General features: G+C 72.3%; 49 protein-coding genes and 2 pseudogenes (2 of these 51 cut by a window edge). 26 read left to right on the top strand and 25 right to left on the bottom strand.

From position 1 onward, the window contains the following. The 3 genes and pseudogenes from argB to argC all read right to left on the bottom strand — a co-directional run. Nucleotides 1–866 (bottom strand): annotated as a pseudogene (argB, locus tag ACNF49_RS22500) (acetylglutamate kinase) (it extends 9 nt beyond the left edge of the window). After that, the gene (gene argJ / locus ACNF49_RS22495) at nt 863–2,014 is read right to left on the bottom strand and encodes a bifunctional glutamate N-acetyltransferase/amino-acid acetyltransferase ArgJ (protein WP_352364964.1); all 1,152 of its coding nucleotides are present in this window, start codon (nt 2,012–2,014) and stop codon (nt 863–865) included. The pseudogene argB and the gene argJ overlap by 4 nt, the downstream one beginning before the upstream one ends. Beyond that, nucleotides 2,011–3,033, bottom strand: a complete 1,023-nt coding sequence (gene argC / locus ACNF49_RS22490; RefSeq protein ID WP_357986037.1) for an N-acetyl-gamma-glutamyl-phosphate reductase — start codon at nt 3,031–3,033, stop codon at nt 2,011–2,013. Before argC ends, argJ begins: the two co-directional genes overlap by 4 nt. Before the next feature lie 164 nt (nt 3,034–3,197). On the opposite strand from argC, the gene ACNF49_RS22485 reads away from it, so the two are divergent. After that, a complete protein-coding gene (locus ACNF49_RS22485) occupies nt 3,198–3,737 on the top strand; it encodes a hypothetical protein (protein ID WP_482944900.1) in 540 nt (179 codons plus the stop codon). A gap of 16 nt (nt 3,738–3,753) precedes the next feature. Here the strand turns inward: ACNF49_RS22485 and ACNF49_RS22480 are convergent, their stop codons facing one another. The 3 genes from ACNF49_RS22480 to ACNF49_RS22470 are packed head-to-tail and all read right to left on the bottom strand — an operon-like array spanning nt 3,754 to nt 7,281. Beyond that, nucleotides 3,754–5,793, bottom strand: coding sequence for a bifunctional aldolase/short-chain dehydrogenase (locus ACNF49_RS22480; RefSeq protein WP_482944899.1), 2,040 nt, complete (start codon nt 5,791–5,793; stop codon nt 3,754–3,756). Nucleotides 5,794–5,798: 5 nt separating this feature from the next. Beyond that, entirely contained in the window at nt 5,799–6,953 is a 1,155-nt protein-coding gene (gene rhaI / locus ACNF49_RS22475; protein WP_482944898.1) for an L-rhamnose isomerase, read from the bottom strand. A 10-nt stretch (nt 6,954–6,963) separates the two neighbouring features. Beyond that, nucleotides 6,964–7,281: an L-rhamnose mutarotase gene (locus ACNF49_RS22470; protein ID WP_357986049.1), complete on the bottom strand. Its 318-nt coding sequence runs from the start codon at nt 7,279–7,281 to the stop codon at nt 6,964–6,966. 135 nt (nt 7,282–7,416) lie between these two features. On the opposite strand from ACNF49_RS22470, the gene ACNF49_RS22465 reads away from it, so the two are divergent. From ACNF49_RS22465 to ACNF49_RS22435, 7 genes and pseudogenes are all read left to right on the top strand, one after another. Further along, nucleotides 7,417–8,430 (top strand): LacI family DNA-binding transcriptional regulator, encoded by a 1,014-nt coding sequence (locus ACNF49_RS22465; protein ID WP_482944897.1) that lies wholly within the window; start codon nt 7,417–7,419, stop codon nt 8,428–8,430. Beyond that, nucleotides 8,427–9,835, top strand: a pseudogene (locus tag ACNF49_RS22460) (rhamnulokinase). The gene ACNF49_RS22465 and the pseudogene ACNF49_RS22460 overlap by 4 nt, the downstream one beginning before the upstream one ends. 103 nt (nt 9,836–9,938) lie before the next feature. Beyond that, nucleotides 9,939–10,229, top strand: a complete 291-nt coding sequence (locus tag ACNF49_RS22455) for a hypothetical protein (RefSeq protein WP_357986058.1) — start codon at nt 9,939–9,941, stop codon at nt 10,227–10,229. 5 nt (nt 10,230–10,234) lie between these two features. Next, a complete protein-coding gene (gene fdh, locus ACNF49_RS22450; RefSeq protein WP_482945567.1) occupies nt 10,235–13,462 on the top strand; it encodes a formate dehydrogenase in 3,228 nt (1,075 codons plus the stop codon). Between the two features lie 63 nt (nt 13,463–13,525). After that, the gene (locus tag ACNF49_RS22445) at nt 13,526–14,308 is read left to right on the top strand and encodes a 4Fe-4S dicluster domain-containing protein (protein ID WP_357986188.1); all 783 of its coding nucleotides are present in this window, start codon (nt 13,526–13,528) and stop codon (nt 14,306–14,308) included. Beyond that, nucleotides 14,305–15,309, top strand: coding sequence for an NrfD/PsrC family molybdoenzyme membrane anchor subunit (gene nrfD, locus ACNF49_RS22440; protein ID WP_482944896.1), 1,005 nt, complete (start codon nt 14,305–14,307; stop codon nt 15,307–15,309). The genes ACNF49_RS22445 and nrfD overlap by 4 nt, the downstream gene beginning before the upstream one ends. A 164-nt stretch (nt 15,310–15,473) precedes the next feature. Then, complete coding sequence (locus ACNF49_RS22435) at nt 15,474–16,010, top strand: NUDIX hydrolase family protein (protein ID WP_357986064.1); 537 nt, start codon at nt 15,474–15,476, stop codon at nt 16,008–16,010. Nucleotides 16,011–16,055: 45 nt separating this feature from the next. Here the strand turns inward: ACNF49_RS22435 and ACNF49_RS22430 are convergent, their stop codons facing one another. Beyond that, nucleotides 16,056–16,613: a dihydrofolate reductase family protein gene (locus ACNF49_RS22430; RefSeq protein ID WP_357986067.1), complete on the bottom strand. Its 558-nt coding sequence runs from the start codon at nt 16,611–16,613 to the stop codon at nt 16,056–16,058. Nucleotides 16,614–16,838: 225 nt separating this feature from the next. Between ACNF49_RS22430 and ACNF49_RS22425 the strand changes: the two genes are divergently transcribed. Beyond that, nucleotides 16,839–17,240 (top strand): hypothetical protein, encoded by a 402-nt coding sequence (locus ACNF49_RS22425; protein ID WP_482944895.1) that lies wholly within the window; start codon nt 16,839–16,841, stop codon nt 17,238–17,240. A 124-nt stretch (nt 17,241–17,364) separates the two neighbouring features. Here ACNF49_RS22425 and ACNF49_RS22420 read toward each other — a convergent pair whose 3' ends face one another. From ACNF49_RS22420 to ACNF49_RS22410, 3 genes are all read right to left on the bottom strand, one after another. Further along, a complete protein-coding gene (locus tag ACNF49_RS22420; RefSeq protein WP_482944894.1) occupies nt 17,365–20,304 on the bottom strand; it encodes a tetratricopeptide repeat protein in 2,940 nt (979 codons plus the stop codon). A gap of 203 nt (nt 20,305–20,507) precedes the next feature. Then, nucleotides 20,508–21,026: a peptidoglycan recognition protein family protein gene (locus tag ACNF49_RS22415; protein WP_357986076.1), complete on the bottom strand. Its 519-nt coding sequence runs from the start codon at nt 21,024–21,026 to the stop codon at nt 20,508–20,510. Between the two features lie 136 nt (nt 21,027–21,162). Continuing rightward, nucleotides 21,163–22,047: a MurR/RpiR family transcriptional regulator gene (locus ACNF49_RS22410; RefSeq protein ID WP_357986079.1), complete on the bottom strand. Its 885-nt coding sequence runs from the start codon at nt 22,045–22,047 to the stop codon at nt 21,163–21,165. Nucleotides 22,048–22,133: 86 nt separating this feature from the next. Here ACNF49_RS22410 and ACNF49_RS22405 point away from each other — a divergent pair, with 86 nt between their 5' ends. The 12 genes from ACNF49_RS22405 to ACNF49_RS22350 all read left to right on the top strand — a co-directional run bounded on the left by ACNF49_RS22405 (nt 22,134) and on the right by ACNF49_RS22350 (nt 36,288). Next, nucleotides 22,134–23,681: an ABC transporter substrate-binding protein gene (locus ACNF49_RS22405; RefSeq protein ID WP_357986082.1), complete on the top strand. Its 1,548-nt coding sequence runs from the start codon at nt 22,134–22,136 to the stop codon at nt 23,679–23,681. After that, the gene (locus ACNF49_RS22400; RefSeq protein ID WP_357986085.1) at nt 23,681–24,649 is read left to right on the top strand and encodes an ABC transporter permease; all 969 of its coding nucleotides are present in this window, start codon (nt 23,681–23,683) and stop codon (nt 24,647–24,649) included. Before ACNF49_RS22405 ends, ACNF49_RS22400 begins: the two co-directional genes overlap by 1 nt. Then, complete coding sequence (locus ACNF49_RS22395; protein WP_357986088.1) at nt 24,646–25,473, top strand: ABC transporter permease; 828 nt, start codon at nt 24,646–24,648, stop codon at nt 25,471–25,473. The genes ACNF49_RS22400 and ACNF49_RS22395 overlap by 4 nt, the downstream gene beginning before the upstream one ends. After that, nucleotides 25,470–26,369: an N-acetylmuramic acid 6-phosphate etherase gene (gene murQ, locus ACNF49_RS22390; RefSeq protein ID WP_482944893.1), complete on the top strand. Its 900-nt coding sequence runs from the start codon at nt 25,470–25,472 to the stop codon at nt 26,367–26,369. Before ACNF49_RS22395 ends, murQ begins: the two co-directional genes overlap by 4 nt. Continuing rightward, nucleotides 26,366–27,544, top strand: a complete 1,179-nt coding sequence (locus ACNF49_RS22385) for an anhydro-N-acetylmuramic acid kinase (protein WP_482944892.1) — start codon at nt 26,366–26,368, stop codon at nt 27,542–27,544. The genes murQ and ACNF49_RS22385 overlap by 4 nt, the downstream gene beginning before the upstream one ends. Continuing rightward, nucleotides 27,541–28,617, top strand: a complete 1,077-nt coding sequence (locus ACNF49_RS22380; protein ID WP_482944891.1) for a serine hydrolase domain-containing protein — start codon at nt 27,541–27,543, stop codon at nt 28,615–28,617. Before ACNF49_RS22385 ends, ACNF49_RS22380 begins: the two co-directional genes overlap by 4 nt. Beyond that, complete coding sequence (locus ACNF49_RS22375) at nt 28,614–30,212, top strand: ABC transporter ATP-binding protein (RefSeq protein WP_482944890.1); 1,599 nt, start codon at nt 28,614–28,616, stop codon at nt 30,210–30,212. The genes ACNF49_RS22380 and ACNF49_RS22375 overlap by 4 nt, the downstream gene beginning before the upstream one ends. A gap of 40 nt (nt 30,213–30,252) precedes the next feature. Beyond that, nucleotides 30,253–30,687 (top strand): winged helix-turn-helix transcriptional regulator, encoded by a 435-nt coding sequence (locus ACNF49_RS22370; RefSeq protein ID WP_352364923.1) that lies wholly within the window; start codon nt 30,253–30,255, stop codon nt 30,685–30,687. A gap of 101 nt (nt 30,688–30,788) precedes the next feature. Continuing rightward, nucleotides 30,789–31,448, top strand: coding sequence for a sensor domain-containing protein (locus tag ACNF49_RS22365; protein ID WP_482944889.1), 660 nt, complete (start codon nt 30,789–30,791; stop codon nt 31,446–31,448). Between the two features lie 545 nt (nt 31,449–31,993). Continuing rightward, complete coding sequence (locus ACNF49_RS22360; RefSeq protein WP_482944888.1) at nt 31,994–32,536, top strand: endonuclease domain-containing protein; 543 nt, start codon at nt 31,994–31,996, stop codon at nt 32,534–32,536. Between the two features lie 3 nt (nt 32,537–32,539). Further along, nucleotides 32,540–33,175, top strand: coding sequence for a hypothetical protein (locus ACNF49_RS22355; RefSeq protein ID WP_482944887.1), 636 nt, complete (start codon nt 32,540–32,542; stop codon nt 33,173–33,175). Continuing rightward, on the top strand, nt 33,157–36,288 hold the full coding sequence (locus ACNF49_RS22350; RefSeq protein ID WP_482944886.1) for a helicase HerA domain-containing protein: 3,132 nt from the start codon (nt 33,157–33,159) through the stop codon (nt 36,286–36,288). Before ACNF49_RS22355 ends, ACNF49_RS22350 begins: the two co-directional genes overlap by 19 nt. A gap of 60 nt (nt 36,289–36,348) precedes the next feature. Here the strand turns inward: ACNF49_RS22350 and ACNF49_RS22345 are convergent, their stop codons facing one another. The 4 genes from ACNF49_RS22345 to ACNF49_RS22330 form a co-directional block, all read right to left on the bottom strand. Next, nucleotides 36,349–37,428, bottom strand: a complete 1,080-nt coding sequence (locus tag ACNF49_RS22345) for a hypothetical protein (RefSeq protein WP_482944885.1) — start codon at nt 37,426–37,428, stop codon at nt 36,349–36,351. Next, entirely contained in the window at nt 37,425–38,474 is a 1,050-nt protein-coding gene (locus ACNF49_RS22340) for a TOMM precursor leader peptide-binding protein (protein WP_482944884.1), read from the bottom strand. The genes ACNF49_RS22345 and ACNF49_RS22340 overlap by 4 nt, the downstream gene beginning before the upstream one ends. Nucleotides 38,475–38,702: 228 nt before the next feature. After that, nucleotides 38,703–39,272 carry a dienelactone hydrolase family protein gene (locus tag ACNF49_RS22335; RefSeq protein WP_482944883.1) on the bottom strand — a complete coding sequence of 190 codons (570 nt, stop codon included), beginning with the start codon at nt 39,270–39,272 and terminating at the stop codon, nt 38,703–38,705. Between the two features lie 123 nt (nt 39,273–39,395). Continuing rightward, nucleotides 39,396–41,057, bottom strand: coding sequence for an endo-1,4-beta-xylanase (locus ACNF49_RS22330; protein WP_482944882.1), 1,662 nt, complete (start codon nt 41,055–41,057; stop codon nt 39,396–39,398). Between the two features lie 262 nt (nt 41,058–41,319). On the opposite strand from ACNF49_RS22330, the gene ACNF49_RS22325 reads away from it, so the two are divergent. The 4 genes from ACNF49_RS22325 to ACNF49_RS22310 all read left to right on the top strand — a co-directional run bounded on the left by ACNF49_RS22325 (nt 41,320) and on the right by ACNF49_RS22310 (nt 45,425). Next, on the top strand, nt 41,320–42,981 hold the full coding sequence (locus ACNF49_RS22325) for a class I adenylate-forming enzyme family protein (RefSeq protein WP_482944881.1): 1,662 nt from the start codon (nt 41,320–41,322) through the stop codon (nt 42,979–42,981). A 224-nt stretch (nt 42,982–43,205) separates the two neighbouring features. Next, nucleotides 43,206–43,610, top strand: a complete 405-nt coding sequence (locus ACNF49_RS22320) for a hypothetical protein (RefSeq protein ID WP_357986132.1) — start codon at nt 43,206–43,208, stop codon at nt 43,608–43,610. 51 nt (nt 43,611–43,661) lie between these two features. Further along, nucleotides 43,662–44,021, top strand: coding sequence for a nuclear transport factor 2 family protein (locus ACNF49_RS22315; protein ID WP_357986135.1), 360 nt, complete (start codon nt 43,662–43,664; stop codon nt 44,019–44,021). A 96-nt stretch (nt 44,022–44,117) separates the two neighbouring features. Next, the gene (locus tag ACNF49_RS22310) at nt 44,118–45,425 is read left to right on the top strand and encodes an MFS transporter (protein WP_482944880.1); all 1,308 of its coding nucleotides are present in this window, start codon (nt 44,118–44,120) and stop codon (nt 45,423–45,425) included. A 36-nt stretch (nt 45,426–45,461) separates the two neighbouring features. Here ACNF49_RS22310 and ACNF49_RS22305 read toward each other — a convergent pair whose 3' ends face one another. Then, nucleotides 45,462–45,695 carry a hypothetical protein gene (locus ACNF49_RS22305; protein ID WP_482944879.1) on the bottom strand — a complete coding sequence of 78 codons (234 nt, stop codon included), beginning with the start codon at nt 45,693–45,695 and terminating at the stop codon, nt 45,462–45,464. A gap of 80 nt (nt 45,696–45,775) precedes the next feature. Here ACNF49_RS22305 and ACNF49_RS22300 point away from each other — a divergent pair, with 80 nt between their 5' ends. After that, nucleotides 45,776–46,384: a Uma2 family endonuclease gene (locus tag ACNF49_RS22300; protein WP_482944878.1), complete on the top strand. Its 609-nt coding sequence runs from the start codon at nt 45,776–45,778 to the stop codon at nt 46,382–46,384. A gap of 45 nt (nt 46,385–46,429) precedes the next feature. On the opposite strand, the gene ACNF49_RS22295 is transcribed toward ACNF49_RS22300, so the two are convergent. From ACNF49_RS22295 to mltG (ACNF49_RS22250), 10 genes are all read right to left on the bottom strand, one after another. Next, nucleotides 46,430–48,985, bottom strand: coding sequence for a phenylalanine--tRNA ligase subunit beta (locus ACNF49_RS22295; protein WP_482944877.1), 2,556 nt, complete (start codon nt 48,983–48,985; stop codon nt 46,430–46,432). Next, a complete protein-coding gene (gene pheS / locus ACNF49_RS22290; protein WP_357986191.1) occupies nt 48,985–50,025 on the bottom strand; it encodes a phenylalanine--tRNA ligase subunit alpha in 1,041 nt (346 codons plus the stop codon). The genes ACNF49_RS22295 and pheS overlap by 1 nt, the downstream gene beginning before the upstream one ends. Before the next feature lie 150 nt (nt 50,026–50,175). Then, entirely contained in the window at nt 50,176–51,267 is a 1,092-nt protein-coding gene (locus ACNF49_RS22285; RefSeq protein ID WP_357986150.1) for a sensor histidine kinase, read from the bottom strand. Nucleotides 51,268–51,317: 50 nt separating this feature from the next. Continuing rightward, nucleotides 51,318–52,121, bottom strand: coding sequence for a TrmH family RNA methyltransferase (locus ACNF49_RS22280; RefSeq protein WP_357986153.1), 804 nt, complete (start codon nt 52,119–52,121; stop codon nt 51,318–51,320). 76 nt (nt 52,122–52,197) lie between these two features. Beyond that, entirely contained in the window at nt 52,198–52,584 is a 387-nt protein-coding gene (gene rplT / locus ACNF49_RS22275) for a 50S ribosomal protein L20 (protein ID WP_482944876.1), read from the bottom strand. A 24-nt stretch (nt 52,585–52,608) separates the two neighbouring features. Then, nucleotides 52,609–52,803: a 50S ribosomal protein L35 gene (gene rpmI / locus ACNF49_RS22270; RefSeq protein WP_125635662.1), complete on the bottom strand. Its 195-nt coding sequence runs from the start codon at nt 52,801–52,803 to the stop codon at nt 52,609–52,611. A 124-nt stretch (nt 52,804–52,927) separates the two neighbouring features. Further along, a complete protein-coding gene (gene infC / locus ACNF49_RS22265; RefSeq protein ID WP_482944875.1) occupies nt 52,928–53,500 on the bottom strand; it encodes a translation initiation factor IF-3 in 573 nt (190 codons plus the stop codon). Between the two features lie 354 nt (nt 53,501–53,854). Continuing rightward, complete coding sequence (locus tag ACNF49_RS22260) at nt 53,855–54,739, bottom strand: shikimate dehydrogenase (protein ID WP_482944874.1); 885 nt, start codon at nt 54,737–54,739, stop codon at nt 53,855–53,857. 85 nt (nt 54,740–54,824) lie between these two features. Beyond that, nucleotides 54,825–55,982 carry an endolytic transglycosylase MltG gene (gene mltG / locus ACNF49_RS22255; protein ID WP_357986162.1) on the bottom strand — a complete coding sequence of 386 codons (1,158 nt, stop codon included), beginning with the start codon at nt 55,980–55,982 and terminating at the stop codon, nt 54,825–54,827. Between the two features lie 210 nt (nt 55,983–56,192). Beyond that, nucleotides 56,193–56,696, bottom strand: the 3' portion of a protein-coding gene (gene mltG, locus ACNF49_RS22250; RefSeq protein WP_498702846.1) for an endolytic transglycosylase MltG. 570 nt of this gene lie beyond the right edge of the window; the window shows 504 of its 1,074 coding nt (coding positions 571–1,074); the start codon falls outside the window, past its right edge; its stop codon occupies nt 56,193–56,195.

The following is a 56,696-nucleotide window of genomic DNA, read 5'->3' as shown; positions in this document are numbered from 1 at the left end:
CATCACCATGGTTCCGATTCCTTCGTTGGTGAAGATTTCCAGCAGCATCGAGTGGGGCACGCGGCCGTCGAGGACGTGCGCCTGGGGCACTCCCCGCGCACGGCGGTCAGGCACGCCTCCATCTTGGGCACCATGCCGCTGGACAGCGTGGGCAGCAGCTTCTCCAGCTCGTCGGCGTCGAGCTGGTCGATCACGTCGGTGTCATCGGGCCAGTTGGCGTACAGGCCCTCGACGTCGGTGAGCACGATCAGCTTCTGCGCGCCCAGCGCCACGGCAAGCGCGGCGGCCGCGGTGTCCGCATTCACGTTGTAGATCTCTCCGTCGGCGCCGGTGGCGACGCTGGAGACGACCGGGATGCGGCCGTCGTCGATCAGCGCGCGCACCGCGCCGGGATCGACCTTGACGATCTCGCCGACCTGACCGATGTCCACCGGCTCGCCGTCGACGAGCGCGAGCTTGCGCTCGGCGGTGAACAGGCAGGCGTCCTCGCCGGACATGCCGACCGCGAACGGGCCGTGCCGGTTGACCAGGCCGACGATGTCGCGGCCCACCTGCCCGACCAGGACCATCCTGACGACCTGCATGGCCTCGGGCGTGGTGACGCGCAGCCCGGCGGTGAAGGTGGACTCGATGCCGTGCCTGTCCAGGGCGCTGCTGATCTGCGGGCCGCCGCCGTGGACGACGACCGGGCGCAGGCCGGCGTGGTGCAGGAACACGACGTCCTCGGCGAAGCCCTCCTTGAGGGACTCGTCGGTCATGGCGTTGCCGCCGTACTTGATGACGACGGTCGCGCCGTGGAAGCGGGTCAGCCAGGGCAGGGCCTCGATCAGCGCCTCGGCCTTGGTGGCCGCGGTGACGGCCCTCACGAGGAGTACGCCGAGTTCTCGTGGACGTACTCGGCGGTCAGGTCCGTGGTGTGGATCGTGGCGCTGTGGCGGCCGGCCGACAGGTCGATGGTGATCGTCACGTCCCGGGGGCGCATGTCGACCTTGGAGCGGTCGTCGCCGACGGAGCCGTCGCGGCAGATCCAGATGCCGTTGATGGCGACGTTGACGCGGTCGGGCTCGAAGGCGGCCTTCGTCGTGCCGACGGCGGCCAGGACGCGGCCCCAGTTGGGGTCCTCGCCGTGGATGGCGCACTTGAGCAGGTTGGAACGGGCGACGGTGCGGCCCACCTCGACGGCGTCGTCCTCGGAGGCGGCGCCGACGACCTCGACGGCGATGGCCTTGGAGGCTCCTTCGGCGTCCACGAGCAGCTGCCTGGCCAGGTCGGCGCAGACCTCCTGCACCTTCTGCCCGAACTCGGCCAGATCGGGCCTGACCCCGGCGGCGCCGCTGGCCAGCAGCAGCACGGTGTCGTTGGTGGACATGCAGCCGTCGGAGTCGAGCCGGTCGAAGGTCGTCGCCGTGGCGGCGCGCAACGCCGTGTCGAGCTCCTCGCTGGTCAGGTCGGCGTCGGTGGTGATCACGCAGAGCATGGTGGCCAGGGCGGGGGCGAGCATGCCGGCGCCCTTGGCCATGCCGCCGACCATGTAGCCGTCGGCCCGCTTGAAGGAGATCTTGGAGACCGTGTCGGTGGTGCGGATGGCGTCGGCCGCGGCCAGGCCACCGTCGCGGGAGAGCTGGCCCGCGGCGGTCTGGACGCCGGTCAGCAGGGCCTCCATCGGCAGCCGCTCGCCGATCAGGCCGGTGGAGCAGACCGCGATCTCGCCGGCGCTGTCGCCGATGACCTCGGCGACCTTCTCGGCGGTGGCGTGGGTGTCCTGGAAGCCCTCGGGGCCGGTGCAGGCGTTGGCGCCGCCGGAGTTGAGCACCACCGCGCGCAGCCGCCCGCCCGCCAGGACCTGCTGCGACCAGAGCACCGGGGCGGCCTTGACGCGGTTGGCGGTGAAGACGCCCGCGGCGGCGCGGCTGGGCCCGTCGTTGACGACGAGGGCCAGGTCACGGGCGTCGCCGGACTTGATGCCGGCGGCGATGCCCGCGGCCCGGAAGCCCAGTGGGGCGGTGACACTCATGGAGCAACTCCTGTCAGGGGAAGGCCGAGCTCTTCCGGCAGGCCGAGGGCGAGGTTGACGCTCTGGACCGCGCCTCCGGCCGTGCCCTTGGTGAGGTTGTCGATGGCGATGACGGCGACCACGCGGCCGGCGCGCTCGTCGAGCGTCACCTGGAGGGCGGCGGTGTTGGCGCCGTACGTCATGGAGGTGGCCGGCCAGACGCCCTCGGGCAGGAGCCGGACGAACGGCTCGGCCTTCAGCGCGACCTCGTAGGCGGTGCGCAGCGACTCGCGGGTGAGGCCGGGGGCGGCGGGGGCGGTGCAGGTGGCCAGGATGCCGCGGCTCATGGGGGCCAGGGTGGGGGTGAAGGAGACGCGTACGGGGGCGCCGGCGACGGCGGACAGCCCCTGCTCCATCTCGGGGGTGTGGCGGTGGACGCCGCCCACGCCGTACGCGCTGACCGAGCCCATGACCTCGCTGCCCAGCAGGTGGGCCTTGGCCGCCTTGCCCGCGCCGCTGGTGCCGCTGGCGGCCACCACGACGACGTCGGGACCGGCCAGGCCCGCGGCGAAGGCGGGCCACAGGGCCAGCAGCACCGAGGTCGGGTAGCAGCCGGGGACGGCGACGCGCCGGGCCGTCCGCAGCACGTCGCGCCGGCCGGGCAGCTCGGGCAGGCCGTAGGGCCAGGTGCCGGCGTGGTCGCCGCCGTAGAACTCCTGCCAGGCCGCGGGGTCGGCGAGCCGGTGGTCGGCGCCGCAGTCGACCACGATCGTGTCCTCGCCGAGCTCGGCGGCGACGGCGGCCGAGTGGCCGTGCGGCAGCGCGAGGAAGACCACGTCGTGCCCGGCGAGCACGCCCGGCGTGGTCTCCTCCAGGACGCGGTCGGCGAGCTGCGGCAGGTGCGGCTGGTGGGCGCCGAGCAGGCTGCCGGCGCTGGAGGCCGCGGTGAGCGCGCCGATCTCGAACTCGGGATGGCCGAGCAGGAGGCGGAGCAGCTCACCTCCGGCGTAGCCGCTGGCTCCCGCGATCGCTGCTCTCATCCGGCCCTCCTGCATAACTATGCACCCTATCTCATGACCTTGCTTGTGAAGATGATGCACTCAAGAGGATGATTATGCAAGCCGGGACGGCCCGCGCCGGCGACAGGGGCATGTCCCAGTCCTTTCCAGGCCAATCCCAAGTGGCGGGCGGGATGCTGCCGGGCATGAGCGACTTCCTGCCCGATCTCACCTTCGTCACCCCGTCGCGCGGGCCCGGTCCCGGGCGGTTCGGGCGCGCCGTCATCGTGCTGCTGTGGGTGGGGATCTGCGTGCTGCCGGCGGTGCTGTCGGTCCAGGACTTCCGGCTGGCCACCGGGCGGACCGGGACGCCGGGGACGTTGACCGTGCTCTCCTGCACCGATCTGGGCAAGGGGCGTTACGACTGCAAGGGGCGCTTCACGCCCGACTCCGGCGGCCCGTCCGTCCCGGTGGACGCCTCGCCCGACTCCGCGGCGGGCGACGTGACGCGGGCGCAGCTGACGCCCGAGGGCGACCGGGCGGCGCCGGCCGGGACCAGGGGCGTGCTGGCCGCGATGGCCCTGCCCGCGGTGGGGCTGGGCGGGATCGGGTTCCTGCCCTACGTGCTGCTCTACTGGGCCGGGGCGGGGCGGCGGGCCAGGCGGGCGGCCGTGGCGGCGGGTGGCGTGGTCACCGCCGCCGGGGCGCTGCTGATGGTCGTGGGGGTGGTGGCGGCCTACTCGTGAGGCCGCCACCCGGGGCTCACCTGAGGAAGGCGGCGGCGACGCCCGCGTCCACCGGGACGTGCAGGCCCGTGGTGTGGGTCAGGTCGGACCCGGCGAGCGCGTAGACCGCGGCGGCCACGTGCTCGGGCAGGACCTCGCGCTTGAGCAGGGTGCGCCGGGCGTAGAACTCGCCCAGGCGCTCCTCCTCCACGCCGTACACCGCCGCGCGGTTGGCGCCCCAGCCGGAGGCGAAGATGCCCGAGCCGCGCACCACGCCGTCGGGGTTCACGCCGTTGACGCGGACGCCGTGCTCGCCCAGCTCGGCGGCCAGCAGGCGGACCTGGTGGGCCTGGTCGGCCTTGGCCGCGCCGTAGGCGACGTTGTTCGGCCCGGCGAAGACGGCGTTCTTGGAGGAGATGTAGACGATGTCCCCGCCCATCGCCTGGTCGATCAGCACCCGGGCGCATTCCCTGGAGACCAGGAACGAGCCCCGCGCCATCACGTCGTGCTGCAGGTCCCAGTCGTCCAGGCTGGTCTCCAGCAGGGAGCGCGACAACGACAGGCCCGCGTTGTTGACCACCAGGTCCACGCCGCCGAAGGCGAGAACGGCGGCCCGTACGGCGGCCACCACCTGCTCCTCGGAGGTGACGTCCACCTCCACGGCCACCGCGACGTCGGACGCCCGGTACGCCCCGGCCCCGATCTCGGCGGCCACCTTCCCGGCGGCGGCCGGGTCGCGGTCGGCGAGCACCACGCACGCGCCCTCGGCGGCCAGCCGCCGCGCGGTCGCCGCGCCGATGCCCGAGCCCGCGCCGGTGACCAGCGCCACCCGCCCGGCCAGCGGCCTCGGCTTCGGCATCCGGCGCAGCTTGGCCTCCTCCAGCTCCCAGTACTCGATCCGGAACTTCTCCGACTCCGGGATGGGCGCGTAGGCGGAGACGGACTCGGCGCCGCGCATGACGTTGATCGCGTTGACGTAGAACTCGCCGGCCACGCGGGCGGTCTGCTTGTCCTTGCCGAAGGAGAACATGCCGACGCCGGGCACCAGCACGATCGCCGGGTCCGCGCCGCGCATCGGCGGCGAGTCCGGGGTGGCGTGGCGCTCGTAGTAGGCGGTGTAGTCGGCGCGGTAGGCGGCGTGCAGCTCGCGCAGCCGGGCGACCGCCTGGTCCAGGGGCGCGTCCGGCGGCAGGTCCAGGACCAGCGGGGCGACCTTGGTGCGCAGGAAGTGGTCAGGGCAGGACGTGCCGAGCGCGGCCAGGCGCGGGTGCTCGGCGCGGGAGAGGAAGTCCAGCACCTCCGGCGTGCCGGTGTAGTGGCCGACCTGCCGCGCGTCGGACGAGGCCAGCCCGCGCACGACCGGGAACAGCGCGGCGGCCCGCGCGTGCCGTTCGCCCTCGGGCAGCGGCTCGTGCAGCACCGGCCCGAACGGGTCGGGGCGGCCGTTCGCGGCCAGGTACTCCTCGGCGGTGCGGATGATCTCCAGGGACCGGGCCTCGCACTCCTGCGAGGTGGCGCCCCAGGCGGTGATGCCGTGGCCGCCGAGCACGCAGCCGATGGCCTGCGGGTTGGCCTCCTTGACGGCGGCGATGTCCAGGCCGAGCTGGAAGCCGGGCCGCCGCCACGGCACCCACATCACGCGGTCGCCGAAGACCCGCCGGGTCAGCTCCTCGCCGTCGCGGGCGGTGGCCAGGGCGATCCCGGCGTCGGGGTGCAGGTGGTCCACGTGGGCGGCCTCGACCAGGCCGTGCATGGCGGTGTCGATCGAGGGGGCGGCGCCGCCCCTGCCGTGCAGGCAGTAGTCGAAGGCGGCGACCATCTCGTCCTCGCGCTCGACGCCGGGGTGGACGGCGGCGAGCGCGCGCAGGCGGTCCAGGCGCAGGACGGCCAGGCCCGCCTCCTTGAGCGTGCCGAGGTCGCCGCCCGAGCCCTTGACCCAGAGCAGGTCGACGTCCTGGCCGGTGACCGGGTCGGGGGCGCGGCCCTTGGCGGAGGTGTTGCCGCCGGCGAAGTTGGTGTTGCGCGGGTCGGCGCCCAGGCGGTGGGAGCGGTCCAGCAGTTCGTTGATGACGTCCATGGTGGTCAGGCCCCCCAGCCGGCCTGCGTGCCGCCGACGCGCTCGGCAGCGATTTTCTCGAAATATCCGGACTTGGCGTACGCGGCCATCGGGTCGGGCGCGAGGCCCGCCTCCGCGCGCAGCTCGGCGAGCAGCGGCCGCACGTCGGTGTTGTAGGCGTCCATGAGCACGGCGTTCGCGCCCAGCACGTCTCCCCCGGCCTGGGCGGCGGCCAGCGCGTCCCGGTCGACGAGCAGCGCCTTGGCCGTGGCCTCCTGGACGTTCATGACCGAGCGGATCTGGCCGGGGATCTTGGGCTCGATGTTGTGGCACTGGTCGAGCATGAACGCCACGCCCGCCGCCAGCCCGCCCCCGCGCACGACCTCGTACATGATGCGGAAGAGCTGGAACGGGTCGGCCGCGCCCACCATGAGGTCGTCGTCGGCGTAGAAGCGGGAGTTGAAGTCGAAGCCGCCGAGCTTCCCCTCGCGCAGCAGGAACGCCACGATGAACTCGATGTTGACGCCCGGCGCGTGGTGGCCGGTGTCCACGACGACCTGCGCCTTGGGGCCGAGCCTGAGGCAGTGGGCGTAGGCGGTGCCCCAGTCGGGCACGTCGGTGGTGTAGAAGGCGGGCTCGAACAGCTTGTACTCCAGCAGGAAGCGCTGCCCCTCGCCGAGCCGGGCGTACACCGCGGACAGGGCCTCGGCCAGGCGGTCCTGGCGGGCGCGGATGTCGTCCTGGCCGGGGTAGTTGGTGCCGTCGGAGAACCAGAGCTTGAGGGTGGCCGAGCCGGTGGCGTCCATGATGTCCACGCACTCCAGCAGGTGCGCCAGCGCCTTGCGGCGGACCGCCGGGTCGGGGTTGGTGACGCTGCCGAGCATGTAGGCGTCGTCCTGGAAGACGTTGGAGTTGATCGCGCCGATGCCGACGCCGAGCTCGCGGGCGTGGGCGGCCAGGTGACCGTAGTCGGCCACCTTGTCCCAGGGGATGTGCAGGGCGACCGTGGGCGCGACGCCGGTGTGGGCGTGCACCTGGGCGGCGTCGGCCAGTTTCTCGTACGGGTCGCGCGGCACGCCCCGCTGCGCGAACACCTTGAACCGGGTGCCGCTGTTGCCGTACGCCCACGACGGCGTCTCGATGTGCAGCGCGCGCAGGGCGGCCTTGAGGTCAGTGGTCATGACTCCCCGATCAGTCCAGGTGGAACACTTCGTCCAGCGGCCGCATGCCCTCGTCGGGCCGGCCGTCGAGGTCTTCGAAGAAGGGCGCCATCTCGGCCTGCCAGCGCGCGTTGACCTCGGTGGCGGCCATCGCCTTCCTGGCGGCCTCGAAGTCGGCGGTCTCCAGGTAGCCGACCAGCAGGCCGTCGTCGCGCAGGAAGAGCGAGTAGTTGTGCCAGCCGGCGCGGCGCAGCGCGTCGAGCATGTCCGGCCAGACGGCCCGGTGGCGTTCGCGGTACTCCGCCAGCCGCTCGGGACGGACCTTGAGCAGGAAGCAGACGCGTCGCACGGTCACCCCTCTTCAAAACGTTTTAATCCGTCGCGGAGGAAACTACGATCACACGGGGGCGCTGTCAATGCGTCCGGCGCCGCCAGATCGGCGGGACTGGCCAACCTCGTCGTTGGTACGTTTTAATGTGGCGCCATGGCCATGGTCAGCATCAAGGACGTCGCCGCCCGCGCCGGCGTCTCCCCCGGGACGGTCTCCAACGTCCTGAACAGACCGGCGAAGGTCGCCCCGGCGACCCGCGAACGGGTGGAGGCCGCGATCCGCGAGCTCGGCTTCGTCCGGCACGGCTCGGCCTCGACCCTGCGCGCCGGCCACAGCAGGACGATCGGCCTGAGCGTCATCGACATCGGCAACCCGTTCTTCACCGAGGTCGCCGCCGGGGTCGAGGACGTCGCCAGCGAGCTGGGCTACGCGGTGATCCTCGGCAACTCGGCCGGCTCCCCGGACAAGGAGGAGCGCAATCTGGGCGTGCTGGCCGAGCAGCGGGTGCGCGGCGTGCTGATCACCCCGTCCGGCGAGGACCCGGCCCGGCTGGACCGGCTGCGCGAGCGCGGCATCAGCGTCGTGCTCGTCGACCATCCGGCCCACCGGCCCGACCAGTGCGCGGTCGCGGTGGACGACGTCGCGGGCGGCCGGGCCGCGGTGGCGCACCTGCTGGCCAGGGGCGGGCACGGGAGTGCGGCCGGTGTCGCGTACGTGAGCGGGCCGCTGACCGTGCGCCAGTGCGTCGAGCGGCGGCGGGGCGCGGCGGAGGCGCTGGCGGCGGCCGGGCTCGACCCCGCCTCGCTGCGGGTGGTCGAGGCGGCCGCGATGACCGCCCGCGCGGGTGAGAAGGCCGCCGCCGACCTGATGGCGGACGGCCTGCCCGAGGCCGTGTTCTGCGCCAACGACCTGCTCGCGCTGGGCGTGCTGCGGGCCCTGCTGCGCGCCGGGGTGCGGGTGCCCGACGACGTGGCGCTGATGGGCTACGACGACATCGAGTTCGCCGCCGCCTCGGCCGTGTCGCTCAGCTCGATGCGGCAGCCGACGTACCAGCTCGGCCGCATCGCCACCGAGCTGCTGCTGGACGAGTGCGACAACCCGGACGAGCACGCCCACCAGCACATCATGTTCCAGCCCGAACTGGTCGCGAGGGAGTCCACCCAATGAGCAGATTCGCCGCCGTGGACCTGGGCGCCTCCAGCGGCCGGGTGCTGGTCGCCGACCTGTCGGACGGGCTCGCCACGTCCGTGGTCCACCGCTTCCCCAACGGCCCGGTCCGCCTGGCCGGCCGCCTCCACTGGGACGTCCTGGGCCTCTACCGCGAGATCCTCGCCGGTCTGCGCGCGGCCGGGCCGGTCACCTCGATCGGGGTCGACTCGTGGGCCGTCGACTACGGCCTGCTCGACGAGACCGGCGCGCTGCTCGGCAACCCGGTCCACTACCGCGACGACCGTACGCGTGGGGTGGCCGGGCAGGTGGCCGAGCTGATCGGGGCCGAGGCGCTGTACGCGGTGTCCGGGCTGCAGGTGCTCCCGTTCAACACCGTCTACCAGCTCCTGGCCGACCGGCTCGACGGGGCCGCGACGATGTTGCTCGTCCCGGACCTGATCGGCTACTGGCTGACCGGCGAGATCGGCGCGGAGGTGACCAATGCCTCGACCACCGGCCTGCTCGACGTGCGCACCCGGTCCTGGGCGGTGCCGCTGATCGACCGGTTGGGCCTGCCCGGGGGATCTTCCCCCGGCTGCGGCAGCCGGGCGAGCCGATCGGCGGGGTGCGCCGCGACGTCGCGGCGGAGATCGGCTTCTCGGCGCCGGTGCGGGCGGTGGCCTCCCACGACACCGCCTCGGCCGTGGCCGCCGTGCCGGCCGCCGGGCCCGCGTTCGCCTACGTCTCGTGCGGCACCTGGTCGCTGGCCGGGGTGGAACTGCCCGCCCCCGTGCTCACCGAGGCGGGCCGGGCGGCCAACTTCACCAACGAGGCCGGGATCGACGGCACGGTCCGCTACCTGCGCAACGTCATGGGGCTGTGGCTGTTGCAGGAGTGCCTGCGGGCCTGGCCCGGCTCCTCGCTCGAGGACCTGCTGGCGGCGGCCGCGCGCGAACGTCCCTTCGCCGCGGTGGTGGACCCCGACCTGCCGGTGTTCCTGCCGCCGGGCGACATGCCCGCGCGGATCGCCGCCGAGTGCCGCCGCACCGGGCAGCGGCCGCCCTCGACGCCCGCGGGCTTCGTGCGCTGCGTGCTGGAGAGCCTGGCGCTGGGGCACCGCAACGCGATCCGGCAGGCGATGGAGCTGTCGGGCCGCGAGGTGGAGGTCGTGCACCTGGTGGGCGGCGGGTCGCGCAACGAACTGCTGTGCCGGTTCACCGCCGACGCCTGCGGGCTGCCGGTGGTGGCCGGGCCGGCCGAGGCGACCGCGCTCGGCAACGTCCTGGTGCAGGCGCGGACGGCCGGGCTGGTCGCCGACCTGGCCGGGATGCGCGCGCTGGTGTCCGCCACGCAGGAGTTGCGCCGGTACGAGCCCTCCGGCGACACCACCGCCTGGACGGAGGCCGCCGCCCGCCTGGCCTGACGCCAAACTGTCCCCAAATACGCCTTTGACGTGGGACTTCGGGTTTCCGCCTACCCCCGAGGGGGAGGACCGGGACCGGGGGGAACGGGCGCCGGGGGGAACGATGCCGAGCAAGGAGCGGGTGCTGCGGCTGCTGTCGCAGGGGCTGGACTACGCGGAGATCGCCAGGTTGCTGGGCGTGCCCGCGGGGCGCGCGTATCTGATCGCGACGGGCGTGCCGGCCGACGGGAGCGACGCGGTGGCGCGCCGGCGGGGACGGCCCGGCCTGCTGGCCGGGCGTACCCAGCACCTGGTCAACCCGCGCGAGGTCGGGCCGGTCGAGCGCGGCGACGTGCATGCCTGGATGCGCGAGCGGGCCTGGAGCGACCGGCGCATGCGCCAGACGGGCGCGTGAGCGGCATGGGGTTCTCCTGGCCGCTGCTGCGGCAGCTCACCGGCAAGGACAGGCTCGGCCGGGCGGCCGCGGTGAAGTCGCCGCGCACGGGCGCGCACCCGGCCCGGACGGCCGCCGCCGACCGCGTGGTCAAGTCGGTGTGCCCGTACTGCGCGGTGGGCTGCGCCCAGAACGTCTACGTCCGTGATGAGAAGGTCGTGCACATCGAGGGCGACCCCGACTCCCCGATCAGCAGGGGGCGGCTGTGCCCGAAGGGCGCCTCCAGCCTCCAGCTCACCACCGGCGAGGACCGGCTGCGCAAGGTCCTGTACCGCCCGCCGTACGCCGCCGACTGGCAGGAGCTCGACCTGGAGACCGCCATGGACATGGTGGCCGACCGGATCATCGCCACCCGCCGGGCGACCTGGGAGTGGGAGAACAACGGCCGCCGGGTGGCCCGCACGATGGGCATCGCCAGCCTGGGCGGCGCGACGCTGGACAACGAGGAGAACTACCTCATCAAGAAGCTGCTCACCGCGCTCGGCGTGGTGCAGATCGAGAACCAGGCGCGGGTGTGCCACAGCTCGACCGTGGTGGGTCTCGGCACGTCGTTCGGGCGCGGCGGGGCCACGACGTTCCTGCAGGACCTCCAGCACTCCGACTGCGTGCTCATCCAGGGGTCGAACTTCGCCGAGGCGCATCCGGTCGGGTTCCAGTGGGTGATGGAGGCCAAGGCTCGCGGCGCGGTGGTCATCCACGTGGACCCGCGCTTCACCCGGACCAGCGCGCTGGCCGACCTGCACGTGCCGATCAGGGCGGGCTCGGACGTGGCCTTCCTCGGCGCGATCGTCAACCACGTGCTGGAGAACGAGCTGTTCTTCCGCGACTACGTCCTGCACTACACCAACGCGGCGACCATCCTGCGCGAGGACTACCGCGACGCCGAGGACCTCGACGGCCTGTTCTCCGGCTTCGACGCCGAGCACCGCTGCTACGAGGACGACACCTGGCAGTACGAGGGCATGCACACCGTCGCCGCCTCCGGCGAGCGGGACGAGGACTACGACCGCCCGGCGGGCAGCATGCCGGCCGGCCGCGCCGAGGTGCAGGGCGGCACCGGCGTCCCGCTCGGCGGCGAGCCGCGGCGCGACGAGACGCTGCGGCACCCGCGCTGCGTGCTGCAGGTGCTGCGCCGCCACTTCGCCCGCTACACGCCCGAGATGGTCCAGCAGGTGTGCGGGGTGCCGCCGGAGCTGTTCGCCCAGGTGTGCCGCCACCTGACGGAGAACTCGGGGCCGGAGAGGACCGCCGAGTTCGTCTACGCGGTGGGCTGGACGCAGCACAGCGACGGCGCCCAGTTCATCCGCACGGCCAGCATCCTGCAGCTCCTGCTCGGCAACATCGGCCGCCCCGGCGGCGGCATCCAGGCGCTGCGCGGGCACGCCAGCATCCAGGGCTCCAGCGACATCCCGACGTTGTTCAACCTGCTGCCCGGCTACATCCCGATGCCGCACGCCCACGAGCACGAGAAGATGCGCGACTTCCTGCGCGCCGACGCCTCCTGCCGCGGCTTCTGGGCCAACATGCCCGCCTACCTGGTGAGCCTGCTCAAGGCGTGGTGGGGGCCGGCGGCCACGCGCGACAACGACTTCCGCTTCGACTACCTGCCGCGCCTGACCGGCTCCCACAGCACGTACGACACGGTGCTGGCGCAGCTCGACGGCACCTGCAAGGGCTACCTGCTGCTCGGCGAGAACCCGGCCGTGGGCTCGGCCAACTCCCGGATGCAACGCCTGGGCATGGCCAAGCTCGACTGGCTGGTGGTGCGCGACCTCAACCTGATCGAGAGCGCCACCTGGTGGAAGGACGGCCCCGAGATCGAGACGGGCGAGCTGACCACGTCCGGGATCGGCACCGAGGTGTTCTTCTTCCCCGCCGCGGCCCACACCGAGAAGAGCGGCAGCTTCACCAACACCAACCGCTGGCTGCAGTGGCACCACCGGGCCGTCGAGCCGGACGGCGACGCGCGCAGCGACCTGTGGTTCATGTACCACCTTGGGCGGATCATCCGGCAGAAGCTGGCCGGCTCCGCCGACCCGATGGACCGTCCACTGCTCGACCTCACCTGGGACTACCCCGTCGAGGGCGAGACGGCCGAGCCGGTCGCCGAGGCGGTGCTCGCCGAGATCAACGGCTGGGACGCCGAGGGCCGGCCGCTCGACGGCTACACCCAGCTCAAGGACGACGGCTCGACGGTGTGCGGCTGCTGGATCTACTGCGGCGTGTACGCCGGCGGCGTCAACCGGGCCGCCCGCCGCAGGCCGGCGGCCGAGCAGGACTGGGTGGCCGCCGAATGGGCGTGGGCGTGGCCGGCCAACCGGCGGGTGCTCTACAACCGGGCCTCGGCCGCGCCGGACGGCCGCCCGTGGAGCGAGCGCAAGAAGCTCGTCTGGTGGGACGAGGGCGCCGGCCGCTGGACCGGTCTCGACGTGCCGGACTTCGAGGAGCGCAAACCGCCGTCCTACCGGCCGGGGCCGGGGGCGCAGGGCCCGGCGGCGTTGTCGGGCATCGACCCGTTCATCATGCAGGCCGACGGCAAGGGCTGGCTGTTCGCCCCCTCGGGCGTGGTGGACGGCCCGCTGCCCAGCCACTACGAGCCCCAGGACTCGCCGGTCGCCAACCCGCTCTACGGGCGGCAGCGCAACCCGGCCCGCAAGCTCTACCGGCACGAGGACAACCGTTACCAGCCGAGCGGGGCCGAACCGGGCGCGTCGGTCTACCCGTACGTGGTGACCACGTACCGGCTGACCGAGCACTTCACGGCGGGGGGCATGAGCCGGCACACGCCGTACCTGGCCGAGCTGCAGCCGGAGATGTTCTGCGAGGTCTCGCCCGAGCTGGCCGCCGAGCGCAGGCTCGTGCACGGCGAGTGGGCCACGATCATCACCGCGCGCAGCGCCATCGAGGCCCGCGTGCTGGTCACCGACCGGATGGCGCCGCTGCACCTGGACGGCAAGGTCCTGCACCAGATCGGGCTGCCCTTCCACTTCGGCCCCAACGGCCTGGCCACCGGCGACGCGGCCAACGAGCTGGCGGCCATCTCGCTCGACCCCAACTCCCACATCCAGGAGGTCAAGGCCCTGTCGGCGGACATCCGCCCCGGGCGCAGGCCGCGCGGGCCTGCCCTGCCGGAGCTGGTGCTGGCCTACCGGCGGCGGGCGGGCGTCACCGAGGACACCGGAACGGAGGTGTGAGCCGTGGCCTTCGACCTCGACCAGGCGCCGCTCGACGCCGGCTACGACGACCCGCCCAGGCGCATGGGCTTCTTCACCGACACCAGCGTCTGCATCGGGTGCAAGGCGTGCGAGGTGGCCTGCAAGGAGTGGAACGAGGTGCCGGAGGACGGCCTGCTGTTCACCGGCATGTCCTACGACAACTCCGTCGGGCTCGGCGCCGACACCTGGCGGCACGTGGCGTTCGTCGAGCAGCGCAAGCCGCTGGGCCACCAGGAGACCGGCGCCCGTGACCTGGACTTCCGCTGGCTGATGGCCTCCGACGTGTGCAAGCACTGCACGCACGCGGCCTGCCTCGACGTCTGCCCGACCGGCTCGCTGTTCCGCACCGAGTACGGCACGGTCGTCGTCCAGGAGGACGTCTGCAACGGGTGCGGCTACTGCGTGCCCGCCTGCCCGTTCGGGGTGATCGGCAGGCGCGCGGAGACCGGCACGGCCGCCAAGTGCACGATGTGCTACGACCGGCTGGAGGTCGGCCAGGAGCCGGCCTGCGCCAAGACGTGCCCGACGGACTCCATCCAGTTCGGCGAGCTGGACGAGCTGCGCGAGCGCGCCGACCGCCGGCTGGAGCAGGTCCGCGCGGCGGGCGTGTCCTCGGCCCGCCTGTACGGCCACGACCCCGCCGACGGCGTGGGCGGCACCGGCGCCTTCTTCCTGCTGCTGGACGAGCCACAGGTGTACGGCCTGCCGCCGGACCCCGTGGTGACCACCGCGGACCTGCCGTCGATGTGGCGGCACGCCGGCGCGGCGGCGCTGGTCCTGCTGGCCGGGATGGCCGCCGCGGCGGCCTGGAGGAGGGGCGGATGAGCAACCAGACCGACGTGCGCCTGGACGACGCGCCCGGCCTGCGCACCGAGCGCGAGGCCACGCCCGGATCGGCGGGCCGCGGCAGCCGCTCCCTGCGGCCGCCCGAGCCGGAGGCCGATTCCTACTACGGCCTGCCGGTCCTGAACAGCACGCCCTGGAGCGACCACGACATCGCCGGCTACCTGTTCCTCGGCGGCCTGGCCGGCGCCTCCTCCACGCTGGCCGCCGCCGCCGAGCTGACCGGACGCCCGGCGCTGGCCCGCGCCGCCAAGGTCGCCGCCCTGGGCGCGGTCGGCGGCTCGCTGTACGCGCTGATCCACGACCTGGGCAAGCCGTCGCGCTTCCTGAACATGTTGCGGGTGTTCAAGGTGACCTCGCCGATGAGCGTCGGCACCTGGATCCTGACCGCGTACGGGCCGCAGGCCGGGCTGGCCGCGTTCACCGGGGTGACCGGGCTGTTCCCCCGGCTGGGCCGGGCGGCCACGGTGGGGGCCGGGCTGACCGGGCCGGCGCTGGCCACCTACACCGCCGCGCTGATCTGCGACACCGCCGTCCCGGCCTGGCACGACGGGTTCAGGGAGATGCCGTTCCTGTTCGCGGGCTCGGCCGCCGCGTCGGCGGGCGGGCTCGGCATGCTGGCCGCGCCGGTCGCGCAGGCGGCCCCGGCCCGGCGGGCGGCGGTGCTGGGGGCGGCCCTGGAGTGCGCGGCGGCCGTCCGCATGGAACGCCGGATGGGCCTGACCGCCGAGCCGCTGCGGCGCAGCCGCCTGCTCAGGGCGGGCCAGGCGCTGTCGGTCGCGGGCGCCCTGCTCGGTCAGGGCATGGGCGGTCGCAGCAGGGTCGCGGCGGTGGCCGCGGGGGCGGCCCTGCTGGCCGGGTCGGTGTGCACCCGGTTCGGGATCTTCCACGCCGGGACGGCCTCGGCGTGCGACCCCCGGTACACCGTCGAGCCGCAACGCCGGCGGCTCGCCAAGTCGAGAGCGGAGCGTGATCTGTCATGAGAAGAGTCGCCGAGTACCTGCCGTTCATGGGTATCGTGCTGGTCGTCTGCACGGCGTCCTGGATCGCGGGCAGGAGCAGGCCGGCCAGGCGGGCCTGACCCCGTCCGGGGATCGGTCGGTGGGGCTTACGCTGTCAGTGGCGGCGTGGGGCATACGATCGGCAGATGACCGAAAAGACCGAAACCGCGCCTGGATGGCTGGCACCCGAAGAGCTCGAGTCGGTGCGCGGCCAGTTGCCGATCCTCTACATCGACGCCGTGCCGGTACGGGTCGACGAGACCGGCGTGGTGACCCGCGTGGGCCTGCTGCTGCGGATCGCGGCGGACGGGACGGTCAGCCGGGCGCTGGTCTCGGGGCGGGTGCTGCACCACGAGCGCATCCGCGACGCGCTGATGCGCCACCTGGAGAAGGACCTCGGGCCCGTCGCCCTTCCCCGCATCCCCGTCTCGCCGCAGCCCTTCACCGTCGCCGAGTACTTCCCGACGCCGGGCGTCACGCCGTACCACGACCCGCGCCAGCACGCGGTGTCGCTGGCCTACATCGTGCCCGTGGCCGGTGACTGCCGTCCCCGCCAGGACGCCCTGGACCTGGTCTGGTTCACTCCCGAGGAGGCGTCCTCGCCGGCCGTGCAGCAGGAGATGACCGGCGGCCAGGGGGTGCTGCTCAAGCAGGCGCTGGCCCACGTGGGCCGGCTGGTCTAGCGCCACTCCGGTACGACCCGGCGTCGGGGTGACCGCCGCCGGGCCTTACGTGCCGGCCGGCACGTACACCAGTTCGAGGACTCCCGACGGGAAGGTCGTGCTCTTCACCAGGCGCAGGTTCACCGCCTGGTCCAGCTCGGGGAACAGCGGCGCGCCCCTGCCGGTGACGGCGGGCAGCACCCACAACCGGTACTCGTCGACCACGCCGAGCCTGATCAGGGAGTGCATGAACGCGGTGCCGCCGGCGGCGACGAGGTCCTTGCCGGGCTCGGCCTTGAGCTTGGCGATCTCCTCCGCCGTGTCACCGGCGGCGATCCGGGTCTCGGGCCAGTCGTCGGCCGACTTCAGGGTGCGGGAGAACACGACCTTGGGGATCTCGTTCATCGCCCTGGCGGACGGGTGGTCGGAGCCCGGCCAGTATCCGGCCATGATCTCGTAGGTGTTGCGGCCCATGAGGAAGGCCCCGGCCTCCCACAGCCGGCTGACGAAGTACTCCTCCTGCTCCGGGTCGTCGATGCTCATCATGACGTCCCGGATCCCGTTGTCCCCGTCCGCGCTCTTGCCGTCGAGCGAGACGTAGAAACCCAAGATCAACTTCCGCATCCGATGCCTCCATGTGCTCCGTCCCGGACCCCGCCGGTCGGTGTGGTCGGTCACCCACACACACTCAGACCACCGGTCGCCTCGGAACTCATCGCGCCGGCCGCCGGCCCCTGAGGACGGCCCATCCCCGCGGGCCTGGTCTTGCACGGATCCTCAACGGGAACTCAACGTCCGCCGCCCTAACTTGCCCGTACGACATCCGGTACGACAAAGGAGGAAGACGCCATGAGGACGATCACCAAGCTCGGGACGGCGGCTGCGGCGGGGGCGTTCGCGCTGGCGCTGTCCGCCGGGACACCCGCCACTTCGGCCGCTTCGGCCGCTTCGGCCGCTTCGGCCGCTTCGGCGGTGAGTGCCACCGTCTCCGCCGTCCCGGTCTCCGCGCAGGCCGTCACGGCCACGTGGACGCAGGCCGCCGGCCCGCGTCCCAGCGTCCGGTGGCTGTGCGGCAAGCCGGTCATCAAGAAGCTGGTCCCGGCGTGCTCGCACGGCAGGTGGGAGCCGGTCACGATCAAGAAGATGCGCTGCGTGCAGGGACACGCGCCCTACGTGGGCTGGACGGGGCCGTCCAAGCTCGCCTACTGGGCGATGAAGTGCTTCAAGACGGGCGAGTGGGAGAAGTGGTGACCACCTTCCCCGCGATCGGGCCGCTGTAGCGGCATGACCAGCCCGGAGGCCGCCATGGACGTCCATGGCGGCCTCCGGCGTTGACCCGGCCCTTCTGTGCGCGGCCTCACCGGGCGAGGAACCGTCATCCCATACTCGGCTCCGTCTCCTCCACCGCCTGCGCTGCCCAGTCGGTGAGCTTGTCCCTGGTGATCAGCGTGTGGGGGTGGTCGGCGCCGAGGACGCGTTCGCGGATGGGGAGCAGGGCGGCGAGCTGGTCGCGGGCGGCGGACGCGGCTCCGGCCTGCCCGGTCCAGTCGGCCAGCTGGTTTCGGGTGGCCAGGGTCGCGGGGTGTTCGACGCCCAGGACACGTTCCCGGATGGGGAGGAGGGCGGTGAGCTGGTCGCGGGCGGCGGACGCGGCTCCGGCCTGCCCGGTGAAGCAGGCGAGGTTGTGCCGGGTGGTCAGGGTGGCGGGATGTTCGGCGCCGAGAACGCGTTCTGTGACGGAGAGCAGAGCGGTGAGCTGGTCGCGCGCGGCGGCCGCGTCCCCCGCCTGCCCCGTCCAGCGGGCGAGCTGGTTCCGGGAGGCCAGGGTGCCCGGATGTTCGGCCCCCAGGACGCGCTCGCGGACAGGGAGCAGGGCGATGAGCTGGTCACGCGCGGCGGCCGGGTCTCCGGCCTGCCCCGTCCAGTACGCGACGTTGTGCCGGGTGGCCAGGGTGCCCGGGTGTTCGGCGCCCAGAACACGTTCCTGGATGGCGAGCAGGGCCACGCACTGGTCGCGGGCGGCGGCCGCGTCCCCCGCCCGCCCCGTCCAGCGGGCGAGCTGGTTCCGGGTGGTCAGGGTGCTGGGATGTTCGACGCCCAGGACGCGTTCTTCGACGGGCAGAAGAGCGGCGTACTGATCGCGGGCGGCGGCCGCGTCTCCTGACCGTCCCGTCCAGTCGGCGAGGTTGTACCGGGTGGTCAGGGTGTTGGCATGCTCCAGGCCCAAGACGCGTTCGCGGATGGGGAGCAGGGCGGCGAGCTGGTCGCGGGCGGCGGCCGTGTCCCCTGTCTGTCCCGTCCAGTAGGCGAGATTGTGCCGGGTGGTCAAGGTGGCGGGATGTTCGGCGCCGAGAACGCGTTCTGTGACGGAGAGCAGAGCGGTGAGCTGGTCGCGCGCGGCGGCCGCGTCCCCGGCCTGCCCCGTCCAGTCGGCGAGATTGTGCCGGGTGGCCAGGATGTCGGGGTGCTCGGCGCCCAGGACACGTTGGCGGACCGGCAGCAGGACGGCGAACTGGTCGCGGGCGGCGGCCGCGTCCCCCGCCTGTCCCGTCCAGCGGGCGAGCTGGTTCCGGGTGGCCAGGGTGCCCAGGTGTTCCGCCCCCAGGACCCGTTCTTCGACGGGGAGCAGGGCGGCCAGCCCGTCGCGGGCGGCGGCGGCGTTCCCCGTCTGGCCCGTCCAGTCGGCGAGGTTGTGCCGGGTGGCCAGGGTGCTGGGATGTTCGGCCCCCAGCACACGTTCGCGGACAGGCAGCAGGGCGGCGAGCTGGTCACGGGCGGCGGACGCGTCCCCCGCCTGCCCGGTGCAGATGGCGAGCTTGTGCTGAAAGGCCATGGTCCGAGGGTGTTCGGCGCCCAGTGTCGCCACCGCGTGGGTGTAGCGCTCCTGCTCAAGCTGGACGGCAGCGGTGTAGTCACCGCTCGCGGCAAGATAGGTGGCCACCCGATGCATGCCCGGGGAGTCCAGTGGCAGCATGCTCCGGGCGTGCGGCAACAGTGCCTGGTAGGCGGGCCAGGCGTCGATCGTGCCCGGATCGTCGGGGAGCGCGGCCAGGACCAGGTCCCTGGCCGTGTCACGAACCTGAGCACACCGGCCGGCAGTGAGCTGGTGCAAGGTGACGGCCTGGACCAGCCGGTGGACGCTGACCAGATCCTCCGCCCGGCCGGGGACGACGGTGATCAGGCTGTAGGACTCCAGCAGTGCCAGCGCCTCGCCGACCTGCAACGGGTCGGCCTTGGGCAGGCCGTCCAGAACGGAGCAGGGCAGGTTGTCGGGGGCGAAGCAGGCCAGCAGGTTCAGCACGTCGATCGCGAACGGGTTGACGGCGGCGATGCGGGCGTGGCTGAGCGTCAGCACCTTGGCCACCACGCGTTCGGCGTCGACTCCGGCCGTCGCGGCGCCGTACATCCGGGCGGGGACGGTCGTCAGCAGCTCCAGGTAGGCGGCCAGGGTCATGCGGGGAGTGCGGGCGATGTAGGCGCCGGCCTGGGCCAGGGCGAGCGGCAGGTCCCCCAGCTGTTCGGCCAGCTCCCCCAGCCGGCCGGTGTCGGCGGAGTCCGGCGGGCCGACCAGGCCGGCCAGCAGGGCGATCGCGGCCGGGCGCGGCAACAGCTCCAGCCGGAACGGGGTGACGTTCAGGCGCTGCCAGCCGATGTCGCGGCGGGTGGTGATCAGCACATGGCCGTGGGCCAGGCGGGCCAGGTACGGCTCGACGTCGGCGACGTCCTCGATGTTGTCGAGGACGACCAGCCAGCCGGGGTGGGCGGCCAGCCAGCTCAGCGCCCAGGCGGCGGCCTCCTCCACGGTGGCCTGCTCGGCGGCCACCGAATCGATGGCGCACGTCAGCGCCCGGGCCAGGGCGGCCAGCCCGGCGCGGATCCGGTCGGGGCCGTCGGCGTCGATCCACCACACCAGGTCGTGGTCATGACGGTGGTGGTGGGCGTACTGCAGGGCCAGCTCGCTCTTGCCGACGCCGCCCAGGCCGAGCACGGCCTGGGTGATCACGCCGGGTCCCTTGGCGTCCCGCAGCGTCCGGCGCAGGGCGGTCAGGGCTGCGTCCCGCCCGACGAAGGCCGCCACGGGAGGGCGCGGCAGGCCGGACAGCCCGGCCGGGACCCGCACGGCGCCGGCCGGGGGCAGCGACCGCCGCGGGTCCTGCTGGAAGATCTCGTTGATGGTCTGGTCGCCGACCGCCTGGTAGACCCGGCCCTGCTCCCGGGCGGTGCCGTCCATCTGGACGTCCGGCAGCTCCTCGGGATCCCCCGGGGTGGTCATCGTGTCATCGACGCCCTGGTCGCCGGCCGACGTCTTCGACATGTCTCCAGGGTGCCCTCGAACCGGTGGAAGCGGAGCGGAAGTAGCGAAGGCGTTACAGTCCTCGCGGACCGGCCGTCGCGACGGATTGCGGCGAGGTGCCACGCTTCCCTACCGGGGGGCGAGCGCGGAGGACGAGCGCGAGCGCGGGGGCGGTTGCCTGCGCCCGTCCTGCTTCGACCCGGCGAGCACCTGCTCCAACCGTCTCAGGGGCGTTCGGCGCCCCCTCGTACCCAGTGGTAGAGCGGGTCGCCGGGGCAGTCGGTGTCGTAGCCGTCCCGGTGGCCCTTGACCTCGTCGCCGGCGTCGCCGTGCTCGCGCAGGTACTCGATGGCGTCGACGAGGGCGTTGAGCAGGTCGTCGTTCGGTTCGGTGAACCCGGTGTTGCCGAGCAGGGCGAGCACGGCGTAGTGGCCGGAGTTGAGCCCCGGGCCGTTGGCGGCGGGCAGGTGGTGCGGACCCCGGCCCATGAAGGTGCGCCGGTGCGGGCAGCACACCATGTTGTAGCCGAGGTCGATGTAGGTCTCGCCGCGTCCGCCGGACATGTGCATGCGCTGGATGTCCCTGACCAGGTCGACGCACTTGTCGTGGTTGTCGGCGTCCGGCAGGTCGGAGGGCACCTTCCCGCCGGTGTAGTGGATCTTGACGCCTCGGGTGGAGGCCAGCCGGGTGTAGCTGGTGGTGGGCTTCTTGGCGTGCCAGTCGGCACGGGTGATCAGCTGCATGTGGTGTCTCTCCTGGTAGACGATGCCTCGCCACCAGAATGTCAACTTAAAGTAGCCGTGTCATCACTTTTTGTCACTAGGTTCACGTGCCGCCAAAGAAAGACTTCCATGCTGGTCAGGCCGCCCCCGCACCGGTTCACCCCCGCTTGTGCACCGTGCGGTCGTGGACGACCGCGTACGTGTTGCGCAGGGCCGCCATCGACTCGTCGTAACTGGCCGCGGCCACGCCGGTGAACAGGCAGTCGACGACCATGAGCTGGGCGATGCGGCTGCCGAGCGCGCCGGAGCGGAACTGGGTCTCGCGGGCGGCCGTCGTCAGCGTCACGTCGGCGGTGCCGGCCAGCGGCGAGTCGCGGAAGTTCGTGATCGCCACCGTGGCCGCACCCGACCGGCGGGCGATGGCCAGGAACTCGACCGTGTCCACGGTCGCGCCGGTGTGCGAGACCGCGACGGCCACGCAGCCGGCGTCGAGCGTGGCCGCCGACGTCCAGGCCGAGTGGGCGTCGTGCCAGTTGATCGCGGTACGCCCGATGCGCGAGAGCTTCTGCTGCAGGTCGAGGCCGACCAGCGCGCTCGCGCCCACGCCGAAGGTGTCGATCCGGCGCGCGGCCAGCAGCAGGGAGACCGCCCGGCCCAGGGCCTGCATGTCGAGGGAGCGGGCCGTGTCGGCGATGGACAGCGTCTCGTTGGTGGCGACCTTGGAGACGATGCCCTCCAGGCTGTCGTGACGGTCGATGTCGCCCGACACCTCCGGCAGGCTCGACGTGGTCAGCTCCTCCCGGGCGGCGGCCCTGGTCAGGTCGATCCGGAAGTCCTTGAAGTGGGCGTATCCCATGCGCTGGTAGAAGCGCACGACCGAGGTCGTCGAGGTGGCGCAGCGGGCGGCCAGCTCGGCGATGGACAGGTTCGCGGCGGCGGCCGGGTCGCCGGTGAACGTCTCGGCGATGCGCCGCTCCGACGGCCGTAATGCGGGCATGGCCGCACGGATGCGGATCAGCAGGCTTCCGTCGTCCTCGACCATTCGTCATCCATCCCTGTTGAGGAAATTTAGTACACCAGTGGTAGGGTCTGCGTAATTTTATGACCTACTGCCCCTGAGGAGACCACATGCCCCGTGGCGCGCTCTCCGCGATCGGCGCCGCCGCAGTGCTGTCCATCGCCCTGACCTCCTGTTCATCATCTTCCGGGCCCGCGACCAGCACCGGCGCCACGGGCAAGTCCGGCGGCGCCCTGGTCGTCGGCGTGACCTCCGACCCCGACACGCTCTTCCCCTGGAAGGCCACCCAGTTCACGGCCGTGAACGTGTTGCAGAACATCTACGGCACCCTCACCGAGTTCGACAAGGACCTGAACGTCGTGCCGGGCCTGGCCGAGTCGTGGCAGACCGCCGAGGACGGCAAGAAGCTGACCCTCACCCTGCGCAAGGGCGTGACCTTCGGCGACGGCAGCGCGTTCGACTCCAAGGACGTCAAGGCGTCCCTGGACAAGATCATGGACGAGAAGACGGCGGCCGTGGCGCGGGCGTCGCTGGCGTCGGTGAAGTCCGTCGAGGCCCCCGACGCGAGCACGGTGGTGCTGGAGCTGACCGGCCCCGACGCCGCGCTCCCGGCGAACCTGGCCACCGTCAACATGGCGATGCTCTCCTCCGACGACACCGAGGAGAAGCTCAACGCCACCCCCAACGGCACCGGCCCGTTCACGCTGGGCAAGCGCGTCCCGAGCCAGTCGCTGACGCTGGCCAGGAACGACAAGTACTGGGGCGCCGAGAAGCCCAAGGTGGGCAGCGTCGAGTTCCGGGTGATCCCGGACGAGTCGTCCATCGTCTCGGCCATGCAGTCGGGCAACGTGCAGCTCGCGGTCTTCAACGACCCGCTGGTCGCCCAGACCGCGCAGGGCGGCGGCACGATCACCGTCACCAAGACGCCGCAGCTCAGCTACCATGCCCTCCAGCTCAACGCGCAGCGCGGCGACCTCAAGGACGTCAACGTGCGCCTGGCGATCCAGTGCGCGATCGACCGCAAGCAGGTGCTCGACACCGCCGCGCTCGGCGAGGGCGAGGTGACCGGGCCGATCACCGCCCCGGCCTTCAAGTCCGACCCGGCCAAGCGTCCCTGCCCGAGCCGCGACCTGGCCAAGGCCGCCGAGTACCTCGGCAAGGCGGGCAAGTCCGGCGGCGTGACGGTCAAGGCCATCGTCTCCCAGGGCGAGTACGCCACCTCCGTGAACGAGGCCCAGAACCTCAAGGCGCAGCTCGCCGAGGCGAAGATCACCCTGGACCTGGAGGTGCTGGAGTCCGGCGCGTTCGTGGACCGCTGGGTGGCGGCCGACTTCGACGCCGCCGTCGCGCTCAACGGCGGGCGCCCGGACCCCGACGGCTCCTACGGCCGCTACTTCACCAGCAAGGGCAACCTGAACAAGGTCGCCGGGTACAGCTCGCCCGAGCTGGACAAGCTGTTCGCCGAGGGCAAGGCCACGACCGACCCGGCCGCCCGCAAGGCGATCTACGAGAAGGTCTCGGCCGAGCTGGAGGCCAACGCGCCCTGGATCTGGCTGTTCACCAGCTACACCTACACCGGCACCACCTCGAACGTGTCCGGGTTCGTACCGATGGTCAGCGGGTCGCTGCAGTACCTGCGCACGACGTCCGTCGCCTGATGCGCCGGATCCTCGCCAACCGGGCCGTCCGGCGCGTGGCCTCGACGATCGGCACCCTGTTCGGGGTGGCCGTGTTCGTCTTCGTCATGCTCCGGGCGATCCCCGGCGACCAGATCACCGCGGGGCTCGGCACGGAGGCGGCCGCGCTCACCCCGGCGCAGCGCGTGGCCCTGGAGCAGTACTACGGGCTGGACCAGTCGCCGGTCACGCAGTTCTTCTCGTGGCTGGGCAACATGCTCACCGGCAACTTCGGCTACTCGGCCCGCTCGCAGCAGGGCGTGCTGGAGATGACGCTGCACTCGCTGCCGGTGACGTTCGAGCTGGCGGTGTTCTCGATCGTGCTGGCGCTGCTGCTGGGCGTGCCGCTCGGCATGTTGTCGGCGTCCAGGACGAACTCGCCGCGGGACGCCTTCGGCCAGGTCGTGAGCCTGGCCGGGCTGTCGGTCCCGGCGTTCCTGCTGGCCACGACGCTGCTGTCGATCTTCGCGGCGTCGTTCGGCTTCAACCCCAACGGCCAGGGCTTCGCCACGCTCGCCGAGGACCCGCTGCTCAACCTGCAGCAGATGTTCCTGCCCGCGCTCGTGCTCGGCTTCGGCATCGCCGCGCCGATCCTGCGCACCACCCGTACGGCGGTGCTGGAGGTGCGCTCGGAGGACTTCGTGCGCACCGCCCGCGCCAAGGGCGTGCCGCCGCGCCGCCTGCAGGTCAGGCACGTGCTGGGCAACGCGCTGGTGCCGATCGTGACGATGACCGGGCTGCAGTTCGGCTACCTGCTCGGCGGCGCGGTCGTGGTCGAGCAGATCTTCTCCGTGCCCGGCGTGGGCCGGCAGGTGCTGCTCGGCATCCAGCAGAAGGAGTACGCGGTCGTGCAGAGCACGGTCCTGGTCATCGCGCTCGCGTTCGTGCTGGTCAACCTGCTGACCGACGGGCTGTACCGGATCATCGACCCGCGGGTGAGGGCGTCGTGACCGCGCTGCGCAGGAGCCCCGCCATGCTGGCGGGCACGATCGTGCTGCTGGTGCTGGCCGTGGTGGCGGCGCTGTCGTACGCCGGGCTGCTGCCCTACGACCCGATCGCGCAGAACCCGCCCGAGCGGTTCCTGTCGCCGTCCGGGACGCACCTGTTCGGCACCGACCAGTTCGGCCGGGACGTCTTCTCCCGGGTGGCGGCCGGGGTCGGCAACTCGGCGCTCATCGCGGTGGTCGCGGTGGCCTTCGCCACCGTGGTCGGCACGCTGGGCGGCCTGGTGTCCGGCTTCTACCGCGGCTTCGCCGACGGCGCCATCGGCGGCGTGACGAACGTGCTGTTCGCGTTCCCGCCGCTGCTGCTCGCGCTCTCGCTGGCCTCGGTGCTGGACCGCAACTGGTTCACGGTCGCCGTCGCCATCGCGATCGTGTACGTCCCCATCTTCATCCGTGTCACGCGCGGCCCCGTGCTCTCCCTCCGGGAGATCGAGTACGTCAAGGCCGCGGTCTCCACCGGCCAGAGCCGCTGGCAGATCATGCTCAGGCACGTGCTGCCCAACATCACCTCGATCATCGTCATCCAGGTGGCGCTGTCGTTGTCGTGGGCGGTGCTGACCGAGGCGTCGCTGAGCTTCCTCGGCCTGGGCACGCCGCCGCCCGCCCCCTCGCTGGGCTCGATGATCTTCGAGGCGCGCAGCCTGGTCTTCATCGCCCCCTGGACGCTGATCGCGCCGGGCGCGGTCGTCGTGCTGCTGGTGGTGGGCCTGAACCTGCTCGGCGACGGCCTGCGTGACACTCTCGACCCCAGAACCCGAGGCAAGCGGTGAACCTCTCAGAACTGACCACGGAATCGGCCGACCCGCGCTTCGCGGGCATCGACACCATGAGCGTGGCCGAGCTCGCCGCGACCATGAACGCGGCCGACGCCACCGTCCCCGCCGCGGTCGCCGCGGCGCTGCCGCAGATCACCCGGGCCATCGAGGCCGCCGCCGAGCTGGTACGGGCCGGCGGCCGGCTGGTCTACGTGGGCGCGGGCACGCCGGGCCGGCTCGGCGTGCTGGACGCCTCCGAATGCCCGCCCACCTTCAGCACCCCGCCCGAGCAGGTCTTCGCCGTCATCGCCGGCGGCGAGCGGGCGATCGTGCACCCGTGCGAGGGCGCCGAGGACGACGCGGTGGCCGGCGCGGCGGCGATCGACACGGCCGGCATCGGGCCGCTGGACACGGTGGTGGGCATCGCCTCCAGTGGGCGCACGCCGTACGTGCTGGGCGCGGTGCGGCGGGCCCGCGAGCGCGGCGCGCTGACCGTCGGCCTGTCCTGCAACCCGGGCACCCCGCTCAGCGGCGAGGCCGAGCACGCGATCGAGGTGCTGGTCGGGCCCGAGGTGGTCAGCGGCTCGACCCGGCTCAAGGCGGGCACGGCGCAGAAGCTCGTGCTCAACATGTTCTCGACCATCGTCATGGTCCGGCTCGGCAAGACGTACGGGAACCTGATGGTCGACGTCAAGGCCAGCAACGGCAAGCTCAGGGAACGGGCGATCAGGATCGTGCGCACGATCGCCGGCGTGGACCGCGAGGAGGCGGAACGAGTGCTCGACCAGCATGGTTTCAACGTCAAGCAGGCGGTGCTCGGCGCCCGGCTCGGGCTCGGCCCGCGGGAGGCCGCGGCGCTGCTGGACCGCAGCGAGGGACGGCTGCGCGTGGCGCTGGGAGAGCCGGCATGAAGATCCTCGGCATGATCTCCGGCACCTCGCACGACGGCATCGACGTGGCCCTGGTCGACTTCGCGCTGGACGGCGGCGTGCTGACCGGCCGCGTGCTGCACACCGCGAGCACCCCGTACCCGGACGAACTGCGCGCCCGGCTGGTGGCCGCGCTGCCGCCCGCGCCCGTCACGCTGGCCGAGGTGTGCGTGCTCGACACGCTCATCGGCCAGTGCTTCGCCGAGGCCGCCGCGGCCGCGGCCGAGCAGGCCGGCCCGGCCGACCTGATCGTCTCCCACGGCCAGACGGTCTTCCACTGGGTGGAGGGCGCGCACGCGCGCGGCACCCTGCAGATCGGCCAGCCCGCCTGGATCGCCGAGCGCACCGGCGCGGCCGTGCTGTCGGACGTGCGCATCCGCGACATCACCGCCGGCGGGCACGGCGCCCCGCTGGTCTCCGTGCTCGACGACCTGCTGCTCGGCGGCCTGCTGCAGGACGGGCCCGCGGGCGGCGCGGCGGCGCTCAACCTGGGCGGCATCTCCAACATGACCGTCGTGCGCGACGGCGGCCTGAGCGCCTACGACATCGGCCCGGCCAACGCCCTCATCGACGCCGTGGTGGCCGGCCGCGGCCTGAACCCGCGCGGCTTCGACGAGGGCGGCCGGATCGCCGCCTCCGGCCGGGTGGACGAGCGCCTGCTCGACGTGCTGCTCGACGAGCCGTACTACCGGCTGGCCGCGCCGAAGAGCACCGGCAAGGAGCTGTTCCACCTGGCCTACGTCGAGGCGGCGATCGCCAGGGCGGGCCGCGAGCCGTCCGGCCCCGACCTGGTGGCGACGCTGACCGAGCTGACCGTCCGCACGGTGGCGGCCGACGTCGCCGCGGCGGGCGTGGGCGTGCTCGTCGTCTCCGGCGGCGGCTGCCGCAACCCGGTCATCATGGACGGCCTGCGCGCCGCCCTGCCGGGCGTGCGGGTGTCGCTGTCCGACGAGCTCGGCGCCCCTGCCGACGACAAGGAGGCCATCGCCTTCGCGCTCATCGGCTGGCTGACCGCCCACGGCCTGCCGGGCACCGTCCCCGGCGGCACGGGTGCGAAGGCCGCCCGGGTGCTCGGGACGCTGACGCCGGGCGCGGGCCCGCTCGTCCTGCCCGCCCCGCTGCCCACGCCGCCGCGCTCGCTGGTGCTGCGCCGATGACCACGGCCCCCGCCGCGCCGCCCGGCCCCGAGCCCGGCCCGCCCGCGGGCCTGGTCCGGGCGGCCCGCACGCCGTGGTTCGACCTGACCGAGTGCACCGGCCACCGCACCGTGCGCCGGACGGACGGCGGCGCACTGGCCGGCGAGGCCCCCATGACCCTCGGCACGTACCACGACCTGGCCTCGGTCACCAAGGTCGTCGGGACCACGACGGCCCTCGTCCGCCTGGTCTCCGACCGCCTGGTGGACCTGGACGAGCGGGCGGCCGCGTACCTGCCGGGAGGCTGCCCCGAACAGGTCACCGTGCGGGACCTGCTGCTGCACCGGGCCGGGCTGTGGGAGTGGTGGCCGCTGTACCTCGACCCGCGGATGCCCGCCCCGCGCTACGCGCCCGGCCGCGAACGGCACTACTCCGACCTGGGCTTCATCCTGCTCGGCCGGGTGGTCGAGACCGTCACCGGCACGTCGCTGGACCGGGCGGTGGCCGAGCTGGTCACCGGCCCGCTGGGGCTGGCCGACACCACGTACGCGCGGCCGGCGGGGCCTGAGGTGGCCATGAGCGCCCTGGACGACCGGGTCGAGATGCGCATGCTCGACACCTCAGAGCCGTACCCGGTGCCCTTCCGCGGCGCGGACTTCGCCGGCTGGCGGCACGAGCCCGTGCTCGGCCAGGTCGCCGACGGCAACGCCTACCACGCCTTCGGCGGCGTGGCGGGGCACGCCGGGCTGTTCTCCACCGTCCCTGACCTGCTGCGGTACGCCGCCGCGCTGTCCCGCTACGAGGAGCACGACCGGCTGTGGCGGCCCGAGGTCGCCCGCGAGTTCTTCACCCCCGGCCCCGACCCCGGCCAGGCGCTCGGCTTCCGCACCTACCGGCTCGACCTGCGGGAGGAGACCGTCACCGTGCTCGGCCACCCGGGCTACGTCGGGTGCGCCGTCGGGTTCGTCCCCGGCCGGGACATCGCGATCGCGCTGGCCGGCAACCGCCTGCTGACGACGGCCGCACCGACGCCCACCGACGCCCTCTGGACCGGCCTGCTGCAGGCCATCACCCACCGATCGAGGACCGCATGACCCCGCTCCTGGAGATCCGCGACCTCTCCGTCGCCTTCCGCACCCGCAAGCAGGACGTCACCGTCGTCAAGAACGTCTCGATGGAGATCCTGCCGGGACAGACCGTGGCCGTGGTCGGCGAGTCGGGCTCGGGCAAGTCCACCACGGCCGCCGCGGTCAACCGGCTGCTGCCCGCGGGCGGGCGCATCACGACCGGCCAGGTGCTGTTCGACGGCCGCGACCTGGCCGGGGTGAGCGAACGCGAGATGACCGCCGTCCGGGGCGCGGGCATCGGCCTGGTGCCCCAGGACCCGATGTCCAACCTCAACCCGCTCATGCGCATCGGCGACCAGATCGCCGAGGCTCTGGAGGTGCACGGCCTCGCCACCGGCCGGGCCGCGCGCGGGCGCGTGACCGAGCTGCTGGAGATGGTCGGCATCCCCGAGCCGGAGCGGCGGGCCGGGCAGTACCCGCACGAGTTCTCCGGCGGCATGCGGCAGCGGGCGCTCATCGCCATGGGCCTGGCCTGCCGGCCCAAGCTGCTCATCGCCGACGAGCCGACCTCGGCCCTGGACGTGACCGTGCAGCGGCGCATCCTCGACCAGCTCGGGCAGCTCACCGCCGAGATGGGCACGGCCGTCTTCCTCATCACGCACGACCTGGCGCTGGCCGCCGAGCGGGCCGACGTGGTGGCCGTCATGTACCGGGGCGAGATCGTGGAGACCGGACCGGCGGCCGAGCTGCTGGCCGACCCCCGGCACGAGTACACCCGGCGGCTGCTGAAGGCCGTGCCGAGCCTGTCGTCGGTGCGGGTGGCCGAGCCCGGCCCCGAGGAGGGCGCCGAGGACCTGGTCGTGGTGGAGGACCTGCGCAAGGTGTTCCCGCTGCGGGGCGGCGCCGGGGAGTTCACGGCGGTGGACGGGGTCTCCTTCACGATCCCGCGCGGCCGTACCGTCTCGGTCGTGGGCGAGTCCGGCTCGGGCAAGTCGACCACCGCCAACCTGCTGCTCGGCCTGGACGGCATCACCTCCGGCCGGATCCTGTTCGACGGCACCGACCTGACCTCGCTCGGCCGCCGGGAGCTGTTCGCCTTCCGCCGCCGGGTGCAACCGGTCTTCCAGAACCCGTACGCCTCGCTCGACCCCCGCTACACGGTCGAGAAGTCGATCGCCGAGCCGCTGCGCGTGCACCGCGTGGGCACCCCGGCCGAGCGCGCGCGGACCGTCGCCGAGCTGCTGGAGAAGGTGTCGCTGCCGGCGTCGGTGGCCGAGCGGCTGCCGCACGAGCTGTCCGGCGGCCAGCGGCAGCGGGTGGCGATCGCGCGGGCGCTGGCGCTCTCCCCCGAGCTGGTCGTGCTCGACGAGGCCGTCTCCGCGCTGGACGTGCTGGTCCAGGCCCAGATCCTGGAGCTGCTCGCCGACCTGCAGCGCGACCTCGGGCTCAGTTACCTGTTCATCAGCCACGACCTGGCCGTCGTCCGGATGATCTCGCACCGGGTGCACGTGATGCAGGCGGGCCGGATCGTGGAGAGCGGCACGGCGGCCGAGATCTTCGGCTCGCCGCGCGCCGACTACACCCGCGAGCTGCTCGCCGCCATCCCTGGACGGGCCGCCTGATGGTAAGTTGGAAATCCGGACCTACCTGAGCGGAGGGGCCTTGTCCCGCCCGAGAGAGTGCTCGATCGCCAACGCGCTGGCCGTCGTGGGCGAGCGGTGGAGCCTGCTGGCGATGCGCGAGATCATGCTCGGGGTGCGCCGCTTCGACCAGATCGCCCGCAACACCGGCGCCAGCCGCGACATCCTCACCGCCCGGCTGCGCAAGCTGGTCGAAGTGGGCCTGCTGGAGCGGGTGCCGTACGAGCGGCACCCGCCGCGCCACGAGTACGTCCTCACCGAGTCGGGCCAGGCCCTGCACACGGTCCTGCTCGCCCTGATGGACTGGGGCGACCGGTACGTCACCGAGGGCGAGCCGCCCACCGTGTGGCGCCACTCGTGCGGCGAGCCCCTGGAGCCGCTCACGGTGTGCGCGCACTGCCGGGAGCCGGTGCGCCCCCAGGAGCTGACCGTGATCCGGGTCGACCAGCCGCAGTAGCGCCCAGCGGTCCGCCGGGGGCGTGGTAGGGCCTGCCCTACCACGCAATGGCCCGCCGCCAGGATCGATCACTCGCCCGCCGGGCCCGTAGCGTCGTGGCCATGACAACCCTCCGGCACCGCGTCGCCACCGACACCCGCTACACCCTGCTCGGCCTCCCCGCGGCCGCCGCCTCCTTCACCCTCGCCGTCGCCGGAGTCTCGGCCGGTCTCGGCTCGGCGGTCGTGTTCGTCGGGCTGCCCGTCCTGGCCGCCACCGCCGCCATGGCCCGCCACTTCGCCGACCTGGAGCGCGCCGCGCTCCCCGGAGTGCTCGGCCACCCGATCGCCCGCCCCCGCTACGCGCAGGTCCCCGTGGGGGCGGGTTCCTTCCGCCGCATGATGAACCCGCTGGCCTCCGGCCAGGCGGCGATGGACCTGCTGCACGCGATCATCACCTTCCCGGTCTCGCTGGCCGCCGCCGTCGTCAGCGCGGTGTGGTGGGCGGGCGCGGTGCTCGGCCTGACCTTCCCGGTCTACGGCTGGGCGATCGCCGCGATCCCCGGCGTGGACGGCGGCCTGCCCGCCCTGCTCGGCCTCGGCACCGGAACCGTGCCGTTCGTGGTGTTCAACACGGCGGTGGGCCTGCTGTTCGCGCTCACGCTCGTCCCGGTGGTGCGGACGGCGGCCCTGGTGAAGGCGAGCGTGTCCCAGGCCCTGCTGACCCGCGCGCACGTCCCGTCCATGGAGGGTGCGTCCCCGGTCTGGGTGACAGCCCGGTAGGGACGGGGCTACCCTCCCAAGTGCCGAAGTTTCCGATCTTGTGAGGGCAGGGAAGCCGTGCCGTCGTGGGCAGATCTGCCGATCGGCCAGGTGGTACGGCTCGACGCCGACCCCGACGCCATCGCGCCGGCCCTCGATCCCCTGCCGGACGACGCCCCGGCCGTCGTCACCTACTTCGCCGCCGAGGAACGTTCCGTCGCCGGCCTGGCCGCCTCCGTCCTGCGTGAGCTGGACAAGGCGGCCATCGCGCTGTTCCCGGCCTGGTTGCCGGGCGCCGAGGGCATCGAGGGCCCGTCCGGGGTGAACGTGGCCGCGGTCCAGGCGCTGGCCCTGCGCAGGGCCTCGGCGACCGGTCATTTCGGGCCGTTCCTCGCCGAGCTGGCCCGGCGGGCGCTGACGGGCGGACCCAGCGGGCTGGCGCCGGAGGTCCGGGCGGCGGGGCTGGTCAGGGCGCTGGCCGACAGCTTCGGCCGGGCCCGGCTGGCGGTCCTGGTGAGGGTGCCGGACGGGCTTGGCGCGGCGGCAGGGGAAGTGCTGGTCGCCGGGTGCGAGTGGCTGGCGCACCGGGGCCGGGCCGGCGTCTGGCTGGCGGGCGCGCCCCTGCACGACGACCGCGTACGGACGATCGCCACCCCGCTCCCCGCGAGCCCGCTCCCGGCGGCTGCGGGTGGCGCCCGGGGGCCGTCCCGCTTCCCGCGACCGCCGATCGGGCGCCCGCCGTCGCGTATCCGCCGGTGGCGGGCAGGCCGCATCCGGGCAGCGCGAGCGAGCGGGCGCTGGAGGCCGCGTTGTCCGCGCGGGCGTGGGCCGGGGGCCGAGCCTGGAACCAGACGTACCGGACGGGGCCGCTGGCCGTGCCGATCCGGGTGGACCTGCTCTGGGAGCGGGAGCGGTGCGTCGTGGAGATCGACGGTCCCGACCACCGGGCTCCGGCCAAGTTCGCCGCCGACCGGCAGCGGGACGTGCTCCTCCAACTCGATGGTTACGCCGTGCTGCGCTTTCCCGATGCTCAGGTGATGACTGACATGGACACCGTCGTCCGTCAGATCGGCCAGTTTCTGCGGAACTGCCGCAGAGCGGAAGGATGAGATATGCCAGACAAAGGGCTGACCCTGCCCGAGTTCACTGCCCTGCTGGTGCTGGCCGTCGAAGCCCGCGAGGTCTCCAACAGCGAGCTCAAGGAGCACTACAGGCTGACCATCGACGGTCAGCGGCGGCTGAAGCTCAACGACCTGAAGCTGGTCGAGAGCCGGCAGCCCAGGCGCGGACGCGCCTTCGTGCACGTGCTCACCGACTCCGGGTGGGCCAGGCTGGCCGAGGACCTGCGGGCCGGGGCGATCCCGCCGCAGACCGGCTCGTCGGGGGCCATCGCGCGGGCCCTGCTGGAATGGCTGCCCCGGTTCATGCGGCGCACCGACCAGCGGCTGTCGGAGATCTTCCAGCCCGAGCCGGACGTCCTGCCCGCCGGTCTGGAGTCGCGCATCCGTGCCGCGTACGCCGAGCTGGCCGCCGCCCCCGGTTCGTGGGTGAGCCTGACCCCGCTCCGGCGGCTACTTCCCGCCGTGCCGAAGCAGGAGGTGGACGAGACGCTCGTCCAGATGGAACGCCTTCCGGACGTGAACCTGGTCCCGGAGTCGAACCAGAAGACGCTCACGCCCGAGGACCGCGAGGCGGCGGTGATCATAGGCGGGCAGGACAAGCATCTGCTGTGGATCGGCGAGCTGTGAGCCGCGGCGGCATCGCGGACCTGGCCGCGCTGACGTTCAACTACACCGAGGGCGCCGACGACGTGTGGCGCCGCTCCCCCTTCCACGTCGAGGGCCTGCACGGCGCGTCGACGAAGATCCTCCTCGACGGGCTGGCCGCGGCCGCCCACCAGCCCGACAGCAGCCCCATCGGCGTGGTCGTGCAGGGCCAGCGCGGCACCGGCAAGACCCACCTGCTCGGCTGGCTGCGCGAACGCGCCCAGCGCGAGAGCGGCTACTTCGTCCTGGTCGGCCTGCTGGATGCCAAGGGTTTCTGGGAGAGCATCGTGGTCTCCCTGCTGGACAGCCTCTCCCGGCCCCGCCACGACGGGCAGACGCAGCTCACCGTGCTCCTGGACCGCCTGGCCATCATGGCGGGGCTGTCCCGCATGGCCCGCCGCTCGGTCACCGGCAAGCGCGGCCTCACCAGGGACGAGCTGGACGCCTTCGTCACCGCGTTCCGCCGCGTCGGGGGCCAGGTCGGCCGCGACAGCCAGGACGCCGCGCGCGCCCTGGTCCTGCTGGCCGGCGACGATCCCGCCCTGCAGGACCTCGGGGAGTCGTACCTGTCGTCGGCGCCCGAGGGCGAGCCGGGCGAGCGGGCCCGCTGGGGCATCCGGCAGCTCGGGCGCACGCCGCAGGAGATCGTCAGGGACCTGTCGCGGCTGATGGCGCTCACCGGCCCCACCGTCGTCGCGGTGGACCAGATCGACCCCCTCGTCGCCCAGTCACGGGTCACCACCTCCGGCGGCGCCGAGCACGACCCGGCCGAGCAGCTCATGATCGAGCGCATCGCGGGCGGGCTGATGGCGCTGCGCGAGGTCACCCGCCGGACCCTGACGGTCGTGACCTGCATCCCCGCTACGTGGGCGCTCATCGAGCGGGTGGCGGTCGACACCGTGCGCGACCGCTTCCGCCAGGCGGTCCCGCTCATGACCATCCCCGACGCGGCCACCGCCCGCACCCTGGTCGCCACCCGCTTCGAGGTGCAGTACGGCGAGGCGGGCGTCAAGCCGCCGTACCCGACCTGGCCGGTCCGGCCGGAGGCGTTCGAGCAGGCGCCCGGGTTCACCCCTCGGGAGCTGCTCATCCGGATCGACCGGCACGTGCACGCCTGCGTCATGGACGGCGCGGTCAGGGAGCTGACCGGGTTCACGGCGGAGGCGGCGCCGCGTCAGCAGCCGCCCGCGCGCCCTGCCGGCCTCGCCGACCTCGACGCGCTCGACGCCCGCTTCGCCGAGCTGCTGGAGGCCGCGCAGGCCCCGGTGATCGACCAGGCCGGTGAGGACACCGTGATGCCCGCGCTGCTGGCCGCCGGGCTGCATGCGTGGATCGCCGAGCAGGGTGAGGCCGGCCGGGCCTTCGGCGTGGACCCGCCGCCGAGCGCCAAGCCCCCGTTGCACGCCCGGCTGCGCCGCACGCTCGACGACAGCAGGGAGGACGAGGTCCACTGGGCCTTCCGCGCGGTCAGCGCGACGCACGGGAACGCGGCGCTGAACCGCGTCCGCAAGGCGTGCGTGGCGGCCGGGCTGGACGCGGAGGTGCCCAAGCGGCGGTTGTTCCTGCTGCGCGACACCCCATGGTCGCCAGGGCCCGCGACGCGGGAGACGATCGCGGCGTTCGAGCGGGCCGGCGGCAGGACGCTGCGGGTGAGCCGGCAGGACCTGCTGGTCCTCGCCGCGCTGCGGGCCCTGGTCGCGGAGAGCCCGCCGGACCTGGCCGCCTGGCTCGCCGCGCGGCGGCCGACGTCCAGGATCGGATTCCTCACCGAGGCTCTGGCCGACGCGTGGAGCGTTCCCGCCGGGCCGGCCCCCGAGATCCCCGCGGCGGCGCGGAGCCAGGACGGCGGCGACCAGGAGGGGGCCCTGACGATCGGGCGGCGGATCGCGGACGGCGAGCCGGTGCGGATCGCGCTGGAGGCGCTGCGCAAGCACACCGCGATCTTCGCCGGTTCCGGCTCGGGCAAGACCGTGCTGATCAGGCGGCTGGTCGAGGAGTGCGCGCTGCGCGGCGTCTCCTCGATCGTGCTGGACCCGAACAACGACCTGGCCAGGCTGGACGAGCCGTGGCCCGAGCCGCCGCGCACGTGGGCGGAGGGCGACGCCCGCCGCGCCGAGGAGTACCTGGCGGCCACCGACGTGACCGTCTGGACGCCGGGACGGACGGGCGGACGCCCGCTGAGCTTCCAGCCGCTGCCCGACCTGGCGAGCCTGGCCGGCGACCCCGACGAGTTCGCCGAGGCGGTCGAGGCCGCGGTCGCGTTCATCGTGCCGCGGGTCAGGCTGGACGCCAACACCGACAAGGCGCTGCGCGGGCAGGCCGTGCTCAGGCGGGCCCTGGCCGCCTACGGAGGCGGCGGCGCGACCAGCCTGAGAGGGTTAGCGGCGTACCTGGCCGACCTGCCGGACGGGGTCAGCGAGCTGGCCAGCGCCCGGCGCATCGCGGCCGACCTGTCCCAGTCGCTGACCGCGGCGATGGACAACGACCCGCTGTTCGGCGGGGCCGGCGAGCCGGTCGATCCGGGGCTGCTGGTGACGCCGCCGCCGGGCAGGCGGGCCCGCGTCTCGGTGATCAGCCTGGCCGGGCTGCCGGGCCTGGAGCAGCGGCAGAGCTTCGTCAGCCGGCTGCAGATGGAGCTGTTCGTCTGGTTCAAGCGGCACCCCGCCCAGGACCGACCGCTGGGCGCGCTGTTCGTCATGGACGAGGCCCAGACGTTCGCCCCTGCGGCGGGCGGCGCGTCGGTCTCCACCCGCAGCACGGTGCTGCTCGCCTCCCAGGCCCGCAAGTACGGCCTGGGCCTGGTCTTCGCCACGCAGGCGCCCAAGGGGCTGCACAACCAGATCCCCGGCAACTGCGCCACGCAGTTCTTCGGCCTGCTGAACGCCCCGATCCAGATCAGCGCGGCCAGGGAGATGGCCCAGTTCAAGGGCGGCGGCGACGTGCCGGACATCTCCCGGCTGGGCGCGGGCGAGTTCTACGTGGCGGGCGAAGGGGGCGGGTTCGCCAAGGCGCGCGTGCCCATGTGCCTGACGCACCACCCGAAGGCGCCGCTCACCACGGAGGAGGTCGTCGCCAGGAGCCGCGGGGGCGCCTGATCGCCACGGTCCCGGCCGCGGAGGGGGCGGCCGGGACCGTGCCGGCCTGCGTCGGCTGCCTCAGGAGGCCGGGCGGCGGGCCGAGGTGAGCAGGCGGCGGGCCAGGACGGCCAGGTAGAGCGCCCACCCGGCGCCGACGACGGCCAGCGCGGCGACCGGCTGCCAGCCCGGCAGCTCCTCGACGGCCCGGCGGCACACGGCGACCGTCACCGGGATCGTGTAGAGCGCGAAGAAGGCCAGCCCGAGCACCCGCCCCACCACGAGGAACCAGGCGTACACCCGGACGCCGCGCGGCGCCGTACGGGTCCGCCGCGCCCGCAGGTACGCCTGCGCGTCGGCCATGAGGTTCTTGTTGCCGCCGGCGTTGGCGATGGCGTAGTAGACGTCGGTACGCATGAAGAACAGGAACTGCCAGGCGATCTGCGACAGGCAGATGACCACGACCAGTCGCACCACGGGCACCTCGGCGGCGTACAGGACGCAGGTCCCGGCGCAGGCGAGGAACCAGTCCACCCGCATGCCCGCCAGGTGGGCGCGGTAGCGGGCGCGCCTGGGCACGCCCCAGATGCCGGTGATCCTGGTCTGCACGACGAGGAACTGCAGGCGGGTGCCGAGCGACAGCTCGGCCCGCACGCCGAGCGACCGGGCCGCGGCGATGTGGCCGAGCTCGTGCACCAGCACCAGCAGCCACGAGCCCGCGGCGAAGACGACGGTGAAGGTGAGGCTGTCCGACCAGACCAGCGAGGAGAACGACGGCAGCACGCCGGGCCTGGCGACCGCCGCGGCCAGGGCGCACACGGTCAGCGCGGCCAGCACGGCGTGCGCCGGGCGGGAGAACAGCCAGGCCACGTGGCCGGGCCTGATCCGGTCCCACAGGTTGGGCGGGCGCCGGGGCCGGCTGAGCAGCCCGGCCGCGCCGAGCCCGGTCACGAACTCGGCGACGTCGACGTCCAGGCCGCGTTCGGCCAGGACCAGGGCGCGGGCCTCGGCGGCCGTCCTGGTGCCGTCGAGCGCCTCGACCACGGCCGCCGCCACGCCGGGCACGTTGACGAACGTCTCGCCGTTGCCGATCACGTAGTCGTCCGGGCCGTCGGCCACCACGCTGAGGAACGACAGGTCGGTCCGCGGCCCGGTCTTCACCCGCACACCTCGCAGCCGTCGCGGCGGTCGAAGTCGTAGGCCGTGGTGGTCAGCGTGAGCAGGTCGAGCCAGAGGCTGCGGCCCTCGACGGCGGGCGCGCCGATGCCGGTCAGGAAGCGGATCACCTCGGCGGCGAGCATGCTCGACACGATCCCGCACAACGGCCCGAACGACGGGATGGCCCGTCCCGGGTTGTCGTTGGCCGGCAGGACGGTGGAGCCGTACCGCGCGGCCAGGGCGGCCTCCTGGCAGGCCAGGCAGCCGGTCTTGCCGGGCACGACCAGCGGGCCGAGCAGGCCGACGTGCTGGTTGAAGCCGCCGGTGACGAACGGTGTGCCGGCCCGTACGCAGGCCTCGTTGACCCAGCGGCGGATGTGCGGCTGCGGGGTGTCGACGGTGTTGACCACGAGGTCGGCGTCGGTGACGACGTCGGCGGGGCCGGTGATGCGCCGTTCGACGCGGGTGACGCGGACGTCCGGGCAGTGCTCGCGCAGCCTGCGGGCGGCCGCGGCCGTCTTGGGCTCGCCGAGGTCGCGGACGGTGTAGAGGTGCTGGCGGTGCAGGTTGCCGATCTCGACGCGGTCGTCGTCGAGCAGGGTCAGGCGGCCGACGCCGGAGGTGGCGAGGTGCAGGGCGACCTGGCCGCCGATCGCGCCGGCGCCGAGCACCGCCACGTGCCTGCCGGCGAGGTCGCCGAGCGCGGCCACGGCCCGGTCGGCCGGCTGGAACATGGCCATGAACAGCGCGAACCTGGACAGCCGGGCGTCGGCGGCGAGCGTGACGAGCTCGGCGTCGGTGACCAGGAAGCGGGCCGCGCGCAGCTGTTCGACGGCCGAGTCGATCTCGGCGGGGGTGAGGTCGTCGAGGAGGTCGTACAGGTCGGACTGCTCGACGGGGGTCTCGGCGCACAGGCGCAGCAGGCGGCGCAGGGGTGGCGGCGCCGGGTCGAGGATCTGGCCGGTCGGGGGGAAGTCGCCGAGCCGTACGCGCCCGCGGGCGTCGTCGATGAACAGGGGGAAGACCGGATTCACCTGAATCCTGGGCATGAAGGCGGCTCCCGGGCGAGTGAGGGCCTCCCGCGGGGTCGGGCCGCGTCGCGGGAGGCCCCAAGAGGTCAGCAGCTGTTGCTGTTTCCAGTGGTCTCGACTTCTTCGACCTTCTTGATCTCGATCGTCATGAGCGATCCTTCCGTCGATCTTGATGGGCCGATGAGATCATAAAGTAAAGATCGCCCCTTTTGATAGACCCAAGTACGAAATATCCGCGAAATCGTCTTATATCCGTGCAATAAAGTCGCGGGATCGTTTCCACATAAGCGCCGCCGACTCTTCCGAGTATCCGGGAAGATCAGGATCGGCGAACAAGTGCACATTTCCCGGATAAATGAAGCACTCGAATAACGGCCCGAGCTCCGTACGCAGACTGCGGACGTCGCCGGCGTCCACCCACGGATCGCCCTCCGCGTAGTGGAGCTGCACCGGCACCGAGACCGGCCACCCCTCCGCGCTCACCTCGGCCACGGCCGCGCAGCCGTGGTAGAGCAGCAGCCCCTGGGCCAGGGGGTGCGTGGCGGCCAGGAGCTGGGCCCCGAACCCGCCCAGCGAGAACCCGGCGAACACGACCGGCCCGCGCGCCCGCGCGGCGATCTCCCGCCAGCGGCGCGCGAGCTCGTCGAAGCCGATCGCGTCCCGTTTGCGCAGTCCGGATTCGAGGTCGTCGAAGACCTCGCCGTCGTAGTAGTCGGGCGTGCGCACGACGTGCCCGCCCGCGCGAAGCGCCTCCGCGGCCCCCATTACCCCCGGTCGCAGGCCCTGTGCGGAGTGCAACAGGATGATCTCTGCCATGTGCACTGTGTACCATCGCGCGCAGGCCCCACCAAGGGCCCCGTTCGGGCACCCTCCCGTGGCCCGCCGCGCCGGCGTGCGGGGCCCCGGGCGGTGGCCATGTCCGCCCGGGGGGCGCGCGGGTCAGGAGCAGGTGTAGGCGGACGGCGTCGCTGTGTCGCCGCCCGGCCTGCTGACCTGGAACCCGAAACTGGTGCTCGCGCCGGGCGCGAGCGTGCCGTTGTACCCGGCGTTCCTGGCGGTGACGTTCTGCCCGCTGACGGTGACGGCGGCGTTCCAGGAGCCGGTGATGGCGTGCCCGGCGGGCAGGGTGAAGGTGACCGTCCAGCCGTTGGTCGTGGACGTGCGGGTGTTGGTGACGGTCACGGGCTGGACGACGTACCCGCCGCTCCACTGGGTCTGCACGGTGCCGGCGGCGGTGCAGCCGCCGGTGCCGCCTCCGGTGAGGGTGGTGAAGGTGACCACCGGGGACTCGCCGGACAGGTTGCCCGCGCCGTCGCGCGCCCGCACGTAGACCTGGTACTGGGTGCCCGCGGTCAGGCCGGTCAGGTTGATGCTGTTGCCGGTGGACTGGCCGAGCTGGGTGTCGGTGCCGCCCTGCTCCCGGTAGACGTTGTAGCCGGCCAGGCCGCTGCCGCCGGTGTCGGTGGAGGCCGCCCAGGTGAGGGTGGCCGAGCTCGCGGTGACGTTGCCCGCCGTGGGGGTGCCCGGCGTGCTGGGCGGGGTGGTGTCGGTGCCGGTGCCGCCGGCCAGCGCGTCGTGCACGGCGGTGTACGACGGTTTCTGCTGGTAGCTCTCGTTGTAGATCAGCGCGGCGCCCTGGCCGGGGAAGGTGTCGGGCACCCAGGAGTACTTGTCGGTGAAGCCCCAGATCGTCACACCCTGGCAGGCGGTCACCGCGAGGCAGGCGTTGACGACGTTGCGGTAGTAGGTGGCCTGGGTGGCGTCCTTGGTGGCGTCCCTGGGGGTCTGCATGCGCACGTCCAGCTCGGTGATCCGGACCTGGACGCCGAGGGCGGCGAAGCGCTGCAGGTTCTGCTGGAAGTCGCCGGGGAAGCCGTACTGGATGGCCAGGTGGGACTGGAAGCCGACGCAGTCGATCGGCACGCCCTGCTGGCGCAGCGAGGAGACCAGGTTGTAGATCGCCGTGCTCTTGGCGTTGATCCCCTCGGTGTTGTAGTCGTTGATGCACAGCTTGGCGTCGGGGTCGGCGGCGCGAGCGGCGCGGAAGGCGTCGGCGATGTATCCCGAGCCGAGCGTGTTGTACCAGAACGACGTGCGCAGGTTGCCGCTGTCGTCGAAGACCTCGTTGACCACGTCCCAGGAGACCACGGCCGGGTTGTCGGCGAAGTGGCCGACGACGTTGGCGATGTGGTTCTGCATGGCCGCGCGCATCGCGGTCGCGCTCAGGCCCTGCACCCAGCCCGGCGTCTGGCTGTGCCACACGAGGGTGTGGCCGTGCACCTGCTGGTCGTTCTGGGCGGCGAAGGCGACGATCGCGTCGGCGCCGGAGTAGTTGAACTGGCCCTGGCTGGGCTCGGTGGCGTCCCACTTCATCGCGTTCTCGGCGGTGACCTGGCTGAACTCGGTCGCCGCGATGGTGCGGTAGGAGGTCTCGCCGGCCAGCGGGCCGGTGGCGAGCGCCGTGCCGATGAACTTGCCCTTGGCGGACGCGTGCGTGCGCAGGGGCGCCGAGGCGTCGGCCGCGGTGGCGGGGAGGAGGAATGCTGCGAGAATCCCCAGCAGGGCGAGGACTCTGACGGACAGGGACGAGAGCACGGGCATCTACCTCCGGAGGCAGGCACTCGATTCCGAAACCTTTCGATCCTCGGCGGATCGCATCGCAGACGGTATTGACATGCGGCAGAACGGTCAATGCCGATCGCGCACCGCCGCCATAAGAGCAGTTGGCAGGCGAAAAATATCGGCCTTCTCGTGAAACTTTCACGAACGTCCGCGCCAGGGGTTTTCGCTGCTCTAGCGCGACGTACCTACCGGTCGGTACTGTGAAAGTCCGGAAGAATCGTCTGATGCGGGAGTTCTGCGCATGTCCCTTTCGCACGCCCAGGTCCAAGCCCAGCTCACCGGCCCCGGCCAGCTTTTCGAGACCGAGGAGATCGGCGACACCGGGGTACGCACCTGGAAGCACGCGCCGGCACACTTCCGCGCCCTGCTGGAGACCAGCAGGTTCCACGGCGAGCAGGTCTTCCTGGCCTACGAGGACGAGCACATCACGTTCGAGGAGCACTTCCGCCGCGCCGCCACCCTGGCCGGCCGCCTGGTCGAGGAGTACGGCGTGACCAAGGGCGACCGCGTCGCCATCGCCATGCGCAACTACCCGGAATGGGTGGTCTCGTTCTCGGCCGCGCTGGCCGCCGGAGCCATCGCCGTACCGCTGAACGCCTGGTGGACGGAGGCCGAGCTGGCCTACGGCGTGCGCGACTCGGGGGCCAAGGTGCTGATCGCCGACGGCGAACGGGCGGTCAGGCTGGCCTCCACGGGCGTGCCGATGATCGTGACCAGGGGCGAGGTGCCCGAGGGCGCGCGCTCGTTCGGCGACGTGCTGGGCGAGGTCACCGCCGACGTGAAGTTGCCCGACGTGGAGCTGTCCCCCGAGGACCCGGCGACGATCTTCTACACCTCCGGTACCACCGGGCGGCCCAAGGGCGCGCTGGGCAGCCACCGCAACCTCGGCCAGTCCCCCATGACGGTGGCCTACGGCCTCGTCCGCTCGGTCACCATGGCCGGCAAGGACGCGGGCGCGGCGGCGAGCGTGCGCCGGGTGACGCTGCTGACCGTGCCGCTGTTCCACGTCACCGGCTGCTTCTCCGGCATGACCACCTCGATGTTCACCGGCGGCGGCGTGGTGCTCATGTACAAATGGGACCCCGAGCAGGCGCTGCGGCTGATCGAGCGGGAACGCGTCACCACGATGATCGGCGTGCCGACCAACGCCTGGCAGCTCATGTCGCACCCCGACTTCGGCAAGTACGACCTGTCGTCCCTGACCACCCTCGGCTACGGCGGCGCCCCCGCCCCGCCCAAGCTGCTGGAGCGCATCACCACGAACCTGCCCGACCGCGCCCCCTCCAACGGCTACGGCATGACCGAGACGACCGCCCTGGCCATCGGCAACGGCGGCGCCGAGTACCACGCCAGGCCCGACAGCATCGGCATGCCCTCTGCCGTGGTGGACGTGCGCGTGGTGGACCCCACGGGCGCCGAGCTGCCCGCCGGCGAGGTGGGCGAGCTGTGCGTGCGCGGCCCGAACGTGATCATGGGCTACTGGAACCAGCCCGAGGCCACGGCGCAGACGTTCGTGGACGGCTGGCTGCACACCGGCGACCTGGCCAGGATCGACGAGGAGGGCTATGTCTACATCGTGGACCGCGCCAAGGACATGGTGATCAGGGGCGGCGAGAACGTCTACTGCGCCGAGGTCGAGGCCGCCCTGTTCGAGCACCCGGCGGTGGACGACGTGGCGGTGATCGGCGTCCCGCACGACGAGCTGGGCGAGGAGGTCGGCGCGGTGATCCGGCCGGCGCCGGGCCGGTCGGTCACGGCCGAGGAGCTGCGCTCGTTCCTGACGGACCGGATCGCCAAGTTCAAGATCCCGGCGCACGTGTGGTTCCGCGAGGGCGAGCTGCCCCGCAACCCCGGCGGCAAGATCCTCAAGACCCACCTGCGCCGCGAGGTCCTCGGCTCCTGACCGTCCCCCGCCGGGACGCCGCACTCCGCCCGCCTCCGGGACGTCGCACACCTCTGAAAACCCCGTCCGGGGCGCCTCCGCAAGGGGGCGCCCCGTTCTCTTTGCCCGAAGAACCCGCAGGTCGGCGGCGGGTTCGCGGACTTCATTACCTGGCGCGTAATCGCGGCCCCTACGCCCCGGCTGACATCGTTCAAGTGTCGCAACCAGCACTTGAAGGAGCCGAGATGACCGCCCTCACCGTCACCGCCGACCGGACCAAGTTCCTGCGCCTCGCGCTTGTCGCGGACGCCGTCGTCACCGGCGGCAACGGGCTGGTCTACCTGGCCCTGGCCGGCCCCGCGAGCGACCTGCTCGGCCCGGGCGCGGGCCTGCTGCGCGAGATCGGGATCTTCCTCCTCGTGTACGGCGCCGCCGTCGGCCTGCTGGCCTCCCGCCCCACGATCAACCGAGCCGCCGTCAAGGCCGTCATCGGCCTGAACATCGCCTGGACCCTGGGCAGCGTGGTCGCAGTCGTGACCGGCGCGCTCGAGTTCAGCACGCTCGGCGCCGTCTGGGCCATCGCCCAGGCCCTGGTCGTGGGGCTGTTCGCCGAGCTGCAGATCACCGGCCTGCGCAAGGCCCGCCGCTGACACCTCTCCTGAGAACCGTTGAAAGAACTCCTGGCAGAAAGTGAGATCATCATGACCGCCGAACTCGTCGAGCGCTACATCGCCGCCTGGAACGAGACCGACGCCGACGCCCGCGCCAAGGCCGTCGCCGAGCTGTGGACCGAGGACGCGACCTACACCGACCCGATGGCCGACGTGGCCGGGCACGCCGGGATCGCCGCCGTGATCGAGGGCGCGCAGGGCATGTTCCCCGGCCTGGTGTTCACGCCGGGCGAGGTGTTCGACGCCCACCACCACATCGCCCGCTTCACCTGGCACCTCGGCCCGGCCGGCGAGGAGCCCCTGGCCGTCGGCTTCGACGTGGTCGAGCTGGCCGAGGACGGCCGGATCCGCAAGGTCCTCGGCTTCCTCGACAAGGTGCCCGCGGCCTGACGCCCCTCCCGCGAAGGCCCCCGGTTCCCCCCGGGGGCCTTCGCCGTTCCTAAATGATTTGCCCTCATCGGGGACGTGGTCCGACAATCAGACTTCGTGCCCGCATCATTCATGCGCCTGCTCCGTCAGCTGTCACCCGACCTGAGCCCGCTGCGCGACTCCCGCGACTACCGCCTGCTGTTCGGCGCCGGCGTCGTCACCATGTTCGGCACGATGATCACCATGGTGGCGCTGCCGTACCAGATGAAGGAACTGACCGGTTCCTACGTCGCGGTCGGGATGATGAGCCTTGCGGAGTTCGTGCCGATGGTGGTGTGCGGGTTGTGGGGCGGCGCGATCGCCGACGCGCTCGACCGCCGCCGGATCATCGTGCTGAGCGAGCTGGGCCTGCTGGTCACCACCGCCGCCCTCGTGGTCAACGCGATGCTCCCGCACCCGCAGGTCTGGGTCCTGTACGTGATGGGCGCCCTGTCCACCGGCATCGCCTGCCTGCAGCGTCCGAGCCTGGAGGCGGTGATGCAGCAGGTCGTCCGGCACGACCAGCAGGCCGCGGCGGCGGTGCTGAACAGCCTGCGCTGGAACGTCGGCGCGATCGTCGCCCCGGCACTGGGCGGCCTGCTGCTGGTCCACCTCGGCACGCACGTCGCCTACGCCATCGACACGGCGACCTTCGTGCTCTCCCTGGCGCTGCTGTGGCGCATCAGGTCGCTGCCGCCCGTCGAGGACGCCGCGCCGGCCTCGCTCAGGTCACTGGTCGAGGGCGTGCGGTACGCCACCGGCCGCAGCGACCTCATGGGCACGTACCTGGTGGACATCGCGGCCATGGTGTTCGCGATGTCCAACGCGCTGTTCCCGTTCCTGGCCGACGAGCTGGGCTCGCCCGAGTCGCTCGGGCTGCTGTACTCGGCCGCCGCCGTGGGCGCCCTGGCCGCCTCGGTGACCGGCCGCTGGACGGCCCGCGTCCAGCGGCAGGGCCTCGGCGTGATCGTCGCGGCGGCGCTGTGGGGCGTGGCGATGACGCTGACCGCGCTGGCCCCCAGCGTGTGGCTGGTCTTCCTGTGCATCGCGCTCGCCGGCGCGGCCGACATGATCAGCGGCATCTTCCGCACGACGATGTGGAACCAGACCATCCCGCAGGAGCTGCGCGGGCGGCTGGCGGGCATCGAGCTGCTGTCGTACGCCAGCGGCCCGATGCTGGGCAACGCCCGCGCGAGCCTGATGGCCAACTTCGGCGGCACCCGCTTCTCGCTGGGCGCGGGCGGCCTGCTGTGCGTGGGCGCCGTCCTGGGCCTGGCCGCCGCCCTGCCCGGATTCCGCCGCTACGACGCCAGAACCGACGAACACGCGATCACCGAACGCGCCCGCCGCGCCCAGCAGTCGTCCGACCAGCCCACCCCTGCCTGACCGGCCCGCCCGGCCGTCCCACCGGCGGGGGCGGACCTACTCCGGCTCCCGCCAGCCTTCGTACCGCTCCACCAGCTCATCCACCTTGCCGAGGGCCTGTTCGTCGAGCCCGTCCACGACGACGAGCCACTGGGCGTCCTCGGCGTCGTCCTCACCGGCGAGCGTCTCCCGTACCACCCGCGGCACCTCGAGCCCCGGGAACCACTCCCCCAGCGTCTCGGCGACCTCCTCGGCATCCCCACGCTCGCCGAACACCAGCAACTGCCTCATGCCCCACATTCTCCCGCGAGTTGAACGCGTGTACGTTCGTTCACCGAGCGTGCACGGAATACATTGGTTAGCGTCGGATCATGACTGCCGAAGCGGTGATCTTCAAGATGGAGTCCTCTTCCTCACTCCCCGACTGGGCCTTCCCCCCGCCGCAGGGCTACGTCGCCGAAGACCTCGATCACATTCCGGATTTGCCTGCGCACACAGAGTTGATCGACGGAAGCTTGGTCTTCGTGAGCCCCCAGCGCGACTTCCATCACACAGTGATCTTCCAGCTCCATCTCCAGCTGCGAGAGGCTGCCCCCGAGGGCTACCGTCTTCGCCAGGAGATGAGCGTGAAACTGGGGCCCAAACAACGGCCTGAACCGGATCTCATCGTGCTAGGCCCCAACGCCGTCATTCAGCAAGACGTCACCTACTTCGACGCCAAAGACGTCCTTCTCGCCGTCGAGGTCGTCTCTCCTGATTCGGTGGTCCGCGACAGGAAGCGCAAGCCCACTCTCTACGCCGAGGCAGGCATCCCCCACTTCTGGCGCATCGAGGAAGCCTCGGGCCTGCCGGTGGTCTACGTCTACGAAATCGACCCGGCCACCAACAGCTATGCCAACACCGGCATCCACCACGACCGGCTCAAGCTGACCGCGCCGTTCGACATCGACATCGACCTCACGACGCTCTACACCACATGACAAAGGGGCCGGTACGGCGATCCGTACCGGCCCCCTCTGGTCGACTCAGGCGCTGCGGAGCTGGGCTCCCACGCGGTCGGCCGCCATCGCCACCGCCGCGTCCCTGGCCGCCGTCGTCTCCTCGACCGTCAACGTACGGCCCGCCGCCCGGAACCGCATCGTGTAGGCGAGCGACTTGTTCCCCTCGCCCACCTGCTCACCCGCGTAGACGTCGAACAGCCGCACCGACTCCAGCAGCTCGCCGGCCCCGTCGCGCAACGCCGCCTCCACGTCGGCCACCGGCGTGAAGTCGGGCACGATCAGCGCCACGTCCTGCGTCGCCACCGGGTACGGGGACACCGGCGGCGCCTGCGCCGGACCCGGCATGCCCGACTCCAGCCGCGACAGCTCCAGCTCCATCGCGGCGGTGCGCGGCGGCAGCCCGTACGCCTCGATGACCCGCGGGTGCAGCTCACCGGCGTGCCCCACCAGCGTGTCGCCCACGTAGAGGGCGGCGCACCGGCCCGGGTGCCAGGGCTCGTGCTGGTCGGCGCTGATGGACAGCTCGACCCGCGACTCGGCGGCGATCAGCCGGGCGGCCTGCACGGCGTCGGCCCACGAGGCCTGCCGGCCGGAGCCCCACCAGCCGGACCGCTCGAACTCCCCGGCCAGCACGACCGCGACCCGCAGCGGCTGGTCGGGCAGCGCCGCCTCGATCGAGGCCAGCTCCTCCTCGGTGGGACGGCGCGAGACGCCGAGCACCGGAGCGACGGCGGGGGCGTTCTCCCGGGGCCGGTAGACCGCGCCCGTCTCGAACAGCGCCACGTCGCCGAAGCCGCGCCCGACGTTGCGGACCAGCGTCTTGAGCAGGCCGGGCAGCAGCGTCGTGCGCATCAGCGGCTCGTCCTCCGACAGCGGGTTGGCCAGGCGCATGGCCCGGCGCCGCGCGTCGTCGGCGGGCAGCTGCAGCCGGTCGAAGTCGTCGGCCCCGATGAACGGGTAGCTGAGCACCTCGACGTAGCCGCCCTCGGCAAGCGCCCGCCCGACCCGCCGGCGCAGCCGCTGCCCCTCGGTCAGCCCGGCGCCCGCCGGAGCGCTGGGCAGCACCGACGGCAGCCGGTCGTAGCCTTCGAGCCGGATGACCTCTTCGGCCAGGTCGTTGGGGTCGGTGAGGTCGGGCCGCCACGACGGCGGGGTGACCGTGATCATGTCGGGGCCGGTGACGGCCAGCCTGGCCGCCAGCTCGCCGCCGGTCACGACGCCGGTCGGGTCGACGCCGCCCTCGCGCACCGCCGGGTCGTCACCGTCGGCCACGAGGCAGCCCACCTGCTCCAGGCGGCCGACGACGACCTCCTTGGAGTACGGGACGCCCGCCACGGCCGACGGATGACCGGCCGGGATCGCGATGCGCGCCGGCGTGACGTCGACCTCGGCGTGCGTCACGCCGGGCTGCACGGTCGCGCCGCCCAGCTCGGCCAGCATGCGCACCGCCCGCCACGAGGCGACCAGCGGCAGCTCGCGGTCGACGCCGCGCTCGAACCGCTTGGACGCCTCCGAGACCAGCCCGTGCCGGCGCGACTCGCGCGAGATGCCGGTGGCCGAGAAGTGGGCGGCCTCGATGACGATGTCGGTCGAGCCGTCGGAGATCTCGGTCTCCAGGCCGCCCATCGTGCCCGCCATGGAGATCGGGCCCGACTGGTCGGTGATGAGGATGTCGTCGGGGTCGAGCTCGCGCACGACGTGGTCGAGCGTCTCCAGCCGCTCGCCCGCCCGGGCCCGCCGTACGACGATCTCGCCGGTCAGCTTCGACCGGTCGAAGGCGTGCAGCGGCTGGCCCAGCTCCAGCATCAGGTAGTTGGTGATGTCGACGGCCAGCGACACCGGGCGCATGCCGGACCGGCTCAGCCGCACCCGCATCCACAGCGGGCTCTGGGCGGCCGGGTCGAAGCCGCGCACCTCGCGCAGCACGAACCGGTCGCAGGCCGTCGGGTCGCCGATGGAGGCCGGCCAGGACGGCTCGGTCTCGGCGGGCACCTCGACGTCGGCCGGGTCGCGGAAGGCCACGCCGAACGCGGTGGCCACCTCGCGGGCCACGCCGCGGACGGACAGCGCGTAGCCGATGTCGGGCGTGATCTCCAGCTCGATCACGTCGTCGCGCAGGCCGAGCAGCTCGACCACGTCGGTGCCGATGGGCGTGCCGGCGGGCAGCACCATGATGCCGTTGTGGTCGTCGCCGAGGCCCAGCTCACGCTCGGAGCAGATCATGCCCTCGGACATGCGCCCGTACGTCTTGCGCGCGCCCACCTCGAACCCGCCCGGCAGCACGCCGCCGGGCAGCACGACGGGGACGCGGTCGCCGGCGACGAAGTTCGTGGCGCCGCAGACGATCTCGCGCGGCGTCGCCTCGCCCACCTCGACCTTGCAGTGCCTGATCGGCTTCTTGAAGCCGGTGAGCTCCTCGATCTCCAGCACCTCGCCGACGACGACGTTCTTGACGTCGTGGCCGTAGGAGGTGATGGCCTCGAGCTTGAGCCCGGCCATGGTGAGCCTGTCGGCCACCTCGTGCGCGGTGGCCGCCGGGAGGTCGACGTACTCCCGCAGCCAGGAGAGCGGGACCTTCATCAGATCTCCATTCCGAACGGGAGCGTGAAGCGCACGTCCCCCTCGATCATGTCTCGCATGTCTTCGGCGTTGTGGCGGAACATCAGCGTGCGCTCGATCCCCATGCCGAACGCGAACCCGGAGTAGCGCGAGGGGTCGACGCCGCAGGCGATGAGCACCCGCGGGTTGACCATGCCGCAGCCGCCCCACTCGATCCAGCCCTCGGACTTGCAGGTGCGGCACGGCGGGTTGCCGGGGATCGCCGAGGCGCCGCGGCAGACGAAGCACTTCAGGTCCATCTCGGCGGACGGCTCGGTGAAGGGGAAGTAGTTCGGCCGGAACCGGGTGGTGATGCCCTCGCCGAACATGACCTCGGCGAACCTGTCGAGCGTGCCCTTGAGATGGGCCATGGTCAGACCCTCGTCGACGGCCAGCCCCTCGGTCTGGTGGAAGACCGGGGTGTGCGTGGCGTCGAGCTCGTCGGTGCGGAACGTCTTGCCCGGCGAGATCACGTAGACCGGCAGCTCGCGCTGGAGCAGCGCGCGGATCTGCACCGGCGAGGTCTGGGTGCGCAGCACCATGCCCGACTCGGTGGAGTCCACGAAGAACGTGTCGTGCTCGGAGCGGGCGGGGTGGTCGGTGGCGATGTTGAGCGCGTCGAAGTTGAACCACTCGCCTTCGAGCTCGGGGCCCTCGGCGACCTCGTAGCCCATGGCGACGAACGCGTCGGCGATGCGCTCCTGCAGCGTGGTCAGCGGGTGGCGGGCGCCGCGCGGCCGCCGGTCCCAGGGCAGGGTGACGTCGACGGTCTCCTCGACGAGCACCCGGGCGTCGCGCTCGGCCTCCAGCTCGGCCTGGCGGGCGGCCAGCGCCTCGTTGATCGCTCTGCGGGCGCCGCCGACGCGCTTGCCGGCCTCGGCGCGGGCGGCCGGCGGCAGGGCGCCGATCTCGCGGTTGGCCAGGGCGATGGGCGAGCGGTCGCCCGCGTGCGCCAGCCTGGCCTGCTTGAGTGCGTCGAGGCTGTCGGCCGCCTTGATCGCCGTGAGGGCGTCGGCCTCCATGCGGGACAGCTCGTCGGCGTGCAACGGCGTCACCTCGACGGGGTCGTAGTCAGACAAGAGTGAGCTCCGTATCCAGGGCTTGAGCGGAAATGAGTCTAGTGGGGCCCGCCCACCGGACCGACTTCGACGGGCGCCAAGCCGCTCGGGGCTTCAGACCGTGGCGAAGTCGGGTGTGCCGGTGGGCACGGTAAATCGGAACTCCGCGCCGCCCTCGGGCGCGCGCTGCACGGTGATCGTGCCACCGTGCGCCTCGACCAGGCCCTTCACGATGAACAGGCCGAGCCCGGTGCCGCCGCGCCTGCGGCTGTTGCCGCCCCGCCAGAACTGCCGGAAGACGCGCGGAGCCAGCTCGGGCTCGATGCCCTCGCCCTCGTCGCGCACCGACACGGCCACTCCCCATCCGACGGACTCGATCTCGATCGTCACGGTGCCACGCCCGTGGCGCACCGCGTTCTCCACCAGATTACCCAGAATCTGGTCGATCTTGTCCTGGTCGAGCCACATCTCCGGCAGGCGGTCGCCGACGATCAGGCGGTAGCGGTCTTCCGAGTCGCCCGCCGCGACCCGGCCGGCGACCAGCCGGTGCGCCCTGGCCGGCAGGTCGACGACCTGGCGGCGCACCTCCAGCCGCCCGGACTCGATGCGCGAGACGTCGAGCAGCTCGGTGATGAGCCGGGTGACGCGGTCGGCGTCGTTGTTGACGGTCTCCAGCATGACGCGCTTCTGCTCGTCGGTGAAGCGCGTCCACTTGGCCAGCAGGGTGGCGGTGAAGCCCTTGACGCTGGTCAGCGGCGAGCGCAGCTCGTGGGCCACGGTGGAGACCAGGTCGGCGCGGCTGCGCTCCAGGCGGGCGCGGGCGCCGCCGTCGCGCAGGGTGATCGTCACCCGCTCGACCTCGCCGCCGCGCTCGGGCTCGCGCACCAGCCGGGCCGCGACGTAGAGCTCCTGGCCGCCCGGCAGGTGCAGCGGCCGCTCGGGGACCCTGGTCCTGGTACGCAGCCCGCCCTCGGGATCGAGCGCCTTCCACCACTCGCGCCCGTCGTGGTCGCGGAAGGGGAAGACCTCGTTCATCTCCCGGCCCACGGCGCGCTCCATGGCGACCCGGGTGAGCCGGGCGGCGGCCCGGTTGACGGCCAGCACGCACCCATATCGGTCGGTCACGATAAGGCCGTCGGGGAGGTCGTCGATGGAGATCGTGCACGCGGCGGCCACGACTCGCCCGTCGGTTTCTGCGCCGTGCACGACCTCGCCTCCTCCGCCTACAACGCCGACAATAGCGGGTTTCCGGCCGCCTAGGGCACTCGCTGAGCCCTGGCGGAGGAGTAAAGGCACACGGCCGCGGCGGTGGCCAGGTTGAGACTTTCAGCCTGTCCGTAGATGGGCACTCTGACCACATCGTCCGCCTCGGCGCGTATCTCCTCCGGCAGTCCCCAGGCCTCGTTCCCGAAGATCCACACAGTCGGTCCGGAAAGATCCACGTCGTCGAGCGTGTGCTTGCCCGCGCCGTCGGCCGCCAGCACGCGCATGCCCCGCTCCCTCAGTTGACGCACGGCGGCGGCGACCGGTGCACCGATGACGACCGGCAGATGAAACAAACTGCCCGCGCTGGCGCGTACGCACTTGCCGTTGTAGGGGTCGACGGAGGCGTCGGTGAAGATCACCGCGTCCGCCCCTGCGGCGTCGGCCGCCCGCATGACGGTGCCGGCGTTGCCCGGATCGCGTACGTGCGCCAGCATCGCGACCAGCTTCGGCTCCCCGGCCAGCGCCTCCTCCAGCGGCACGTGCACGAGCCGGCACACCGCCAGCAGCCCCTGCGGGGTCACGGTCTGGGACAGCTCCGACATGACCTCGCCGCTGGCCCGGTGGACGGGCACCCCCTGCAGCGTGGCCTGGGTGATGAGCTCGGCGTGCCGCAGCTCGGCCTCGGCCGTGGTGAACAGCTCCAGCGTCACCCCGTCGAGTTTGAGCGCCTCGCGCACCGCCTGCGGCCCCTCGGCCAGGAACCTGCGGTCCTGCTCCCGGAAGGCGCGCTTGGTGAGCCTGCGTGCGGCCTTCACCCTCGGCGACTTCACGTTGGTCAGCTCGGACCCGGCCATGCTCTCCCCCTGATCGTGCGTGGATACAGCAAAAGGGCCCACCGTGACGGTGGGCCCTCTGTGTCTGAAGGCGACCTCAGCCCGCGGTGGCCGGAGCGTTCACGTTCGCCGGGAGCGCCTTCTTGGCGGCCTCGACGAGCGTGGCGAAGGTCGGGCCGTCGTTGACCGCGAGGTCAGCGAGGATCTTGCGGTCGACCTCGATGTTGGCCAGACGCAGGCCCTGGATCAGGCGGTTGTAGGTGATGCCGTTGGCGCGGGCAGCGGCGTTGATCCGCTGGATCCACAGACGGCGGAACGCACCCTTACGGTCCTTGCGGTCCCGGTAGGCGTACGTCATCGAGTGGAGCATCTGCTCCTTGGCCTTGCGGTACAGCCGCGACCGCTGGCCACGGTAACCGCTCGCCCTGTCGAGGACGACCTTGCGCTTCTTCTTGGCGTTGAGCGCCCGCTTCACGCGTGCCATGTTTCTTCTCCCCGGGGGTTCGCGCTACTTGGCGAGCAGCTTCTTGATCTTCTTGGTGTCTGCCGGCGAAACGACGACTTCACCCTTGAGACGACGCGTCAGCGTGGACGACTTCCACTCGTTGTAGTGCGCGCGGCTGGCGCGGCGGCGCTTGAGCTTGCCGGTGCCGGTGAGCCGGAACCGCTTCTTCGCACCGCTGTGCGTCTTCATCTTCGGCATGTCGCCGTCTCTCCTCAATTCGGTCGTGCCGGTGGCCGGGCCGGTGCTGGCCGGCCCGGTCGCGGCTTGTTCGTCTGCCGGTGGCTGCCGGGGCGCGTGGTGTAAGGCTAACCCCAGCCGCAGGTCACGCTTCCTGTACGGAAGGTTCCGCTTCCGGTACGGAAGACTCCTCTTCCGACGCGGAAGGCTCCTCGCCACGCTGCGCCTTGGCGGCAGCCTTTTCGGCCTTGGCCTCGGCCTTCTTCTTGTGCGGACCGATCACCATGATCATGTTACGGCCGTCCTGCTTGGGCTGGGACTCCACGAACCCGAGCTCCTGGACGTCCTCGGCCAGCCGCTGCAGCAGCCGGAAGCCGAGCTCCGGCCGGGACTGCTCACGCCCGCGGAACATGATCGTGACTTTGACCTTGTCCCCCGCCTTGAGAAACCGCACCACGTGACCCTTCTTGGTCTCGTAGTCGTGCGGGTCGATCTTCGGCCGGAGCTTGATCTCCTTGATGATCGTGTGCGCCTGATTCTTGCGCGCCTCGCGCGCCTTCATCGCGGACTCGTACTTGAACTTGCCGTAGTCCATGAGCTTGCACACGGGCGGTCGAGCCGTGGCCGCGACCTCGACGAGGTCGAGGTCGGCCTCCTGGGCGAGCTTCAGCGCGTCGTGAATGCTGACGATGCCGACCTGCTCGCCGTTCGGGCCCACGAGGCGAACCTCGGGAACTCGGATACGCTCGTTGATGCGGGGCTCAGTGCTGATGGGGCCTCCTAGGTTTGCGATCCCTACGTGCTCGTCGTGGCGGGGGCCTTCCGCGCCGAAGACGCGAAAAACCCCGCACGTCGCGCATGCGGGGCCACTGAGCTCTGTGGCTTCGTGGCCTCGAGCTCCCCGGAGAGTCCGGCGTGATCCTGGACCCGGCCACCTTTCGGCGACTCGGGTGGGAGGGAGACCTCCGCTTGCGCGTCCAGCAAGGCATGCCGGACCGATCAGAGAGCTACATTACCACAACCACGCACGCGCCTCGAATCATCCCGCCGGCGCGGACAATCGCCGGGTAGATCACTGCGGACGGGCCGCGGACCGCCGGGCGATCTCGGCCTCGCCCGCCGCGCGCATGGCCTCGACCGGCACGTCCACGCGGCCGGTCATCAGCTCCACCTGGCGCGCCGCCTGGTGGAGGAGCATCGCGAAGCCGCCGACCACCGTGCCGCCCGCGTCGCGGACCGCCATGGCCGCCTTGGTGGGCCAGGGGGCGTAGACCACGTCGAACAGCGCCGGCACGCGGGCCAGCCGCCCGGCGAAGGCATCGGCGGCCCCCGCGGGCAGCGTGGAGACCACCAGGTCCACCCCCGTGTACGCGTCGAGCTTGTCGAACGTCTCCACCGCCAGCGCCACGCCCAGCCGTTCGGCCACCTCGGCGGTCTCCCCCGCCCTGGCCGGGTCGCGGACCAGCAGCGTGGCCGCGAACAGCCCCAGGTTGCGCAGGGCCGCCAGCGCGGAGGCGGCCGTGGCGCCGCCGCCCAGGACGGTCGCCGACCGCGGCGCGGGCACACCCGCCTCGGCCAGCGCCTGCTCGATGCCGTGGACGTCGGTGTTGTGGCCGTGGCGCAGGCCGTCGGCGAAGACCACGGTGTTGGCCCCGCCCACCTCGACGGCCAGATCGGAGACGGTGTCGAGGAGCGGCAGCACGGCGCGCTTGAGCGGCATCGTCAGCGACAGCCCCGCCCACGCGCGCTCGCCGTCGCCCTCTTCACCACCGCCCTGCTCACCGCCGCGCTGTCCGCGCACGGGGGTCAGCCCGGCGAGCAGGCCGGGCAGCCGCGCCTCGTCGCACTCGATCGCCTCGTAGCTCCACCCGTCGAGCCCCATCGCCGCGTAGGCGGCCCTGTGCAGGTGGGGCGAGAGCGAATGCCCGATCGGCGAGCCCATGACCGCAGCCCGCATCGACACTCCTTCCGGAAACACGGTCCCTACTCCTACCACGCCGCAGGGGGTCGCCGGTCGTCGGACGGCCCCCTGGCGGCGGAGGTCAGCCGCCGTTCCGCTTGTACTCGGCCAGCAGCGCCTGGCGTTCGGCCTCGGTGGTGGCGAACTTGGTGACGCTGCTGTTGGGGTCGGTGGCGACGAAGTAGAGCCAGTCGCCCTTGGCCGGGTTGAGCGCCGCCTCGATGGCGTGCTGGCCGGGGTTCGAGATCGGGCCCGGCGGCAGGCCGAGGTACATGTACGTGTTGTACCGGCTCTTGGTCTTCGTCTCGGCGATGGTGGCGGCGGTGCGGTACTTGTTGAGTGCGTACATGACCGTGCTGTCCATCTCCAGCTTCATCTCCGGGTCGCGGTCGAGCCGGTTGTAGATGACCCGGGAGATCTTGGGCATGTCCTCGAACCGGCCGGCCTCGGCCTGGATGATGCTGGCGATGACCACGATGTCCTGCGGCTTGCGGCCCAGGGCCTTGGCGCCGCCTTCGAGGTCGACCTCCTCGGCCGTCTGGTTGAACCGCTTGACCATCGCGCCCAGGATCTGGGACGGGGTGACGTTGGGCGGGAAGTCGTAGGTGGCCGGGAAGGCGTAGCCCTCCAGCTTGCCCTTGGCGTACGACGGCAGGTCGAGGTCGGCGGTGTCCTTGGCCGCGGCCGCGAACCCCTTGGCCGGCTTGCCCGTCGCCTTGGCCAGCGTGGACAGCGTGTCGGACAGGCGCAGGCCCTCCTTGACCGCCACCTTGGCCAGCAGCTTGTTCTCGGGGCTCAGCATCGCCACCGCGCCGGCCGCCGACATCTTCTTGCGCATCTTGTACTGGCCGGGCTGGAGCGACCCGCTCTTGCCGGCGTTGCCGATGGCGGTGCTGAACGCCCTGGCACTGGCCACGACGCCGAGGCGCACCAGTTCCTCGGCCACCTCCGACGCGCTCTGGCCGTCCTTGATCTCGACGATCACCTCACCGGTGCCCTGGCCGGTGTAGTCGTCAGGCACGAGGGCGTCGCTGACCCACAGGTAGCCGTAGTAGCCGCCGCCGCCGATGATGCCCGCCAGCACGACGAAGGCGAGCAACGGCGCGACGAAGCCGCCCCGGTTACGGCGTCGGCGCCGCCGGCGGCTGCCGCCGCGCTTGCCGGAGCCACGGGTACGGCGCCGGGACCGACCCTCGTCGTCCTCGGTGCCGAGCAGGGAGTTCAGATCGAGATCGCTCATAGATGCGCTGGCCAATCTCCCGGTACGGCCCGTTCGGCGTCAAGCGGTTGTGCCGAACCGGCGGAGCTCACCGGGCGAAACGGGGGGATCCGCCGGGCATGCTCCCACGACCAGCGGAGATCACTCTGGGTAGCCATGCTAGGGGATGGGAAGAGGGCGCATGACCCGGTATGGGGCTTTTGCGCGGGCACAGGGGGGTCCCGCCGAACATCAGTCCGTCCCGAGGTTCTTGTTCAACTCTTCCCGGTATCTCACGAACTCGCTCTCTTTGTTGGTGAATTTGGTGATTCTATGCGCCGGATCCGTCGTCACAAACCAGTGCCAATCACCCGCGGCTGGGTTCAGCGCCGCCAGCAGCGCCTTCTCACCAGGATTGGCGATGGGCCCCGGCGGCAGTCCGCGGCGGTGGTAGGTGTTGTAGGGCGAGTTCACCTTGGTGTCGCTCTCCGTGACCTTCAGTGACCGACGGTTCTGCGCGTAGAGCACCGTGGTGTCCAGCTCCAGCGGCGTGTTGCTCCTGAGTCTGTTGTAGATCACTCTGGCGATCTTGGGGTAATCGGCGTCGGTGCCGCCCTCCGCCTGCACGAGACTGGCGACCGTGAGCGCCTCCAGCGGCGTCAGGCCGAGCCGGCGGGCACCCTCCGCCAGGTGGATCTGCCGGGCGGCCACGCCCCACCGCTCCACCATGGCGGCCAGCACGTCCACCGCCTTGTC

The sequence above is a fragment of the Actinomadura sp. ATCC 39365 genome (assembly GCF_054392275.1).
The sequence above is the reverse complement of the archived record's forward strand: the minus strand, read 5'-3'. Positions and strand labels throughout refer to the sequence as shown.

Coding starts and splice junctions, on each gene's coding strand:
- argJ (WP_352364964.1), bottom strand. CDS start 2,014: ATGAGTGTCACCGCCCCACTGGGCTTCCGGGCCGCGGGCATCGCCGCC.
- argC (WP_357986037.1), bottom strand. CDS start 3,033: ATGAGAGCAGCGATCGCGGGAGCCAGCGGCTACGCCGGAGGTGAGCTG.
- ACNF49_RS22485 (WP_482944900.1), top strand. CDS start 3,198: ATGAGCGACTTCCTGCCCGATCTCACCTTCGTCACCCCGTCGCGCGGG.
- ACNF49_RS22480 (WP_482944899.1), bottom strand. CDS start 5,793: ATGGACGTCATCAACGAACTGCTGGACCGCTCCCACCGCCTGGGCGCC.
- rhaI (WP_482944898.1), bottom strand. CDS start 6,953: ATGACCACTGACCTCAAGGCCGCCCTGCGCGCGCTGCACATCGAGACG.
- ACNF49_RS22465 (WP_482944897.1), top strand. CDS start 7,417: ATGGCCATGGTCAGCATCAAGGACGTCGCCGCCCGCGCCGGCGTCTCC.
- ACNF49_RS22455 (WP_357986058.1), top strand. CDS start 9,939: ATGCCGAGCAAGGAGCGGGTGCTGCGGCTGCTGTCGCAGGGGCTGGAC.
- fdh (WP_482945567.1), top strand. CDS start 10,235: ATGGGGTTCTCCTGGCCGCTGCTGCGGCAGCTCACCGGCAAGGACAGG.
- ACNF49_RS22445 (WP_357986188.1), top strand. CDS start 13,526: ATGGGCTTCTTCACCGACACCAGCGTCTGCATCGGGTGCAAGGCGTGC.
- nrfD (WP_482944896.1), top strand. CDS start 14,305: ATGAGCAACCAGACCGACGTGCGCCTGGACGACGCGCCCGGCCTGCGC.
- ACNF49_RS22435 (WP_357986064.1), top strand. CDS start 15,474: ATGACCGAAAAGACCGAAACCGCGCCTGGATGGCTGGCACCCGAAGAG.
- ACNF49_RS22430 (WP_357986067.1), bottom strand. CDS start 16,613: ATGCGGAAGTTGATCTTGGGTTTCTACGTCTCGCTCGACGGCAAGAGC.
- ACNF49_RS22425 (WP_482944895.1), top strand. CDS start 16,839: ATGAGGACGATCACCAAGCTCGGGACGGCGGCTGCGGCGGGGGCGTTC.
- ACNF49_RS22420 (WP_482944894.1), bottom strand. CDS start 20,304: ATGTCGAAGACGTCGGCCGGCGACCAGGGCGTCGATGACACGATGACC.
- ACNF49_RS22415 (WP_357986076.1), bottom strand. CDS start 21,026: ATGCAGCTGATCACCCGTGCCGACTGGCACGCCAAGAAGCCCACCACC.
- ACNF49_RS22410 (WP_357986079.1), bottom strand. CDS start 22,047: ATGGTCGAGGACGACGGAAGCCTGCTGATCCGCATCCGTGCGGCCATG.
- ACNF49_RS22405 (WP_357986082.1), top strand. CDS start 22,134: ATGCCCCGTGGCGCGCTCTCCGCGATCGGCGCCGCCGCAGTGCTGTCC.
- ACNF49_RS22400 (WP_357986085.1), top strand. CDS start 23,681: ATGCGCCGGATCCTCGCCAACCGGGCCGTCCGGCGCGTGGCCTCGACG.
- ACNF49_RS22385 (WP_482944892.1), top strand. CDS start 26,366: ATGAAGATCCTCGGCATGATCTCCGGCACCTCGCACGACGGCATCGAC.
- ACNF49_RS22380 (WP_482944891.1), top strand. CDS start 27,541: ATGACCACGGCCCCCGCCGCGCCGCCCGGCCCCGAGCCCGGCCCGCCC.
- ACNF49_RS22375 (WP_482944890.1), top strand. CDS start 28,614: ATGACCCCGCTCCTGGAGATCCGCGACCTCTCCGTCGCCTTCCGCACC.
- ACNF49_RS22365 (WP_482944889.1), top strand. CDS start 30,789: ATGACAACCCTCCGGCACCGCGTCGCCACCGACACCCGCTACACCCTG.
- ACNF49_RS22355 (WP_482944887.1), top strand. CDS start 32,540: ATGCCAGACAAAGGGCTGACCCTGCCCGAGTTCACTGCCCTGCTGGTG.
- ACNF49_RS22340 (WP_482944884.1), bottom strand. CDS start 38,474: ATGCCCAGGATTCAGGTGAATCCGGTCTTCCCCCTGTTCATCGACGAC.
- ACNF49_RS22335 (WP_482944883.1), bottom strand. CDS start 39,272: ATGGCAGAGATCATCCTGTTGCACTCCGCACAGGGCCTGCGACCGGGG.
- ACNF49_RS22330 (WP_482944882.1), bottom strand. CDS start 41,057: ATGCCCGTGCTCTCGTCCCTGTCCGTCAGAGTCCTCGCCCTGCTGGGG.
- ACNF49_RS22325 (WP_482944881.1), top strand. CDS start 41,320: ATGTCCCTTTCGCACGCCCAGGTCCAAGCCCAGCTCACCGGCCCCGGC.
- ACNF49_RS22320 (WP_357986132.1), top strand. CDS start 43,206: ATGACCGCCCTCACCGTCACCGCCGACCGGACCAAGTTCCTGCGCCTC.
- ACNF49_RS22315 (WP_357986135.1), top strand. CDS start 43,662: ATGACCGCCGAACTCGTCGAGCGCTACATCGCCGCCTGGAACGAGACC.
- ACNF49_RS22305 (WP_482944879.1), bottom strand. CDS start 45,695: ATGAGGCAGTTGCTGGTGTTCGGCGAGCGTGGGGATGCCGAGGAGGTC.
- ACNF49_RS22300 (WP_482944878.1), top strand. CDS start 45,776: ATGACTGCCGAAGCGGTGATCTTCAAGATGGAGTCCTCTTCCTCACTC.
- ACNF49_RS22295 (WP_482944877.1), bottom strand. CDS start 48,985: ATGAAGGTCCCGCTCTCCTGGCTGCGGGAGTACGTCGACCTCCCGGCG.
- pheS (WP_357986191.1), bottom strand. CDS start 50,025: ATGGAGGCCGACGCCCTCACGGCGATCAAGGCGGCCGACAGCCTCGAC.
- ACNF49_RS22280 (WP_357986153.1), bottom strand. CDS start 52,121: ATGGCCGGGTCCGAGCTGACCAACGTGAAGTCGCCGAGGGTGAAGGCC.
- rplT (WP_482944876.1), bottom strand. CDS start 52,584: ATGGCACGCGTGAAGCGGGCGCTCAACGCCAAGAAGAAGCGCAAGGTC.
- rpmI (WP_125635662.1), bottom strand. CDS start 52,803: ATGCCGAAGATGAAGACGCACAGCGGTGCGAAGAAGCGGTTCCGGCTC.
- ACNF49_RS22260 (WP_482944874.1), bottom strand. CDS start 54,739: ATGCGGGCTGCGGTCATGGGCTCGCCGATCGGGCATTCGCTCTCGCCC.
- mltG (WP_357986162.1), bottom strand. CDS start 55,982: ATGAGCGATCTCGATCTGAACTCCCTGCTCGGCACCGAGGACGACGAG.